This window comes from Rhizobium album (assembly GCF_003122325.1).
In the GTDB taxonomy this organism is placed as follows: Bacteria; Pseudomonadota; Alphaproteobacteria; order Rhizobiales; family Rhizobiaceae; genus Metarhizobium; species Metarhizobium album.
Map to the genome: position 1 here is coordinate 1 of NZ_QFBC01000022.1, position 57,545 is coordinate 57,545.

The window sequence follows — 57,545 nt, forward strand, 5'->3', positions numbered from 1 at the left end:
ACGATCCAACTCGCAGGCTGCTGGGCGCATCTGAGGCGCAAGTTTTACGACCTGCACATCACCGGGGTCTCGCAGGCCGCGACGGATACGGTCGTCGCCATGAGCGCGCTATGGAAGGTCGAGGATGGGGTCAAGCTCTACAATAAAATTCTGGACGATATAAAAGATTTCCAGGAGCTTGCTCTGGAACATAACAAAGGAAAGATCGAAGAGGCGCAAAAAACCCTCAATGAGATCGTATCGACGATCTTCATAGGCCACGTTGTCGAGTACATTCAATCCGCCGAAGCGTCGGACTCAGCGCTCAAGCTTTTCCCGGATGGTGGCAAGCTTACAATGGGTCACAAAGGCGGACATATGTCCGATCTGGAGTCTCAAGGCAGCGGCGCTCGACGGACGATGCTCTGGGCTACCCTGAAGCTTCTGAAAGACAGCGCCACGGATCAAAAGAAAGCGAACGTCCTTCTTATAGATGAGCCTGAACTGTGCCTGCATCCGAATGCGATCCGAGACGCGTGTAAAGTTCTTTACGATCTAGCCTCAAAAGAGGGATGGCAGGTGATGGTGACTACCCATTCGCCAGTCTTCATCGACTTATCCCGCGACAACACATCTGTTGTTCGCGTCGAGCGACAGGCCAAGGGCGAAATTGTAGGGACAACGTTGTATCGACCGGAAACGGCTCAGCTCAGTCCCGACGATAAGGCCAACCTGAAACTTCTGAATCTCTATGACCCCTACGTTGGTGAATTCTTTTTCGGCGGTCGGGTAATCCTGGTTGAGGGAGATACCGAATATTCGGCATTCCGTCTCATCATGGACGAGGACAAATCGTTCTCCGACATCCATGTCATCAGAGCCCGAGGTAAAGCAACAATCGCCTCGCTGGCAAAAATCCTGAACCAGTTCGGCGCGTCGTATTCAATTCTTCACGATACAGACAGGCCGACAACAAAAAGAACAAATAAAAAGACTGGCAAAGAAACAGAAATAGTCAACCCGGCGTGGACGACGAACGGGAACATCCTAGCGGCGGTTGAAAAGCAGCTTGTCGCCAAAACAGTTCGCCTCGTCGCTTCACGGATACACTTCGAAGCCGCATTCTTCGACACTGAACTCACCGGCGAAAAGCCCTACGCGGCCGTAAGATCGCTTCAGGGCGATCTCGACCGAAAGAAAACAGTGACCGAGCTGTTCAAAGCGTTGGTGGATCATAACTCCAAATTGCCGGACGGCTGCATTGAATGGTCAACGCTCGCTGAGTTGGAAAAGCTGGTTGAGACGGTCGGATGAGTTTCCCCCAACATCTCGGCTTCGTACTGGCTAGGCTTGTTGCTATCATCGCCTTGACGATTGCGTCACCGCTCTCAAAGCTAAAGCCAGGCATCTCGCTTTGCGAGATGAAGCGGACGGGCTAAAGCCCGGATTCATTCGTATACGAGCCGAACGGACTGCCAGACTCTTGCGGTCGCTGTCCGAACGGCGCGTATACACGAAGCGGTATCCGCCTAGTCGGCGGATGCTCTGGAGATGAGAACCCCACCATCAAAATGGCACCCATCCAGCCGATAGAGTTGCAGAGTCAATGAGTTGCTGATACCTTTTGTTTTAGGCCCGAAACCGTGAATACGGGAAAACAATGGGCTTCGTCGATGGCGAAAAGTGCGATATCCGCCTTGCCGATCAGCTCGCGGAAACCGTCGGTGACGATGCGCTCCGGCGTCACGTAGAGCAGATCGAGAGTGCCCGAAGAAATGGCATCGCGCACGGCGAAAAATTCGTCGCGCGACAGCGAGGAATTCAGCGCCGCGGCCCTGACACCCAGCTGCTTCAACGCCTCCACCTGATCGCGCATCAGGGCAATCAGCGGCGAAACGACGATACCCACACCCTTGCGGCACAAGGCCGGCACCTGGAAACACAAGGATTTGCCGGCACCAGTCGGAAACAGCACCACGGCATCGCGACCGGCGACCACATGCTCCACCACCTGCTGCTGCTTGCCGCGAAAGGCGGAATAGCCGTAGACCTGTTTCAGGACATCCAGCGGCTTGCCTTGCGCATTAAAGAGCGCGTCCGAAAACCGCGGTTCGGTTTTACTGGCCAGCCTTGTCATTGCGCCCCTTCCGCCATTGCATCGATCGCGTCATCGTTATCCTTCCGACGCCAGAAATCAAGTCCAAAACGTGAACAAATATCAACCAGCGCTTGAGCCGGCACTGCCCTTGACGCGGCCGGAGAGCACGCCAAAACCGTCGATGATGGCATCCTGGTTTTCCATGCGCAGGATCTCCTGCTGGATTTCCTGCAGCGCCCGCATCAGCGCATCGATGCCTTCGGCATCTTCCGCCTCGGCCGCCGCGGCGATCTCGCGCTCCAGCTCGATCTTCTGCCAGCGCAGCGCCTTGGCGCGCTTGTGCAGCGCCAAGGCCTGGCGGAACATATCGCCGGCATCCTCGTGGGCCGCCTGCTCCGTCGCGGTCCAGAGCCGGGCGTTGCGGATCTGCTGGTCGAGAAGTTTCAGGAGAGCGGCAAACCCCTGCTCCTCCAGCTTTTCGATCAAGAGTTCGCGGGAAAGCCGGGTGCCGGCCGCCGCCGTGGCGCTCAGCACCGCCGACCACAGGCGCTGCAGGTCGCGGTTGTCATAATCGATGGCGGCGATCTCGTCATATTCCTGCTGCAGCAGCTCGGGATGGTTGACGATGGTCAGCGCCAGCGCGCTTTCGCGCAATGTCGGCTGGTCGTGATGCCCCTTGACGAGGCCGGAGCGGATCAGCCGGTCGGAAATCGAGCCGGCGCCGGCGGCACGCGGCCCCTGCGGCGCAAAACGGTCGTTGCCGCCGCCGCGGCGGTCACGGTTGAAATCGCGCCGCCCGCCGCCCTGTTTCGCTTGCGGCTGGAAGAAACCGTTCAGCCGCTCGCGAATATCCTGCCCGTAGTGGCGGCGCACGCTTTCGTCGGCGATGACGGCAACGATCTGCCGCAGCCGCGCTTCGAGTTCGGCGCGCTTTTCCGGCGTGTCGAAACTGCCGCCGCCGGCCTCGCGGCTCCAGAGCATGTCGGCCAGCGGCTTGGCTTGCGCCATCACCCGGTCAAACGGCGCCCTGCCCTCGTGTTTGACGAGGTCGTCCGGGTCCTTGCCGTCGGGCAGCAGCGCAAACCGCACCGAGCGGCCGGGCTTGAGCTGCGGCAGCGCCAGGTCGACGGCGCGGTTGGCGGCGCGGATGCCCGCACCGTCGCCATCGAAGCACAGCACCGGTTCCGGCGTCATCTTCCAGAGCAGGTCGAGCTGGTTTTCGGTGAGCGCCGTGCCGAGCGGTGCAACGGCATTTTCGATACCCGCCTGATGCAGCGCGATCACATCCATATAACCTTCGACGGCGATGATCGTCTCGGCGCCGCCGGCGCCTTGCGCCGCGCGGCGGGCGCGGGTGAAATTGTAGAGCACGCTGCCCTTGTGGAACAGCTCTGTCTCGTTGGAGTTCAGGTATTTCGCCGGCGCATCCGGCGACATGGCACGGCCGCCGAAGGCGATCACCTTTTCCCGCGACGACAGGATGGGGAACATGATGCGGTCGCGGAACCGGTCGTAGGACACCGGCACGTTTTCGTGGACGACGAGGCCGCACGCCTCCATCTGCTCCTTCAGCACGCCCTTTGTCGCCAGGTGCTCCTTGAGCGCATTGCGGCTGTCCGGCGCAAAACCCAGCCGGAAGGTCTCGATGGTGCGTCCCGTCAGGCCGCGGTCGCGCAGATAGGCGCGGGCACGCGCACCGTTGGCGCTCTGCAACTGGTCCTGGAAAAATTGCGTCGCCATTTCCATGACGTCGAGCAGCGTGGCGCGTTCCTTCTCGCGCTTTTCCGCCTGCACGTCCGGCTGCGGCATGGGAATGCCGGCCATGTCGGCGATCTGCTGCACGGCTTCCGGAAAATTCAGGCCTTCGAGATCGGTCAGGAAGCGGAAATGGTCGCCGGAAACGCCGCAGCCGAAACAATGGTAGCGACCCTTGCGGTCTTCGCAGTGGAAGCTCGGCGATTTTTCGCCGTGGAACGGGCAGCAGGCCCAATAGTCGCCCCGCGAGACATTGGTCTTCTTGCGATCCCACGTGACACGCCGGCCGATAACGGCAGATATCGGCACGCGGTCGCGGATCTCTTCGAGGAAGGAGGGTGAAAAGCGCATCGTCCCGTTATAGGGCCATTGGCCCGCACCTGCCATAGGCTGGGCGGAGGAACGCCCGTAATTCACAAGCGCCATATTGGGCCCTGCGAAAGGCTTGCGTCAAAATCGCGCATGCCGATGCGGCGGTTCCGGGGGAAAGTTACAGATTTGTAATTTGTCAGGCCGGGCAACGAGCACTAAGCTTCCCATATCGATCGAGAGCAAACGGCCACGTGTTGAACCCGCCTTTCCGTGACCGCCATTGATCTCGACCCAGTTCCGGACGAGGACCCCCCACCCCCGCAATCCTCTCCGGTGCCTTTGCTGCTCTTGGTACAGCCTCCGCTGAACGTAACACAAAGAGCCGGGCAAAGCGCAGAAAGGCAGGAGCCTCGGCTCCTGCCTTTTCTGTTTTCAGCCTGGCCTTTTCTGTCTTCAGCCTGGAAGGCTGCTTATTTCAACAGATCCTTGACGATGCCCGATGCCTTGCCGAAATCCATCTGGCCGGCATAACGCTCCTTGAGGGCGGAAATCGTCTTGCCCATGTCGCGCAACCCTTGCGCTCCGGTATCGGCGATCGCCTGCGAGCAGGCCTGCCGCACCTCGTCGTCGGAAAGCTGGGTCGGCATGAAGGCCTTGATCACCTCGATTTCGGCGCGCTCCTGGGCAGCCAGCTCGGCGCGGGCGTTTTCATCGTAGATCTTGGCCGATTCCTCGCGCTGCTTGATCATCTTGGCGAGAATCTGCATGATCTCGTCGTCGGATACGGCATCCTTGCCGGCCGTCCGGTGGGCGATGTCGCGGTCCTTGATGGCCGCCTGGATCAGCCGCACGGTCGAGAGCCGGATGGTATCCTTCGCCTTCAGGGCGTCCTTCAAAGCGTTGGCGAGTTGGTCGCGCATGTTCTTGTCTCCTGCGGAAAGCGTTGCCGGGCGATGATCGACGGCTTTTTGACGCATTTCGGAAGGCTGTCATAACCAAAGGCGCGGCGGGCTTCAACGCCGATGCGGCGGCAACCGCCGCCCGGCCTTTAAATCCGCATAATTCGCGCCCAAGCGATTGACCCTTGGGTTCGCTTTGGCTATTGGTCGGCACCTGCACGAAAATCGACATCAGGGCCGTCAAACGCGATCTTTTCGCGCGCCCTTGTCTGCGACATATGTGGCCCGAAGGCGCCGATCTTTCAAGATCCGACCTTTCGCGTGGCCGGAAAGGACGAAGATGACCGCTACCGCCCCCTGGACGACAAGCAAGCCGACCGCCATGCTGGTGCTCGCCGATGGAACCGTGATCGAAGGCACCGGCATCGGCGCCACCGGCAAGGTGCAGGCGGAAGTCTGCTTCAACACGGCGCTGACCGGCTATGAAGAAATCCTCACCGATCCCTCCTATCTCGGCCAGATCGTCACCTTCACCTTCCCGCATATCGGCAATGTCGGCACCAACGAAGACGATATCGAAGACCTGACGCCCGCCGCCCGCCACGGCGCCGTCGGCGTCATCTTCAAGGCCGACATCACCGAGCCCTCGAACTACCGCGCCGTCAAACACCTCGACGCCTGGCTGAAGGCGCGCGGCATCATCGGCCTCTGCGGCATCGACACGCGGGCGCTGACCGCCTGGATCCGCGAGAACGGCATGCCCAATGCCGTCATCGCCCACGATCCCTCAGGCGTCTTCGACATCGAGGCGCTGAAGGCGGAAGCCAGGGCCTGGAGCGGGCTGGAAGGCCTCGACCTCGCCAAGGTAGCAAGCTCCGGCCAGTCGTCGCAGTGGACGGAAAAGCCGTGGGTCTGGAACGAAGGCCACGGCACGCTCGACGCGGCGGATGCGAAATACCACATCGTCGCCGTCGATTTCGGCGTGAAGCGCAACATTCTGCGGCTGTTCACCGGCCTTGACTGCAAGGTTACCGTCGTTCCGGCAAACACCGGCACTGAAGACATCCTAGCACTGAAGCCGGATGGCGTCTTCCTGTCGAACGGCCCGGGCGATCCGGCCGCCACCGGCGATTATGCCGTGCCGGTCATCCAGGACCTGATCAAGACCGAAATCCCGCTGTTCGGCATCTGCCTCGGCCACCAGATGCTCGGCCTCGCCGTCGGCGCCAAGACCTCGAAGATGCATCAAGGCCACCACGGCGCCAACCATCCGGTCAAGGATCACACGACGGGCAAGGTCGAGATCGTCTCGATGAACCACGGTTTTGCCGTCGATTCCGATTCGCTGCCGGAGGGTGTCGAGGAAACCCATATCTCGCTGTTCGACGGTTCGAATTGCGGCCTGCGCCTCGTCGGCAAGCCGGTCTTCTCGGTGCAGCACCACCCGGAAGCCTCGCCCGGCCCGCAGGACAGCCACTACCTCTTCCGCCGCTTCGTCAATCTGGTGCGCGAGAAGAAGGGCGAACCGGCGCTGGCCGAACGCTGATAGGTTTCACGATCGAGATTTTGCCATGGCCCGCTTTTCAGCGGGCCATTTCTTTTTGGCGCCGGACCAGCAGATAGAAGCGGCCGCAGAGCAGCACGGACGCGGCGCAGAGGCCGATGAGGAAGCCGATCCAGATGCCGATGCCGCCCATGCCGAACGGAAAGGCCAGGACCCAGGCGAGCAGGAAGCCGATCGGCCAGTAGGAGATCAGCGCCAGGATCATCGGCACGCGCGCATCCTTGAGGCCGCGCAAAAGGCCGCTGGCAATCGCCTGCAACCCGTCCATCAGCTGGAAGATGCCGGCAACGACGATGAACGGCCCGGCAAAACCCAGCACGGCGACAGCATCGGCCGAATCGACATCGATGAACCAGCTGCCGAAATAGGTCGGCCAGAAAAAGAGCAGCAGGCCGCAAAACACGGCAACCAGCGTCGCGATCGCCATGACCGTGATCGAGGCGCGGATCAGCCCGTCGAGATCGCCGCGCCCGTGGGCGATGCCGACCCGCACCGTCGCGGCCTGCGACAGGCCGAGCGGCACCATGAAGCTGATCGAGGCAAGCTGGAGGGCGATGCCGTGGGCTGCGAGTTGCAACGTGCCGATCTGCCCCATGAGCAGCGAGGCGACGGTGAACAGGCTGACTTCGGCCAGAACAGTGATGCCGATCGGCAGGCCGAGATGCACCACCTCGAAGAAGGCTTTCCAGTCCGGCCGCCAGAAGCGCACGAAGAGTTCGTATTTGCGCGTCTGCTCGATGCTCTCGACATAAGCGATGAGAAACAGCAGGCCGGCAAACTGCACGGCGACCGAAACGATGGCGGCACCCGTCATGCCGAGCGCCGGCAGGCCGAAATGGCCGAGCACCAGCGCATAGGCAAAGAGGGCGTTGAGCGCCAGCATGGCGATGGTCACCGACAGGATCACACTCGCCTTGCCGATGGCGCTGACCAGTGCCCGGAAGACATTATAGAGCAAGGCCGGCAGGATGCCGAACTCGGCGATCAGCACGTAATTGCCGGCAAGGGCTGCAACATCCGGCTTCTGGCCGAAGGCAAGCAGGATCGCCTCGGCATTCCAGAACAGCGGCTGCGCCAGCACCCAATAGACGATCGCCACCCACAGGCCCATGCGCAACGAGCGGCGCACCGAGGTCGCATCGCCGCGGCCATAGGCCTGCGCCACCATCGGCATGACGGCGATGGAAAAACCGGAACCGAAGATCAGCGCCGTGAACAGGAACTGGCCGGCCAGCACCATCGCCGCCAGCGTCTGCGCGCCAAGCTGGCCGAGGATCACCACGTCGGTGGTATGGATACCGAGCTGCGCCAGCTGGGCGCCGATCAGCGGCACGCCGAGCGTCAGCGTCGCGCGGATATGGCCGCGCCAGCTGTTGTCGCCGCTGTCGGCAACGGTCGTCGGAATTTCAATGGTCGTCGACATTTGATGTCTACCAGTCTTGTTCTTGAGTGTCGGCAAGCCGCGATTCGCCTCGGTCGGCCTTAGATGACACGGGCGCGATGCGCCAGTCACATTCCGTGGATTGCCCTTTATTTCATCAAATCATCACAAAACGTGATGAATCAATGAGCAGCAACCGGATTGCCCCCGGCACCTGCTGTGCCGCGCACCCGCCCGACGAAGGCGACCAGCGCGACGAACAGGAAAAACGAAGCCGCAGCATAAGGCATGCCGGCAAAAACGACGGGTGAAGACGGCGCGCTGAAAAAGCCAAACAGCTGGGTGAAGATCACCGGGCCGATGACCGTGGTGATGCTGTTGATGCTGGTCATGGCGCCCTGCAGTTCGCCTTGCGCCGAGGGTGGCACCTTGGCCGACGCGATGCTGCGCAGGACCGGATCGGCCACGCCTTCCAACGTGGTCAGCACGATCACCGCATAGACCATCCATCCCTGCCAGGCGATCGCGTAGCCCGCCAGCGCCAGACAGCTGAACGACAGGCCGATGACCGCAACGCGCCAGTCGCCGAACCGCGTCACGAGGCGCGGCAATATAAAGACCATCACCAGGGCGCCGCATATGCCGAAGACGCCGAGCGACAGGCCGATCTGCCCCTCGCTCCAGCCGTAACGATAGGCGGAGACGAACGGCCAGACGGACGGATAGACCGCATGCGCCAGCCAGTAGAGAAAGGCGACGAAGCCGATCCAGCCGATGCCGGGATAGTTGCGCATCTGCTGCAGCGCGCCGAGCGGATTGGCCCGCAACAGTTCGAACGGCCGCCGGTTGGCGGGCGCAAGCGTTTCCGGCAGCAGGAAATAGGCGACGGCAAAATTGGCGAAGGCGATCAGCGCCGCGCCATAAAACGGCACGCGAGGCCCGAATTCGCCGAGAACGCCGCCGAGCACCGGCCCGAGCACGAAACCCGAGCCGAAGGCGATGCCGATCAGCCCGAAATTCTTCGAGCGGTTTTCATCGGTGCTGACATCGGCGATGAAGGCGGAACAGGTGGCAAAACTGGCGCCGCTGATGCCGGCCAGCACCCGCCCGACAAACAGCATCCAGTAGCTGACGGCCAACGCACAGATGAGATTGTCGACGGCAAAGGTCAGCACCGAGGCAAGCAGCACCGGCCGCCGGCCAAAACGGTCGCTGAGATTGCCGATCAGCGGCGCAAACAGGAACTGCATGCCGGCATAGACGAGCAGCAACCAGCCGCCATCCACCGCCGCCTCGCTGACCGTGCCGCCGGTCAGTTCCTCCAGATAGGCCGGCAACACGGGGATGATGATGGCGATGCCGATAACGTCGAGAAACAGGATGACGAAGACGAGAAACAGCCCCCGGCGGGCCAAGGCTGGATCGATCATGGCTTCTCCTCCCAGTCCGCTGCACGCAAAAAATCAACCGGCGAAGCTGAATACAGCAGAAAGCAAACGGAAACAATACGTGAACATCTCAATGTTTTTGATCCGTGAATTGTGAAACTTTGATGGATCGCGGAACATTCAGGGATCAAACAACCGCATTGGCTGCCCGACGCTGTTCCGCCCGCAGGAAATCGATGAAGGCCCGCAAGGGCGGCGGCACATGGCGATGGCTGGAATAATAGAGGAACGGCCCGGAAAACGGCGGCAGCCAGTCTTCCAGCAAAGGCACCAGTGAGCCGTTTTCGAGGGCGGGACGCAGGAAGTCCTCGAAGGTCGTGACGATGCCGAGGCCGGCGACGGCCGCGCCGACCTGCAGCGCCATCGTGTTGCAGATAAAACGCGCCGTCGGCTGCAGCGTGATCACTTCGCCATCCCGTTCATATTCCCATTGCGGCATGGCACCGCTGCTGAAACGATGGACGACGCAGCGATGATCGAGAAGATCGCGCGGGTGCTCCGGCCGACCATGCGCCTCGATATAGGCCGGCGACGCCGCCGTGACGAACCGCTGCCGGCGCGGGCCGATCGGTACGGCGATCATGTCGCGCTCCAATCGCTCGTCATATCGCACGCCCGCATCGAAACCCTTGGCCAGCACATCGATAAAACTGTCGTCGGCGATCACCTCCAGCAGGATGCCGGGATGCAGCCTGAGGAAGCGGTTGACCGTATCGGACAGGAAGGTCATGGCGGCAATGGTCGGCACGTTCAGCCGCAGCCGCCCGGTCGGGCGATCGGCGACGTCGCTGATCGCATCCAGCGCGCCCTGGATATCGGTCATCGCAGGGCTCAGGCGCTCCAGCAGGCGTTCGCCGGCCTCCGTCGCCGTCACGCTGCGTGTCGTGCGGTTGAGCAGGCGTACGCCAAGCCGTTCTTCCAGCCGTCGCAGCGCTTCGCTGAGCGAAGACGGAGAAACGCCGCGCTTTCGCGCCGCTGCGCGAAAGCTGCGTTCGCCGGCAACAGCCACGAAAGCATCGAGATCGGCAAGCGGCAGGTCGGTCATTGTTCGAAATTCCAAACAAGCTGTATTGAAAGAAACGGATTATCGCACAGCATCTCGCGGCGTAAAACCCCTGCCGGAGCCGCTGCTTCCGAAGCGGCACAACAGGAGTAAGACGATGAAGATGCTTCCCCTTGGAAAGACCGGCACGCAGGTTTCGGCACTCGGTCTTGGCTGCATGGGCATGTCCGGCATGTACGGCCCTTCGGATCGCGCCGAAAGCATCGCGACGATCCACGCCGCGCTCGATGCCGGCGTCAACCTGCTCGACACCGGCGATTTCTACGGCATGGGCCACAACGAGATGCTGATCGGCGAAGCGCTGAAAGGCCGGCGGCGCGAGGAAACGCTGATCAGCGTCAAGTTCGGCGCGCTGCGCGATCCCTCCGCCGCCTGGATCGGCTTCGACGGCCGGCCGGCCGCCGTCAAGACCTTCCTCTCCTATACGCTGCAGCGCCTGGGCGTCGACTACATCGATATCTACCGCCCGGCGCGGCTCGATCCGAACGTGCCGATCGAGGACACGGTCGGCGCCATCGCCGACATGGTCAAGGCCGGTTATGTCCGCCATATCGGCCTGTCCGAAGTCGGCGCCGATACCATCCGCCGCGCCGCCGCCGTGCATCCGATCTCAGACCTGCAGATCGAATATTCGCTGATCTCGCGGGGCCTGGAAGATCGCATCCTGCCCGCCTGCCGCGAACTCGGCATCTCGATCACCGCCTACGGCGTCCTGTCACGTGGCCTGATCAGCGGCCACTGGCAGAAGGGTGCCGTCCAGCAGGGCGATTTCCGCGCCGTCAGCCCGCGTTTTCAGGAGGGCAACGTCGAGAAGAACCTCGCGCTCGTTGACGCGCTGCGCGCCATTGCCGAGGCAAGAGGCGTCAGCGTCGCCCAGATCGCCATCGCCTGGGTGGCGGCCCAGGGCGACGACATCATCCCGCTGGTCGGCGCCCGTCGCCGCGACCGGCTGGACGAGGCGCTGGGCGCACTCGACGTGCATCTGACGGCAGAAGATCTGGCGAGGATCGAAGCGGCCGTGCCGAAGGATGCCGCTGCCGGCGGCCGCTATGCGCAAGCGCAAATGGCACATCTCGACAGCGAGAAGTGAGGAGCGTTCGGCACCTGCACTCGCCACCATGCCGGTTGCGGCTGCCCTCATCCGCCTGCCGGCACCTTCTCCCCGCAAGCGGGGAGAAGGGAATATGCCGCACCCTTCTGCCACACTCGACGCTTTGTGAGGCAAGTCCCCTCTCCCGGCCTGCGGGAGTGGGTTAGGGTGACGGCCAGCTGCGACCGGTATGGCAGCGAGGGCCACAAAAACTCGCCTCAGACATCCCCCGCGAACGTATTGCAGGACTTCATGTCGCCGCTCTGGAAACCGCGCTTGAACCATTTGACCCGTTGGGCGGAGGTGCCGTGGTTAAAACTGTCGGGCACGACGTAACCCTGGCTGCGCTTCTGCAGCGTATCGTCGCCGATCTGCTGGGCGGCATTCAGCGCCTCTTCCAGATCGCCCGCTTCGAGAATGCCCTTCTGCTGGGTGAACTTGCCCCAGACGCCGGCAAAACAATCGGCCTGCAGCTCGACGCGCACCGACATCTTGTTGGCCTCGACCTCCGACATCGTCTGGCGCATCTGGTTGAACTTCGGCAGCACGCCGATCAGGTTCTGCACGTGATGGCCGACTTCGTGGGCGATGACGTAAGCCTCGGCAAAATCGCCGGATGCGCCGAACTGGCGGTCGAGCTGCTGGAAGAAGTCGGTGTCGAGATAGACCTTGCGGTCACCGGGGCAATAGAAGGGTCCCGTTGCCGCCGATGCAAAGCCGCAGGCGGAATTGGTCTGGCCGCTGAAAAGCACAAGTTTCGGCTGCTCGTAGCTCTCGCCGCTCGCCTTGAAGATGCCGGTCCAGGTGTCTTCCGTCTCGGCGAGCACGGTGCGGACGAAGGCGGTCATCTCGTCGTTCTGCGGCGTGGAACGCTGCTGGGTGTTTTCCGTCTGGAAGTTGCTGCCGCCGCCGTCGTCTAGCAGTGTCATCGGATTGATGCCGAGGAACCAGCAGACGACGAGGATGAGCGCGATCGATCCGATGCCGAGCCCGCCGCCCGAACGGCCGCCGATGGGAATGCGCATGCCGCCGCGTCCGAACGGGTTGCCACCCGGAGAGCCGGGAGCCGACGTGCGCCGGTCCTCGATATTGTCCGACTGGCGGCGGCCTTTCCATTCCATGGTCCTAAACTCCCGTTATTGTCTCCCGGATGTTAAGCAAAGAACGAGCGAAACTTCAAATGCGTTCCTTCAGCTCTTGTTTAATAAAGCCATTCCTGCGGTGGAGGTGGAAACAGGTTCCCGCACACGCAGATTGCACAAGAAGCAAACGCTGGAGATCGTCACCGACGCGATCCCGATGCCGGCGATGACGTCCACCAGATAGTGACTGGCATGGGAAACCGCCGAAACCGCCATCATCGTGTTGAGGACGAGGAACGGATAACGAAGGAGGCGGATATCCCACATCGCCCAGGCGCAGAGGAGCGCGACGGCGGCATGAACCGAAGGAAAGGTCACGATCCCCATCATCCGCGCAAAGGAAAAGACGAAATCCGGATCGCTGCGGACAGCATGGAACTGCTCGAGAAAAGCAAACCCGAAATAGACATTGATATGGTCAAGCGATTGCGGCGCAACCCCATAAACGCTGTAGGCGCCGAGCGCCGGATACCAGACGGAAATCAGGCTCGACACAAAGCATATCAGACCATAGCCCAGCACCATCGCGTAGCAGCGGGTGTAACGGCCGAAGGCGGCCAGCAGAACAGGGATACCAAGCAGTTGCAGCGCAAAGCTCTGGTAGGCCTGGGCAAGGCCTTCCGCCAGAAGGGGAAACGCATCGACGAAACGGATGAAGCCGCGCCAGTCGAAGCCGAGCGCCGCATCCATGCGCACCAGCCGCTCGTCCGCTAGCGGAAAGTTCGCGCCCATCGCGAGATAGGTGCACAGGCCGACGGGCACGGTCAACAGCAGGCCGCACAGGATGCATTCGAGCGCCACGCGCATCGGCTCCATGCGGCGAAACGCGCTATAGGCGATCGCCGCGCCGAAAACGGGAACGAGAATCGCGCAGAACTTGAGGATCGAGGCATAATCCACGGCAATTCCCACGGCGCGCGCCAGAGTAAAAACGAGGCCATAGGCAAGCAGGGTCATGGAGAAGAGCAACAGGCGTGGCTGTACGGATGTCATGCGCACCTCAACGGATCCATCGTGATCCTTGCGCCATAAGACAGGCCAACCGGTAAAAAAACGGCAAAACCGCCCGCTCTCTTCCGGAAAATGCGCAGGAACCGGCGACATCTCGCCAAGAAACGTCACGGCAGGCCACCGGGCGGGAAAAATCGCGATCTCGGCCGCCGCTGACCGTGATCTCCAATCCCGCCTCTTGTTGAGGAAACTGCATTTATGGGGTTCCGTTCTCCCCGACATTTGCCTATAAGCCGCTTCTAGCCTTTAAAGATGTTAAACGCGCGACCCGGCCGGTGATCCCAACACCGAGGCCGGTTTTTCGCGCACGCGAATGAATGGATGACACGATGCCGAAGCGCCAAGATATCAAATCGATCCTTATCATCGGCGCCGGGCCGATCGTTATCGGCCAGGCATGCGAGTTCGACTATTCCGGCACCCAGGCGTGCAAGGCGCTGAAGGAGGAAGGCTATCGCGTCATCCTCGTCAACTCCAACCCGGCGACGATCATGACCGATCCGGGACTGGCCGACGCCACCTATGTCGAGCCGATCACCCCGGAAGTCGTCGCCAAGATCATCGCCAAGGAGCGGCCGGACGCGCTGCTGCCGACCATGGGCGGCCAGACGGCGCTGAACACCGCCCTGTCGCTGAAGCGCATGGGCGTGCTGGAGCGTTACAATGTCGAGATGATCGGCGCCAAGCCGGCCGCCATCGACATGGCCGAAGACCGCGCCCTGTTCCGCGAGGCCATGGCCCGCATCGGGCTGGAAACGCCGCGCTCGATGCTGGCGAACGCCACCGATATCAAGGACGCCGACCGCAAGACCCACGAAGCGGAACGCGCCAAGCTGAAGGCGCAGCTTTCCGGCGCCGAGCTGGACAAGGCGCTGGACGCGCTCGAAAACCAGTGGAACCTCGGCGAGACCGACCGCAAGCAGCGCTACATGAGCCATGCCATGGCGGTCGGCGCGCAGGCGCTCGACGTGATCGGCCTGCCGGCGATCATTCGCCCGTCCTTCACGCTCGGCGGCACCGGCGGCGGCATCGCCTACAACCGCTCGGAATTCTTCGAGATCGTCAACAGCGGCCTCGACGCCTCGCCGACCACGGAAGTGCTGATCGAAGAATCGGTGCTCGGCTGGAAGGAATATGAAATGGAGGTCGTCCGCGACAAGGCGGACAATTGCATCATCATCTGCTCGATCGAAAACATCGATCCGATGGGCGTCCATACCGGCGATTCGATCACCGTCGCGCCGGCCCTGACGCTGACGGACAAGGAATACCAGATCATGCGCAACGCCTCGATCGCGGTGCTGCGCGAGATCGGCGTCGAGACCGGCGGCTCGAACGTGCAGTTCGCCGTCAACCCGGCGAACGGCCGTCTCGTCGTCATCGAGATGAACCCGCGCGTCTCGCGCTCTTCGGCGCTGGCGTCCAAGGCCACCGGCTTCCCGATCGCCAAGGTCGCCGCCAAGCTCGCCATCGGCTACACGCTCGACGAGCTGGAAAACGACATCACCGGCGGCGCCACGCCCGCCTCCTTCGAGCCGTCCATCGATTACGTCGTCACCAAGATCCCGCGCTTCGCCTTCGAAAAGTTCCCGGGCGCCTCGCCGGTCCTGACCACGGCGATGAAGTCGGTCGGCGAAGTCATGGCGATCGGCCGCACCTTCGCGGAATCGCTGCAGAAGGCGCTGCGCGGCCTCGAAACCGGCCTCACCGGCCTCGATGAAATCGAGATCCCCGGCCTGGAGCAAGGCAGCGACAACCGCAACGCCATCCGCGCCGCCATCGGCACCCCGACGCCGGACCGCCTGCGCATGGTCGCCCAGGCGCTGCGCATGGGCATGAGCGAAGCCGAAGTCCACGAGGGCTGCAAGATCGACCCGTGGTTCATCGCCCAATTCAAAGCGATCGTCGACATGGAAGCGCGCATCCGCGAGCACGGCCTGCCGCAGGATGCCGACAACCTGCGCATGCTGAAGGCCATGGGTTTTTCCGACGCCCGCCTCGCCAGTCTGACGGCCAAGCGCCCGAAGGAAGTCGCCGAACTGCGCAATCGGCTGAACGTCCGCCCGGTCTTCAAGCGCATCGACACCTGCGCCGCCGAATTCGCCTCGCCGACCGCCTATATGTATTCGACCTACGAGACGCCGTTCGTCGGCGCCGCCCGTTCGGAAGCTGAGGTTTCCGACCGCAAGAAGGTCGTCATCCTCGGCGGCGGCCCGAACCGCATCGGCCAGGGCATCGAATTCGATTATTGCTGCTGCCATGCCGCCTTCGCGCTGAAGGATGCCGGCTATGAAGCGATTATGATCAACTGCAACCCGGAAACCGTCTCGACCGACTACGACACCTCCGACCGCCTCTATTTCGAACCGCTGACGGCCGAAGACGTGATCGAGATCATGCGTGCCGAACAGGAGAAGGGCGAACTGGTCGGCGTCATCGTGCAGTTCGGCGGCCAGACGCCGCTGAAGCTGGCCGAAGCGCTGGAAAAGAACGGCATCCCGATCCTCGGCACCGCGCCCGACGCCATCGACCTCGCCGAAGACCGCGACCGCTTCCAGAAACTGCTGATGAAGCTCGACCTCGCCCAGCCGAACAACGGCATCGCCTATTCGGTGGAGCAGGCCCGCCTCGTCGCCGGCGAAATCGGCTTCCCGCTGGTGGTGCGCCCGTCCTACGTGCTCGGCGGCCGGGCGATGCAGATCATCCATTCGGAAAGCCAGCTGCAGAGCTACCTGCTCGACACCGTTCCGGGCCTCGTGCCGGAAGATATCAAGCAGCGCTACCCGAACGACAAGACCGGCCAGATCAACACCTTGCTCGGCAAGAACCCGCTGCTGTTCGACAGCTACCTGAGCAACGCCATCGAGGTGGACGTCGACGCGCTGTGCGACGGCAAGGACGTTTTCGTCTCGGGCATCATGGAGCACATTGAAGAAGCCGGCATCCATTCCGGCGACTCGGCCTGCTCGCTGCCGGTGCGGTCGCTCTCCAAGGAGATCGTCGACGAACTGGAACGCCAGACGACGGCGCTTGCCAAGGCGCTCAACGTCGGCGGCCTGATGAACGTGCAGTACGCCATCAAGGACGGCGTCATCTACGTGCTGGAAGTCAATCCGCGCGCCTCGCGCACCGTGCCTTTCGTCGCCAAGACCATCGGCGCGCCGATCGCCAAGATCGCCGCCCGCGTCATGGCCGGCGAAACGCTCGACCAGGCGATTTCCGCCTACGGCGAAAAGCCCGATCCGCGGGCGCTGAAACACATCGCCGTCAAGGAAGCCGTCTTCCCCTTCGCCCGCTTCCCGGGCGTCGATATCCTGCTCGGGCCGGAAATGCGCTCGACCGGCGAAGTCATCGGCCTCGACACCGATTTTGCCCTGGCATTCGCCAAGTCGCAGCTCGGTGCCGGCGTCGAACTGCCGCGTGAAGGTACGGTGTTTGTCTCGGTGCGCGACGAGGACAAGGAACGGGTACTGCCGGCAATCCGCCTGCTTACCGAAATCGGCTTCAAGGTTCTGGCGACCGGCGGCACGGCGCGCTTCCTTGCCGAACAGGGCATTGCCGCCACCAAGGTCAACAAGGTGCTGGAAGGCCGGCCGCACATCGAGGACGCCATCCGCAACCGCCAGGTCCAGCTGGTGATCAACACCACGGACGGCACCAAGGCGATTTCCGACTCCAAGTCGTTGCGCCGCGCCACGCTGATGCAGAAGGTGCCGTATTACACGACGATGGCCGGCGCCGAGGCTGCCGCCCAGGCGATCAAGGCCCTGAAGGCCGGCAACCTGGAAGTTCGCCCGCTGCAGAGCTACTTCTGAGCCGGCACGACACCACCATCATGCCAGCGGCGCCCACGGGCGCCGCTTCTTTTTTGCGCTCATGCTTCGTCCAGCAGGCTGGCGACGAAAAGCGCGCCCAGGGTGGCGACAAGCATGAAATCGAACAGTCCGAAATACTGTATGATACTCATGACCTACTCCTCCTCAGGTCAAAACCGGGAAGTGCGCCAAGAGTTCCGGAAAATTTAGCCGGCCATCGATTTTTCCTGCGAGGAGGCAAGCCCCCTCATCAGATCGCCGACCACCGCGAGATCGGCGACAAAGCGCCGGTTCTCGTCCTGGCTTTTCCGGGCATCCGGAATCCGCAGCAGATAGGACGGATGCACCGTGACGAACAGCAAACGGTTCGTGTCCAGTGTCATCGCCCTTCCCCTGACATCTCCCAGCTTTTCCCTGCCGTCGGTCAGCGCCGCATAAGCCGTCGCTCCCAGCGCGACCACCAGCTTCGGCCTGATCAGGTCGATCTCCCGGGCCAGCCACCAGCGGCACTGCTGCACCTCGCCCATGTTCGGCTTCTGGTGGATGCGGCGCTTGCCGCGCGGCTCGTATTTGAAATGCTTGACGGCGTTGGTGACGTAGAGCCGGCGCCGGTCGAGGCCTGCCTCGGTTATGGCCGCATCGAACACCTTGCCCGCCGGACCGATGAACGGACGCCCGGCAAGATCCTCCTGGTCGCCCGGCTGCTCGCCGACAAACATCACCGCGGCATTCTCCGGCCCCTCCCCGAAGACCGTCTGCGTCGCCTTGCAATGCAGCGGGCAGCGCGTGCAGCCTCTGGCCTCCGTGCGCAAAGCCTCCAAGGTGCCAGCCGGCGGCAAGGGCTCGATGGGAGCAGCCCGCGCCGCCGCCTGCAGCCGGTCGTGAAAGGCAAGCGGTTCGCTCGCCTGCCGTTTGGCCATGGCAAGCACCCGGGCCTCGGCATCGGCGATCAGACCGGGAATGAGGCTGGCTTCCGGCAGGTTCTTCCAGTATTTTTTCGGCATCTCGGCCTGCATCGCCTTCACCTTCAGCCGTGCCGGGTTGAAGATGTTGGCGTAATAGGTCCGCCAAAGTTCATCGGCATCGTCGCTGATCTCAGGCTTTACTGCCGGCTCGTCGGACAGCGTCAGGCGATCGCCGTCCCAGGCGGCCGTGCCCCGCGGCGTGGCGATGACCCAATCCATGTCGTTGAAACGGCGCTGGAAGAAAGGCGCCGTGCGGGCGACGATATGATGGTCCGGTTCGAACCAGGCAACGAAGCTGCGCCGTGCCGCCGCCGGCAAGGCGATTTCGCGAAACCGCACGAAGGCCGTCATCTTGTGGCTGTCGCGGCGAACCGATTTTTCCATCAGCCGCGCCCGGGCAACCTCCTCATCCGCCCGTACCTGCAGCAACTCCCGCTCCCGCGCCAACCGCCAGAGCAGCCGGTAAAGAAGGTCGAAACGGCCCGGATCGGAATGGCAGACGACGGCCGTCGCCAGATCGATGAAGGCCGCCGGCACAGGGATCGCATTTCCTTCCGCCGGCGGCGGCAGCGGCGTTTCTTCCGATCCGAACAGCCCTGCCTCCATCGACGCGTCCTGCCAGTCGATGGCCTGCGGTTCGATGCCGGCGATCAGGAACGCCCGCGCCCGGTGTCGCCACTCGGCGAAATCTCCCCTGCCCTTCAGTACGGCACGATGGATCATAACAACGACAATTGCTGCGGTTTCGGTTCGAACAGGCTGCGCAGGTCGGCGCGCTCGGCAAGCCGGCGCGGCGACCAGCCCTCGGCCGTGACGAACGGCTGCACCTTGCGGATCGAAACACCAAGACGTTTCACATCCTCCAACCGCAAGCGGCGGTGAATCCGGCTCGACAGGATCGATTTTACCGCCTTTGTGCCAAGCCCCGGCACCCGCAGTAGCATCTCGCGGTCGGCCCGGTTGATGTCGACGGGAAAGTGCTGGCGGTTGGCCAGAGCCCAGGCGAGTTTCGGGTCGAGATCGAGGTCGAGCATGCCGCCCGGTCGGCCTTCGACAATTTCCGGCACGCTGAAACCATAAAAACGATACAGCCAGTCCGCCTGGTACAGCCGATGCTCGCGCATCAGCGGCGGCTTGATCAGCGGCAGGTTCTTCGATGAATCCGGGATCGGGCTGAAGGCGGAATAATAGACCCGTTTCAGATCGTAGCTGCCATAGAGCCTGGCGCTGGTGCCGAGAATGGCGGCATCGTCTGCCCCATCGGCACCGACGATCATCTGCGTGCTTTGGCCGGCCGGAACGAAACGCTTGCGTTTCTTCGTCTGCAGCGTCGGCTCGCCGGCCGCCTCGATCTTGAGGCGCAGCTCGCCCATCGAGCGGCGGATATTGGCGGGGCGCTTTTCCGGCGCGAACCGCGTGATGCCTGTATCCGTCGGCAGCTCGATATTGATCGACAACCGGTCGGCATACAGCCCCGCCTCCTCGATCAGCTGCGGCGACGCTTCTGGAATCGTCTTCAAATGGATATAGCCGCGGAAATTATGGACCGTGCGCAACTCCCGCGCCACGCGCACCATCTGCTCCATCGTGTGATCGGAGGAGCGGATGATGCCCGAGGAGAGAAACAGCCCCTCGATATAGTTGCGCCGATAGAACTCCAGCGTCAGCCAGACGACTTCCTCCACCGAAAACCGGGCCCGCTCGACATTGCTGGACGAACGGTTGATGCAATAGGCGCAGTCATAGATGCAGAAGTTGGTGAGCAGGATTTTCAGAAGCGAGATGCACCGGCCATCCGGGGCATAGGCATGGCAGATGCCCGCCCCTTCCGTCGAACCCAACCCGCCCGATTTGGACGAATCCCGCTTGGCCGTGCCGCTGGAGGCGCACGATGCATCGTATTTTGCGGCATCCGACAGGACCGCCAGGCGTTCTTTCAGCGACTTCTTCATTGATATGTTCACTATATGTTCTTTAAACCGTAGTCAATATCCGCCAGATCTCGACCGAAACAAGACGACACCAAACGAATATCTGAGCCGGCTCGCTCGTGTTTGACTTGAGGTCGTTGCCGATTGTCGAACTTCCTGTACGATCGAGCGGCCAGAGGCAAACCATGAGGCCGGTTACCGATATGCAACGACTGCCTTCGTCCCCTTTAATCCGGTTGGCAGCCTTGGTGTTTGCCTGGCTGCTGCTATCATTTGGGATGGCGCAGGCTGAAAAACGGGTGGCATTGGTCATCGGCAATTCGAACTACAATCAAGTCGCCCGCCTTCCCAATCCCGCAAATGATTCCCGCGCCATGGCCGATGCGCTTGCCAGGCTCGATTTTACCGTGACGCTACAACAAGACCTCGGCAAGTCTGCCATGGAACAGACCCTTGCCGACTTCAGCGACGCGGTCCGCGATGCCGATCTGGCGGTGGTGTATTATGCCGGCCACGGCATGGAAATGAACGGCAAGAACTACCTGATACCCACCGATGCCAGGTTGAAATCCGACAACCGCGTCCAGTTCGAAACCGTCTCCCTCGACCATGTGATGCTGGCGATCGAGGGCGCCAAGGCGCTGAAACTGGTGCTTCTGGACGCCTGTCGCGACAATCCCTTCGCCAACAGCATGAAACCGACAAAAGCCACCCGCTCGATCAGCCGGGGCTTGGCGAAGGTGGAGACCAATCCGGGGGTACTGGTGAGTTACGCCGCTGCCGCAGGCACGACTGCGCTCGACGGTGATGGCAAGCATAGCCCCTATACGGAAGCGTTGCTGGCCCATATCGAACAACCTGGCCTCGAGCTTAGCCTGCTGTTCCGCAAGGTAGCCGACGCGGTGCAGGCCAAGACGGACGGACGGCAGACGCCATTCGAATATGGCCGGTTACCCGGCGTGAGCATTTATCTGAAGGAACCGGTCGCGGTCGTGGAAAAACCGGCCGTCGCGCCGGTGACAATCATCAATGACCCCTGCCGCGATGCGGCCCAACATTGGGCCGCCATCGAAAACCAGAACAATTCGGCGCTTTTTGAAGACCATCTGCGTCAGTTTGGTTCGTGCGCCTTCGCGGCAATCGCGCAAGCACGTCTGGATACGCTTCGCCAACCGAAAACCGAACCCGTCGCCGAGACACAGACACAAAAGCCGGTCGACACACAGCAGATAGAAATCGCGGCACTGGACCCGAAGGTGGACGTACCTACCATTTCGACACCCGATAACGACACCGCAAACGCGGCCGTTGCTGATGAAAAGCCAACACAGGACAAACCGGCCGAAGACATGGTCGCCCTCACGCGCGGCTTGCAGGAGGAGTTGCGCCGCGTCGGCTGCGCCTTTGGCAAGGCGGATGGCATCTGGGGTCCGCAATCGCAAAAAGCACTGGAGCGCTTTGGTCGGGAAACAAAAAAATCGATCGATACAGGGACGCCCTCCCAGGAATCGCTCGACCTTCTCAAATCGACCACCGGCAAGGTTTGTGCGCCGGTCTGTAGCGTCCGCGAGGAACTGCGCGATGGTGTCTGCGTCGCCAAAACCTGTGCTGCCGGCCAAGTCCTTTCGAAGAAAGGACAATGTGTGGAAACGAAATCAAAGCCGACGCAGACAACCAAGCGACGAGTGGTGCGCGAGGATGCGGAAGTGTCGCAGGCGCGCCGGCGCCCTGTCGTCGTTGAAGAAGAGGTCCGTCCCGTTCGTCGTCACCGCGAAACTCCGAGCTTCAACGGTTCGCGTGACAACTGCATGACGGCCTTCATGTGCGACAATTGACCCCAATCGGAAAGGGTCCGGAAACCGGCCTCCCGGCAGGACTTGCCGTGCGCGTCCGCAACAAGACGGCGAATTTTCTGGAAATCATGACAAGCGATCTGCTATAAGGGCGCCAATACGGATGATTGCACGGTTCCGAAGTCCCCTTCGGAACCTGTTTCTTTTTGTGTCGCCGGGTAGGCGACATGAGGTTCGAAGGACAGCGAAATGGTTGATAAGGTACCGATGACGCAAGGTGGGTTCGTCAAGCTGCAGGAAGAACTGCGCTGGCGTCAGCAGGAAGAGCGCCCGCGAATCATCGAGGCAATCGCAGAAGCCCGCGCCCATGGCGACCTCTCCGAAAATGCCGAGTACCATGCCGCCAAGGAAGCCCAGAGCCACAACGAAGGCCGCGTCGGCGAACTGGAAGACCTGATCGCCCGCGCCGAGGTCATCGATCTCAGCAAGATGTCCGGTTCGACCATCAAGTTCGGCGCCACCGTCAAGCTGGTCGACGAAGACACGGAAGAGAATAAGACCTACCAGATCGTCGGCGACCAGGAAGCCGATGTGAAGGCCGGCCGCATCTCCATTTCCTCGCCGATCGCCCGCGCCCTGATCGGCAAGGAAGTCGGCGATTCGATCGAAGTGAACGCCCCCGGCGGCTCCAAGGCCTATGAGATCCTTGCCATCTCCTGGGGCTGAGCATGTCGCGCAAAAGTGTGCAGCGGTTTTGCGATAACGACATGCGCAAGCTCGAAGGCTGAACGCGACAGGAGCGGCGCGTGACCGATATCCGTGGCATCGAGGTCATCGCGCCGAACTTCAAGCGGCGCCTGTCCGGCGTGACGTCGACGATCATCCAGCTGGTGCCGGTGCAGGTCGCGCTCGGCCAGAAGATCGCAACGCTGGGGCCGGGCCTGCCGGCCTCTTTGCCGCATATCGGTTTTGCCGATCTTTTCCGGCTCTGGACGCGGCCGCCCGGCCGCGCCCGCCGCATCTGGCATGCCCGGCGCAACATCGAAATGCTGCCGGCCCTGTTCTTGCGCGATGTCCTGCGCATGCCGCTGAAGATCGTCTTCACCTCCGCCTCGCAGCGCCGCCACACCGGCTGGACGAAATTCCTCATCGGCCGCATGGACGCCGTGATCGCCACAAGTGCGAAGACGGCGGCCTATCTGACGGTGGAGAGCACCACCATCCTGCACGGCATCGATACCAACCGCTTTTCGCCGCCCGCCGACAGGGCGGCGGCCAAGGCCGCGCTCGGCCTCGACGCGACGAAAAATATCGCCGGCTGCTTCGGCCGCGTGCGCCGCCAGAAGGGCACGGATCTCTTCGTCGACACGATGATCGCCCTCCTGCCCGAACGCCCGGATTGGATCGCGGTGATCGCCGGACGCGCCACCGCCCAGCATGTCGCCTTCGAGAACGACTTGAAGGACCGCGTGAAAAAGGCCGGCCTTGCCGACCGTATCCTCTTCGTCGGCGAGCACACGAATATCAACGCCTGGTACCGCGCGCTGGACCTGTTCATCGCGCCGCAGCGCTGGGAAGGGTTCGGCCTGACGCCGCTGGAGGCCATGGCCTCGGCCGTGCCCGTCATCGCCACCGACGTCGGCGCCTTCGGTGAACTGGTGGTGCAGGGCGAACGGGAGACCGGCACGATCATCGCCGCCGACGCTCTTTCAGCGATGCGCGATGCAACGGCGATCTTCATGGACGACGACCGCCGCCGCCTGGAGGCCGGAGCCCACGGCCGGGATCACGCCTGCCGCAATTTCAGCATCGCGGGCGAGGCGACCGCCATCGGACAGGTTTACGAACGGCTGCTTTCGGCGCGGTAACGGCTTCGGCTGGGGCGCAATTGCAGCCAATCGGGCGATCCCCCACCCGAGGGTGACAAAAGAAGGCTGTTTGCAGCCCGTCACCTGCCCGACTCGCTCAGATCTCCACAAGCCCGATCTTCTTGACCTGGCGGATCGTCAGCATGGTGCGGACCGTGTCGACATGTTCGTTGGCCGTCAGCACCTCGATGACGAAATCCTGGAACTGGGTCAGGTTCTCGGCCACACAATGCAGCAGGAAATCGCTGTCGCCGGAGACCATCCAGGCCTGACGCACCAGCGGCCAGCCGGCGGTCGCGGCGGCGAAGGCTTTCAGGTTGGCTTCCGACTGGTGCCTGAGGCCGACCATGCAGAAGGCGACGAGATCGAAGCCGAGCTTCGGCGCGTTGAGCATGGCATGGTAGCCCTCGATGACCCCCGCCTCCTCCAGTTTTCGCACCCGGCGGAGACAGGGAGGGGCCGAGATGCCGACGCGGTCGGCCAATTCGACATTGGTCATCCGCCCATCCCGCTGCAATTCCCGCAATATCTTGATATCGATGGCGTCGAGTTCTGCGCGCAGCACGGAAAAACCTTTCTCAGCATTCGCTGCCCTTCTACCGCAAGACACGAAATACGCAAGAATGTGTCTTTCGGGAGACTGAATATTACTGCCATGCCAATTGCTCTGTTGTTAACGCAGGGCTGCCCTTGAATATTTGCATGGAGCAATCATAAATGGGTCCCCATATAGGGGCGTCCCAACGCCCGCACAGGCGCGCCTCCTCCTCTCGCGCCCGACGTCTTTTGAAAGGAATGCGCATGCAAGCCCGTCATACCAAGGTGCTGATCATCGGCTCCGGTCCTGCCGGTTATACCGCAGCGATCTATGCCGCGCGCGCAATGCTCAAGCCCGTCCTGATCGCCGGCATGGAACAGGGCGGCCAGCTGATGATCACCACCGACGTCGAAAACTATCCCGGTTATGCCGAGCCCGTGCAAGGCCCGTGGATGATGGAGCAGATGCTCAAGCAGGCCGTGCATGTCGGTGCCGAAATCGTCAACGACCTCGTCACCCATGTCGACCTGTCGCGCCGCCCCTTCACGCTGCAGACCGATTCCGGCACGGTATGGACGACCGAGACGCTGATCATCGCCACCGGCGCCAAGGCCAAGTGGCTCGGTATTGAAAGCGAGCAGCATTTCCAGGGCTTTGGCGTCTCCGCCTGCGCCACCTGCGACGGCTTCTTCTATCGCAACCGCGATGTCATCGTCGTCGGCGGTGGCAATTCCGCCGTCGAGGAGGCGCTGTACCTCTCCAACATCGCCCGCTCGGTGACGGTCGTGCACCGCCGTGACAGCTTCCGCGCCGAAAAGATCCTGCAGGAGCGGCTGTTCGCCAAGGAAAACGTCAAGATTCTCTGGAACACCGAGGTGGCCGAGATCACCGGCACGCCGGCCAAGCCGCCGATGCCGCCCTCCGTCAGCGGCGCCAGACTGCGTGACGTGCGCAGCGGCACGGTGACCGACACACCGATCGACGGCGTCTTCGTCGCCATCGGCCATGCGCCGGCAACCGAACTATTCAAGGATCAGCTGCGCCTGAAATCCAACGGCTATCTCTGGACGGCGCCGGACTCCACCGCCACCGATATTGCCGGCGTGTTCGCCGCCGGCGACGTCACCGACGACACGTTCCGCCAGGCGATCACCGCCGCCGGCATGGGCTGCATGGCCGCACTGGAAGCCGAACGCTATCTCGCCGGTGTCGGCACAGTCGCAATCGCAGCGGAGTAATAAAAAGAATGAGGGGAACAGGCATGCCGCTGGACTGGGACAAGCTGCGCATTTTCCATGCTGCAGCGGAAGCCGGCTCGTTCACCCATGCGGCCGACAAGCTGCATCTGTCGCAGTCGGCCATCAGCCGGCAGGTCAGCGCGCTGGAGCAGGATGTCGGCGTCAAGCTGTTCCACCGCCATGCACGCGGCCTGATCCTCACCGAACAGGGCGAGTTGCTGTACCGCACCGCCCATGAGGTGCTGCTGAAGCTCGAAACGGTGAAGATGCAGCTCACCGAAACCACGGAAAAGCCGAGCGGCCGTCTGCGCGTCACGACGACCGTCGGCCTCGGCCAGGGCTGGCTCACCGACAAGATCCAGGAATTCCTGCAGCTGTATCCCGACGTGCAGATCCAGCTGATCCTCGACAACGAGGAGCTGGACGTCAACATGCGGCACGCCGATTGCGCCATCCGCCTGCGCCAGCCACAGCAATCGGATCTGATCCAGCGCAAGCTGTTCACCGTGCACATGCACGTCTACGCCGCCCCCTCCTATCTCAATCGCTACGGCGAGCCGCAGACGGTGGAGGATCTCGACAACCACCGGATCATCTCGTTCGGGGAACCGGCGCCCAACTATCTGATGGACGTCAACTGGCTGGAAATCGCCGGCCGCTCCTCCGACAACAAGCGTAGCCCGCACCTGCAGATCAACAGCCAGACCTCGATCAAGCGCGCCTGCCTGTTGGGAATCGGCCTCGCCTGCCTGCCGGATTACATCGTCGGCCGCGATCCGGGCCTCATCCAGCTGGCCATCAATGCCGACGTTCCGTCCTTCGATACCTATTTCTGCTATCCGGACGAGATGAAAAATGCCGCGAAGCTGAAAGCCTTCCGCGATTTCATCGTCGCCAAGGCACGCAACTGGAGCTTCTGATGCGCCGCTTTCTTGTGCAGCGCGCTCTTTAGTTTTCTATAAATTTCATAGAGTTAAGGCTGTTCTCAAGGCTGCACAGGTGGTTTTGCAACCTGTGTCGCGCATCGCTCGGCGCCGTACTACCAAAGAATTGCAACTCATGCATGCCAGCCATGCATAAACAAGCATTGTCCTATGCATAAAAAAGCACCATATCGCACTCAGCTGATGCACATGGTGGCTTTTTCCTCCCAGTGCCACCGCAGCAGCTGTTCCCCTCTGGAGGTTTTATACCTTCACACTTGCAGGGCCCTGGTTCACTCCGGCGGCCCTCTTTTTTTGCCTTTTTACCGGATGGTCAAAAATGCATAGCTGCAGTGCAATATTCGCCTATTGTGCTCTGCACAAAAAACCACCATATTGCACATAGCTGATGCACATGGCGGCTTTTTCCTCCCAGTGCCGCCGCAGCAGCTGTTCCCCTCTGGAGGTTTATGACCTTCACACTTAAAAGGGCCCTGGATCTTTCCGGTGGCCCTCTTTTTTTGTTTAAAGCATTTTTTACCACATGGTAAAAATGCATGGCTGCAGTGCAAATTCGCCCATTGTGCTTTGCACAAAAAACCACCATATTGCACACAGCTGATGCACATGGCGGCTTTTTCCTCCCAGTGCCGCCGCAGCAGCTGTTCCCCTCTGGAGGTTTATGACCTTCACACTTAAAAGGGCCCTGGATCTTTCCGGTGGCCCTCTTTTTTTGCGATATTAGCCACGAGCCGGAAGCAATTGCAAGATCACGGGAACGTGATTTGATACATCGAGAAAACTCGATATTCATATCGATAAATCTCGATTTATCGATATGAACGCCATAAACCCCGATGAAATCCTCAAGGCCATTGCCCACCCTGCCCGATTGCAGATCCTGGTATGGATGAAGGAACCGGAGCAGCATTTCTCCGAGCAGCTTCACCCGCTGGATCTTGGCGTCTGCGCCAGCCAGTTCGAACGTTGCGGCCTGTCGCAATCCACGGTTTCCACTCATCTCGCCACGCTGCAGCGCGCCGGTCTCGTCACCACGCAGCGTGTCGGCCAATGGATCTTTTATCGCCGCAACGAAGAAACCATTGCCGCCTTCCTCCAGCATCTCAAAACGACTCTTTGACCCCTCAAGAGGTCGTTTTTCTCCTCTCAAGCAGACCACACGAAAGGTGAATTATGCCCAGTCTTTTCGATCCCATCACAATCGGCGACATTTCCCTGGCCAATCGTATCGTCATGGCGCCGCTGACCCGCAACCGGTCGCCGAACGCGATCCCGCGTGAAATCAATGCCGAATATTACCGCCAGCGCGCCTCCGCCGGGCTGCTGATCACCGAAGGCACGCCGATCACCCAGCAGGGCCAGGGTTATGCCGACGTTCCCGGCCTCTACAAGCCGGAAGCGCTCGAAGGCTGGAAGAAGGTCACGGACGCCGTGCATGCCGCCGGCGGCAAGATCGTCACGCAGATCTGGCATGTCGGCCGCGTCTCGCATGTCTCGCTGCAGCCGGGCGGCGCCAAGCCGGTCGCACCCTCGGCCATCACCGCCAAGACCAAGACCTACCTGATCGATGCCGACGGCAACGGCAGCTTTGCCGAAACCTCCGAGCCGCGGGCTCTGGAAACGAGTGAGATCGCCGGCATCGTCGACGACTACCGCAAGGGCGCCCGCGCCGCCATCGATGCCGGTTTCGATGGTATCGAACTGCACGGCGCCAACGGTTACCTGATCGACCAGTTCCTCCGTTCCGGCACCAACCAGCGCACCGACGCCTATGGCGGCTCGATCGAAAACCGCGCCCGCTTCCTGCTGGAAGTGGTCGAAGCCGTATCCAAGGAAATCGGCGCCGGCCGGGTTGGCCTGCGCATCTCGCCGGTAACGCCGGCCAATGACGCCTTCGATCCGGAGCCGCAGGCGCTGTTCACCCATGTCGTCGAGAAGCTCGCAACCTATGGCCTCGCCTTCATCCACGTCATCGAAGGCGCCACCGGCGGTCCACGCGACCATCAGCAGGGTGACACTCCCTTCGATTACGCTGCCCTGCGGGCCGCCTACAAGAAGGCGGGCGGAACGGCCGGATGGATGGTCAACAACGGCTACGACCGCGATCTGGCCATCGATGCCGTCGAAAGCGGCAAGGCCGACCTCGTCGCCTTCGGCCGGCTGTTCATCGCCAACCCCGACCTGCCGCGCCGCCTGAAGGAAAATGCCGCCCTCAACGCCCCCGACCGGGCAACCTTCTACGGCGGCGGCGAAAAGGGTTACACCGATTACCCGGCTCTCGCTTGATATCGTCAGGCCCATTTCGAAGCTCCCATCGATCCCGGTGGGAGCCGCCGGCTGAGCCGAGGCCCCAGACGCGCCCCGATCACAGCGGCCTGTAGGGTTCTGCCTCAGGAATTTCCGGAAGCCATGCAGGGCGGGATAACGGCATGGTGCGCCTGTTGGGAAACGACATTGGACCTCTGGACGACCAGAACCTCAAGAACGCTGCCGGTGACCGCCTGGCATCGATGCACTGGCAAAAGCTCGGGGACGGACCGATCGATCCTACCGCATGAGCAGCAGGCGGATTATTGCGGCGCGCCGGCCCACTGGCTGTCGATGATCTCCGGCTCCGGCCGGTCGCTGCCGTCGTCATATTCGCGGCGCCAGACGCCGTCCTTGTCCTGATAGCTGATCACCGATGCCTCGCCGGCCACCTGCTGTTCGGCGGCGACGATGCGCACCGCTTCCAGCGCTTCGGCATGAGTCGGAAAAGCTTCGGAATAGACATCCCCCAGCCGGTAGGCCCAGCCGCCGTCATGCCGCACGACTTCATAGACAATCTTCATCCATCATCTCCTCGATCCGGAGCCATGGCGCGCACGGCCGCCGCCCGTCCGCCATATCCTCCCAAAGATCGCGGGCATCCGGGTCTTCCTGTTGTCGCGATACGGTCACTATCTCATCAAAACAGCAAGACTGCAAACATCGGCCGAAACCGCCGCTTGCTGCTTGCCGTCAATGCCTTAGATTGCTCCCTGTCCGCAAAGAAACCATCGGGGGTGGCATGTTCGGTCAATTGAAACAGGAACGCCTGCTGCTCGTTCCGAACGTCGCAGGCGCGATCGTCTTCGCCACCGAACACCAGTTGCTGGAGGCCGGCAAGCTCGTCTCGCTGATGGCCGCGGCAGCACTCGTCGCCGCCATCGTCGTCGCCTCGATGCGGGTCGCCCATCATGCCGAAGTCCTCGCCGTGAAAGTCGGCGATCCCTACGGGACGATGATCCTGACGCTGTCGGCGGTGCTGGTGGAGGTCATCATCCTCGCCATCATGATGAGCAACGAAGGCTCGTCGCCGACCCTGGTGCGCGACACGATCTATTCCGCCGTGATGCTGGATATCAACGGCATCCTCGGGCTCGCCGCCCTGCTCGGCGGCATCCGCCACGGCGAGCAGCCCTACAATGACGACAGCGGCAAGACCTACGGCGTGATGATCCTCACCGCCATGGGCATTTCCATGGTGGTGCCGGAATTCGTGCCGCACGACAAATGGCCCTATTATTCCGTCTTCACCATCGGCGCGATGATCGCGCTCTATACGCTGTTCCTGCGCATGCAGGTCGGCCAGCACAGCTATTTCTTCAGCTATACCTATCCCCGTACCGAAAGGCCGCTTGCGACCGACCACGTCGGGGAAGAGACGGGCTCGACCACGCTCGCCATCGCCGTCATCCTCGCCGGCGTCGTCATCATCGGTTTCCTGGCGGAGATGATGTCCGTGCTGCTGAACCACGGCATCGAGGGCACCGGTGCGCCCATTGCCATGATGGCCGTCATCGTCGCGGCGATTTCCGCCGCACCCGAGATCATGACCGCGCTCAGGGCAGCGTTGCGCAACCGCATGCAAGCGGTGGTCAACATCGCCATGGGCGCCTCGCTCTCCACCGTCATCCTCACCGTGCCCGTCATGGAGGCCATCGCGCTCTGGACCGGCCAGCCCTTCGTCATGGCGATGACGCCGGTGCAGACGGTGATGATCGCCATCACCCTGATCGCCGCCGCAATCAACCTCAACGACGGCGAAACCAACGCCATCGAGGGCATGACCCACTTCATCCTCTTCGCCACCTTCATCATGCTGACGGCGATCGGGTTGTAGACCGCGCCGGGTCCTCGAAGCGGGATCCGGTCAGAACGTCAGGGTCAGGCGATGACCGGCAAGTGCACGATCGACGGTGACCAGAAGCAGTCCCTCGACATCGCACCGGGCCGGCAGCAGCCGGTCGAAAGGATCCTTCGTGCCGGGTTCCGGATCGGCCGCAACTGTAACGTGGGATATTTTTATCTGAAGAAATCGCACGCCGATTGCTTCGAGACCACTCGCCATGTCTTCCAGGACCATTCCTGGATCGAGCTTGCCCAGACGGGTCTTGCCAGATACCACTCCCTTCATCCGGCATTCAGCCGGAACCTTTTACCCTGCAGACTCATTTCGCTCGGGCGGCGCCAGGTGAGGCGTCGCCTCTCGATATCTCCGCCTTGTCGCAAGGCGGCAGGAATAAGGGATCAGGTCTTTGAAAAGATTTGATGTTATCGACGGCATGAGGGGATATTTCCTCGTCTTCATGCTCATCAATCACCTCATTTTCGTCGGCGGTTACTGGCTGGTGGAGATCAATCACCGGCAATTCGCCTTCGTCGAGGATGCGCAAGGCTTCGTCTTTCTCTCCGGCCTGCTGATCGGCATGGTTTATGCCCGCAAGATGATTAAGCAGGGATATGCCGCCGGCCGCGACCTCATCTGGGCCCGCGCCTTCGAACTCTATCGTTATGCGATGGGCACGGTGATCGTCATCCTGGCGGCACAGATGATCTTGCCCAACGCCTACCGCGTCTGGAACAACTGGCTGGCCTATTCGCATTTCGACGATCCGCTGCGGCTGTCGCTGATCGCGTCGTTCCTCTTCCAGCCGACCTTCATGGATATCCTGCCGCAATATATCGTCTACATGGTCTTTGCGCCCGTCGCCGTGTGGTTCTGCCTCAAGGGACGCTGGGGCAGCGTCGCGGTGGTGTCGCTGATCGTCTGGACGGCGGGGCAACTCGGCCTGCAGCGTCTCGTCACCGAGCCGATCAACGCCTGGATGCTCAAGACCGACGGCGAGGCGATCCGGTCGAGCTTCAACCTGCTCGGTTGGCAGATCGTCTTTTTCGCCGGCCTGATCATCGGTGTGCTGACCTCGACCGGTAAGGTGGACTGGACGAAGATCTTCCGTCCCGATGACAGCTTCATTCCGCGCACGGCGCTGGCCATCTGCCTGTTCTTCCTGCCGCTGCGCATCATGACGGCGCACGACATGATGCCGCAATACATGCTCGACAAATTCGCGACGATGGAAATCCGCGCCGATTTCGGCCCGGTCTATCTCCTGAATTTTGCTGCCGTCGCCATTGGCCTCGCATGGCTTCTGATCGCCGGTCCGAAACACGACAGTGCTGCCGTGCGTGGCGCGTCCAATCTCCTGACCAGGCTGTTTTCGATCAAATACCTGCAGCTTCTGGGCCGCCACTCCCTGCACATCTATGTCTGGCACGTGCTGATCGTCTACATGGTCTATTACGTCGACGGCCGTACACCGGAACTGTCGCAACTTACCAAGACGGCCATCGCCTTCGTCTGCCTTGGCCTGCTTTGCCTGCCCGCCGTCTATCGCGAGCGCGACCGGATTTTCAGCCGGGAAACCCTGGCGACGGAAAAGGTCAAATCCTGAAAACGGATGAAGGCGGCGCCGTTTCCGACGCCGCCTTCATGAATACCAGTCCGAAATTGCCGCTTACTTGCAGGCGCCGCAGAAGCGCTGGATGCGCTTGCAGGCTTCTTCGAGCAGGGCTTCCGACGTCGCGTAGGAAATGCGGAAGTTCGGGCCAAGGCCGAAAGCCGAGCCATGAACGACGGCCACACCTTCCGATTCCAGCAGTTCGGAAACGAAGTCTTCGTCGGTCTCGATGACCTTGCCCGACGGCGCCGTCTTGCCGATCAGGCCGGCACAGGACGGATAAACGTAGAAAGCGCCTTCCGGCGACGGGCACGTGATGCCCTTGGCCTGGTTCAGCATCGACACGACGAGGTCGCGGCGGCCTTCGAAAATCTTCTTGTTGGCCGGAATAAAGTCCTGCGGACCGTTGAGCGCCTCGACGGCCGCCCACTGGGCGATCGAGGTGGCGCCGGAGGTCTGCTGGCCCTGGATCATGTCCATCGCCTTGATCAGCTGCAGCGGGCCGGCGGCGTAACCGATACGCCAACCGGTCATGGCATAGGCCTTCGAGACGCCGTTCATCGTCAGCGTGCGGTCGTAGAGCGCCGGCTCGACTTCGACGGGGGTGACGAACTTGAAGTCGCCATAGGTCAGGTGCTCGTACATGTCGTCCGTCAGGATCCAGACATGCGGATGCTTAAGCAGCACGTCGGTCAGGGCCTTGAGTTCGTCATGGGTATAAGCCGCGCCCGACGGGTTGGACGGCGAGTTGAACACGAACCACTTGGTCTTCGGCGTGATCGCCTTGTCGAGATCGGCGGCCTGGAGCTTGAAGTTGTTTTCCTGCGTCGCCGAAACGATCACCGGCGTACCGCCGCACAAGGACACCATTTCCGGATAGGACACCCAGTAAGGTGCCGGGATAACGACTTCATCGCCCGGGTTCAGCGTCGCCATGAAGGCGTTGAAAAGAATCTGCTTTCCGCCCGTGCCGACGATCGTCTGCTCCGGCGTGTAGTCGAGGCCGTTCTCGCGCTTGAACTTGGCGGCGATCGCCTTGCGCAGTTCGGGGATGCCGGCAACCGGCGTGTACTTCGTCTCGCCGCGATTGATCGCGTCGATGGCGGCCTGCTTGATATTGTCGGGCGTATCGAAATCCGGCTCGCCGGCGCCGAGACCGATCACGTCGCGGCCCTTGGCTTTCAGCTCGCGCGCTTTCTGCGAAACGGCGATGGTGGCAGAGGGCTTTACACGGGAAAGGGCGTCGGCAAGGAAGGCCATGATGATCGATCCTGATCTGTTGAAAACAGCCGGCGCCCGGGCATTTCCGGGCCAAAGGCCGGCGACATGCTCTATGTCGAATGTCGCCCGGCGTTTCAAGCAGAAACACGTCACCGATGCATGTTTTCTCGTGATGGAAACCATCACATTCCGGAATGAGCAGCCCCGGAAGGCCATTCGTGCGGCGCCCACCTGTATCGCATCGTTGGCACACGGCGCAAAAATACAACCAAAAGACACATATCCCGCACCATCACCCGACGATGAAGCAGGCTGTTATCCCCGGAAAATATAGACCATGACGATTGGGGTCGGCGTTTTATTCGCAAAATTCGCGCAAGCCACTACAATCGTCGATTGCCATCAATTCGTCATGAGAAATGCGCCGCCTTGCCTCAATTCCGTCCATAGCCCGCCGGCTTTCAGGCTTCATCTGACAGGGTGAAGCACTGAGCTTGGGGGTTTGAGATGTTCACGAACAACGAGAATGCCGCGCGGCGTATCCGCGCACAGCGCAGCAGCAGCGCCCTGTGGATCGCGATGACGGCACTTCTGGCCACATTCGCAGCAACGGGCAGCCTGCTGACGACGACACAGCTCGCGCGCGCGGAAACCGCAACGACTGCAACGGTGGAGCTTTCGGGACTGGTGCGGCCCAACGACATGAATTCGGGCGCCCTGCTCTTCCCGTCCAAGGAACTCGGCTATTTCGTCGAGGCACCGCGGCTGAAGACCGACGTACAGATCGACGTGTCCGGCCCGATCGCCCGCGTCAAGGTCACGCAGCGGTTCCAGAATCCGAGCAAAGGCTGGGTGGAAGGCACCTATGTCTTCCCGCTCCCCGACGATTCCGCCGTCGACGAGTTGCGCATGCAGATCGGCGACCGCTTCATCGAAGGGCAGATCAAGCCGCGCGAGGAAGCCCGGCAGATCTACGAGGACGCCAAGGCGGACGGCAAGAAGGCGGCCCTGCTGGAACAGCAGCGGCCGAACATTTTTACCAACCAGGTCGCCAATATCGGCCCCGGCGAAACGATCGTCGTGCAGATCGAATACCAGCAGGCGGTGCACCAGTCGGGCGGCGAATTCTCGCTGCGTTTCCCCATGGTCGTCGCGCCGCGCTACAATCCGGCACCCATCGTCCAGTCGGTGGAATTCAACGGCGGAACCGGCTTTGCCGTCACCAACGACCCGGTCGAAAACCGCGACAAGATCGAACCGCCGGTGCTCGATCCGGAAAAGAACGCCAAGATCAACCCGGTATCGCTCACCGTCAACCTGAAGGCAGGTTTCCCGCTCGGCGAGGTCAAGTCGCCCTTCCATGACGTTACCCTCACCGAGCCGGACGCACAGACGCGCCTGATTGCGTTGAAAGCGTCGGCGGTGCCGGCCGACCGCGATTTCGAGCTGACCTGGAAAGCCGCCGCCGGCAAGACGCCGACCGCCGGCCTGTTCCGCGAGACGGTGGCCGGGCGCGACTACCTGATGGCGTTCGTCACGCCACCCGCCACACAGCAGGACAATGCTGCGCCCGCCAAGCGCGAGGTGGTCTTCGTCATCGACAATTCCGGCTCGATGTCCGGCCCGTCGATCGAACAGGCGCGCGCCAGCCTGGCGCTGGCGATCTCGAACCTGAAGGCCGGCGACCGGTTCAACGTGATCCGTTTCGACGACACGATGACCGATTTCTTCCAGGGTCTCGTCCCGGCCTCCGCCGACAACCGCGAGCGGGCCATCGCCTATGTCCGCGGCCTGACGGCCGATGGCGGCACCGAAATGCTGCCGGCGCTGCAGGCGGCCTTGCGCAACCAGGGGCCGGTGGCACAAGGCGCACTGCGCCAGGTGGTGTTCCTGACGGACGGCGCCATCGGCAACGAGGGCCAGCTCTTCGGCGAGATCGACGGCAATCGCGGCGATGCCCGCGTCTTCACCGTCGGCATCGGCTCGGCGCCCAACACGCATTTCATGACCAAGGCCGCCGAATTCGGCCGCGGCACCTTCACCCATATCGGCTCGGAGGACCAGGTCGCCGCCCGCATGGGCGAACTGTTCGGCAAGCTCGAACATCCGGCCATGACCGATATCGCCGCCACCTTCGACCAGGCCAAGGCGGACAACATCACGCCGAACCCGATGCCCGACCTCTATGCCGGCGAACCGGTGGTGCTGACGGCCGAACTGCCGCAGGCGAGTTCGGCCGGCAAGCTCCTGATCACCGGCCGCACCGGCGACCAGCCCTGGCGCGTCGAGATGAGCATCGACCAGGCGGCTGCCCGCAAGGGCATCGCCAAGCTGTGGGCACGGCGCAAGATCGACGACCTGGAAGCCAGCGGCTACCGCGTCAACGATCCGCAGGCGATCGACCGGCAGATCGAGGCCGTGGCGATGACCCACCATCTCGTCTCGCGCGTCACCAGCCTGGTCGCCGTCGACGTCACCGCCACGCGCCCGAAAAACGAGCCGCTGACGGATGCGGACGTGCCGCTCAACCTGCCGGAAGGCTGGGACTTCGAGAAGGTCTACGGCGAACAGAAGCCGATCCTGCCCTCGCCCACCGGCGACAGGGATGCCTCCCTGCCCGCCGGCACCCTGCAGCAGGTGGCGATGGAAACGGCCGAGATGATGGCGGCTGCCCCGACGGCAAAAACCGCAAGCCTGCTCGCCAAGCGCAGCGTCGGCGTCAACCTGCCGCAGACGGCAACACCCGCCGATCGCCACATCCTCATCGGCCTGATGATGATGCTGATCGCACTGGCCGCCGTCTTCTGGCTCCGCCTGCGCCGGGCCAGCATCTTCCGGCGAGGCTGATCATGGCCATGCCGCAAACGGAAGGGCGCCCCATGCTTCTGGGGCGCCTCGATCGGTTCGAAACCCTGATTGCCGCAACCGCGGCTGTCATCGGCCTGTGCGGCCTGTTCTTCGCCGGGCATGGTTTCTATATCAAGGCCAAGGCGCAGCTGGCGCAGGTGTTGCTCGCCCGCAGCTTTGCGGCGGAACTGGCCGGCGAAGGCCCCAGCCGGCCGTGGCCCTGGGCGGACTTTACCACCGCCGCCAGGATCAGCGCCCCGCGCATCGGCCACTCGGCGATCGTGCTTGCCGGAGCCAACGGCGAAACCCTGGCTTTCGGCCCGGCCTGGCTGGCCACGACGCCGCAACCGGGAGACGAAGGTACGGCCGTCATTGCCGCACACCGCGATACGCATTTCAGCTGGCTGAAGGATGTCAGGCCCGGCGACCGCATCGACGTCGAGCGGGCAGACGGCAGGACGATGAGTTTTGTCGCCGGCCAGGGCCGCGTCAGCCGCTGGGACGAAAACGGCATCGACATCGCCGCGCACGGAAAGCACCTGGCGCTGGCCACCTGCTGGCCCTTCGATTCGACCGAGCGCGGCCCGCTGCGCTACATCCTGGATGCACGGCTGGTCGAGCCGGAAAAGGCCGCTGCGGGGTTGCCCGCGTCCTGAACTTTGACGTAGCGATGGCCGGGAAAAATTGGTAAGTCTGAGTTAGGGTTAATAAAGCGCCAGCATATCTTCGCCGACCAGCCGGAAAGCAAGACGATCGATAGACGAAAACGCCAGAAAATTGCCCCAACCGACACGACGCAGTCTCGCAAACCAATTTTTTCGCTGTTAACCGTTAAGCAGTCCAACTTTTTTTAACAATTCCCGTCACACTATAAACAGTAGCTTCCTGTCTCAAAACGAGCCTTCCATGCCGTAATATTGTGCAGAAAACATTGTTTGCGATGGATTTTGCACGCCGGAGCCACCTTCACGGCTTCGCAGAGATAGATTCACGAAGTCCAGACCGGTTTCGCGCGGCACGGCCGTACGCGGCTTCAGAAAAGTTTTGCTTGCCAATTTTAAATAAACACAGCACTCTCATTGTGTTCGGGCATTTTGCGAACACGGGAAGACCTTAACAATGAATGCGCGCCGGAGACGCAAGAAGTTCCGGGCGATTGGAAGAAAGACCATCCGTTATGGAGTGTCGTTTCACTGATTGCGGTAACACGGGACCCTTTCCTCAAAATTCGAGAACTGCCTGCCCCCCGCCCGCCAGGGCAAGATAGTGTAATGCTGCCCGGTCTGACACGGGCGGAGAGAAAAGGACCTGACGCATGGCCGAGACTGGCACTGTAAAATTCTTCAACACCGACAAAGGCTTCGGCTTCATCAAGCCGGACAATGGCGGCGCGGATATCTTCGTACACATTTCTGCCGTGCAGGCTTCCGGCCTCTCGGGGCTGTCGGAAAACCAGAAGGTAAGCTTCGACACGGAACCGGATCGTCGCGGCAAGGGCCCGAAGGCCGTCAATCTGCAGATCGCCGGCTGAGCCTTTCAAAGGCTTTGTGCTTCGAGTTGGAGCCCGGCAGACATGCCGGGTTTTGTCGTTCAGACACCATTCAGCATCAAGCCTGTAGTGTGCCTTCATCAGACGAAACGAACATTGACGTTCGATTTCCGGGTCAAGGACACCGCCGATGAACATGTTTTTGAAAACTCTTGTTCTGTCCGTCGCCGTCGCAGCGACGACATTGACTGCCATTGCGCCTGCATCTGCAGGTGATCGTCACTGGCGCCGCCATCACAGCGACCGGGACGCGGTTGCGCTCGGCGTCGCAGGCCTGGCTGCCGGCGCACTCATCGGCTCCGCCCTTGCGAACCAGCCGCGTTATGTCGAGGAAGAGCCTGTTTACGTCGAGCCCGAATATGTCGAGCCGGTGCCGGTCTATCGTTCGCGCCGCGTCTATGTCGAAGATTCGGGATATGTCGAGCCGTCGCGTGAACTTCGCCCGTGGTCGGGTGCATGGCGCCGTTATTGCTCGCAGCGTTACCGCAGCTTCGATCCGTCGACCGGCACCTATGTCGGTTATGATGGCCGCGAGCACTTCTGCACCGCCGGCTGACACCGGAACAACCGAAGTTTTGAAAATGCGCCGGCCTCGCCCGGCGCATTTTTCGTTTGTCGGCCCCTGCTTCAGATACCCTTGAGAAACGGGTTGGTGCGCCGCTCCTCGCCGATCTGCCCACCCGGACCGTGACCGCAGATGAAACCGACCGTATCGCCGAGCGGCAGGACCTTGTCGCGGATCGAATCGAGAAGTTGCTGGTGATTGCCGCCGGGCAGATCGGTGCGGCCGATGGAACCGTGAAACAGCACGTCACCCAGATGGGCAAAACCCTGCTCGCGATGGAAATAGATGACATGTCCCGGCGCATGGCCCGGGCAATGATAGACCTCGAAACTGTGATTGCCGAAGGAAACGCGATCGCCGTCCTTCAGCCATTGATCGGGCACCAGGTTGCGCACGGCCATCGGCACGTTGAACATCTTCGATTGTTTTTCCAGCCCCTGCAGCAGCGGCAGGTCGTCCTCATGCGGCCCGATGACCTGGATGCCGAGGGCTTCGCGCAATTCGTCGGCCCCGCCTGCGTGATCGATGTGACCGTGAGTCAGCCAGATCGCCTTGATGTCGAAGCCGTTGTCGCGGATGACCTGCAGGATCGCCTCGACGTCGCCGCCCGGGTCCACCACCACCCCTTCCTTGGTCTCGGTGTCGTAGAGAATGGTACAGTTCTGCTGGAAAGGGGTCACCGGAATGATACCGGCCTGGAGCATGCCCATGAGCGCCTCGCTTCGACGTGTTCGATGCAGGCGGTATAAAGCATGTCGCGCAAAAGTGGATAGCGGTTTTGCGCGACATGCGTTCAAACAAAGGCCAGAAGCGCACCGCGAATTCTAAAAATTTACGGTGCGCTTCTGGCAGAAAATCATCCAGTTCAGCTTAAATCTTGCCGAGCGCGGCAACCTGCGTATCGGCAATGGCCGGCGGCGCCAGATTGACCGAGGTGATGAGGATGGCGGCCGCCAGCAGCTTGGCCGCAACGACGGCGATCACGACGGGGCGCAACTGCATCCGGACCTGCGATTCGGCGTGGACGGCGGGCGAAATGGTGGTCATCGGTCTCTCCGATCGTGTTCGTGGCGTCCGGCCCGGTGTTCTTAACCGCCCTCGCCTTGCTTGAAGCTGACGATGCCGGATCTGCTGTCGCCGCGCTGTTTCTCCGGTTACAACCCCGTCAACGAAAAAAGGCGGCCGTTGCCGACCGCCTCTTTTCGTCATCTATGCCCAAACCGCTTATTCGGCGGCGGCAGCCTCTGCCGGATACACTTCGCGCATGTAATCGTTCATCAGCGTTTCGCTGATCGCCGCCGGCGTAAACGTGTAGGGGCCGATTTCCGAAACCGGCGTCACTTCCGCCGCCGAACCGGTCAGGAAGCATTCGCTGAAGGTGGAGAGTTCGTCCGGCCAGATCGCCCGTTCGACGATTTCATAACCGCGGCGCTTGGCAAGCTCGATGACCGTCTGGCGGGTGATGCCGTTCAGGAAGCAATCCGGCAGCGGCGTGTGGATGACGCCGTCCTTGACGAAGAAGATGTTGGCGCCGGTCGCCTCGGCCACCTGGCCGCGATAATCGAGCATCATCGCATCGGCATACCCCTTGGCTTCGGCGGCATGCTTGGAAATCGTGCAGATCATGTAGAGGCCGGCGGCCTTGGAAGCGGACGGCGCCGTCTTCGGATCGGGGCGGCGATAGTCGGCGATGTCGAGGCGGATGCCCTTGAGCTTTTCGGCCGGGTTGAAATAGCTGCCCCACTGCCAGATGGCGATGGCGACGTTGATGCGGCTGTTCTGGGCCGAAACGCCCATCATCTCGCTGCCCCGCCAGGCGATCGGCCGGACATAGGCATCGGCAAAACCCTGGCGCTTCAGCAGTTCGATGGTCGCGGCGTCCAGTTCCTCGACGGTGTAGGGGATCTTGAAGCCGAGGATCTCGGCGGAGCGGTGCAGGCGCTGATTGTGCTCGGTCAGCTTGAAGACCCGGCCGCCATAAGCGCGCTCGCCCTCGAAGACGCCGCTGGCATAATGCAGGCCGTGCGTCAGCACGTGAATCTTCGCTTCCTTCCACGGCACGAATTCGCCGTTGAACCAGATGTACCCGTCGAGTTGGTCAAAAGGAACTGCTGCCATCTTCTCTTCCTCCGGCGCCCGTACGCCATGCTTTTAAAAGTTGATTATCCCCACCCTTACGGTCTATCGAAAGCGCAAAGGGGTTGAAACTTATCCTTGATTTTTGTTGGAGTTTCAGGGGTCAGCGCTTACGTTGAACAATCTAGCAGTCGACCGAAGGATCTCCGTTCGGGGCGGAAGCTACCAGCGGCGAAAATTTATGTCAACAAGACTGACATATCTTTGCGAATCTTTCGTCGCCCATGGGATACAGGAAAGGAAGTGCCGAGGTGTCACGACAGTCGCAAGCAAAGGCTGCCAAACCGGAATCGCTGGAGACGGCGCTCGGCAATACGGAGACGATCGATTTCGAAATCATCGAACTGCTCTTCTTCTCCTACCGCGACTTCGTCTCCGATCCGGACGCCATCCTTGCCAGCAGCGGCTTCGGCCGGGCACATCACCGCGTCGTGCATTTCGTCAACCGCGAACCGGGCATGACGGTGGCGGACCTTCTGGATACGCTGAACATCACCAAGCAAAGCCTGGCACGGGTGCTGAAGCAGTTGATCGATTCCGGCTATATTCGCCAGGTGGCCGGCCCCGAAGACAGACGGCAGCGCAAGCTTTACCCGACGCAGGCCGGGCGCGATCTTGCGCTGGCGCTGGCCGAGCCGCAATCCCGCCGCATCGCGCGGGCATTCGAGAAGGTGCCGCCGGAAATGCGCCCCGGCGTCAAACTGTTCCTCGATGGCATGCGCGACCGCAAGACATCGGAAGCTGGATAAGATGACGACAAAGACGCCCCTTTCCGACGACGCCGCCCACCTTCTGGTCGTAGACGACGACACGCGCATCCGCGCCCTGCTCAACCGCTACCTCGTGGAACAGGGTTTCCGCATCACCGTCGCCGCCGATGCGGCGGAGGCGCGCCGCAAGCTCAACGGCCTGGATTTCGACCTGATCATCCTCGACGTGATGATGCCGGGCGAATCCGGCCTGTCGCTGACGCAGAGCCTCACCGCCATCAAGAAGGTGCCGATCATCCTGCTGACGGCGCTGGCCGAATCCGCAGCGCGGATCGCCGGGCTGGAAGCAGGCGCCGACGACTACCTGCCAAAACCCTTCGATCCGCGCGAACTGGTGCTGCGCATCAACAACATCCTGCGCCGCAACGTGCCGAGCGGCGCGCCGAAGATCGAGCAGGTGATGTTTGGCCCCTACACCTTCTCGATCTCGCGCAAGGAACTGAAGAAGGCATCGGACATCATCCGGCTGACCGATCGCGAGCAGGAGATCATGCTCCTGTTTGCGCTGCGCGCCGGCGACACCATTCCGCGCCACGAACTCGTCGGCAGCGATGCCGAGGTGGGCGAGCGCACCATCGACGTCCAGATCAACCGCCTGCGGCGCAAGATCGAGGACGACCCGGCCAATCCGGTCTGGCTGCAGACCGTCCGCGGCATCGGCTACCGGCTGAGCATCGATTAGCCGAAGCCAGAAAAATCGAAGGGTAAGCCGATGGCAAGCTTCGACACTCTGAGGCGCGATCAGGAGCGCGGCACGTCCACGGGGCTTCGCTCCCTCGGCCGCTGGCTGCGCCGGCAACTGCCGACCGGCCTCTACGCCCGCTCGCTGCTGATCATCCTCGTCCCGATCATACTGCTGCAGACGGTCATCGCCTTCGTGTTCATGGAGCGCCACTGGCAGATGGTGACGCAGCGGCTTTCGACTGCCGTCACCCGCGATATCGCCGCCATCATCGACCTGATCGAGTTGCATCCGCAGAACCAGGATGTGTCCGACATCATCCGCATCGCCCGCGAGCGGTTGAACCTGACGGTATCCATCGAGGAGGGCGGACAGTTGCCGCCGCCGCGGCCAAAACCGTTCTTCTCGATCCTCGACGAAATCCTCTCCGACGAAATCAACAAGCAGATCCACCTGCCCTACTGGATCGATACGCTCGGTGATTCCCGCCTCGTCGAAATCCGCATCCAGCTCGACACCAAAGTGCTGCGCGTCTTCGCCCGCCGCAGCCAGACCTATGCCTCGAACACCCATATCTTCCTCTTGTGGATGGTCGGCGCCTCGCTGGTGCTGATCGTCATCTCGATCCTTTTCCTGCGCGGCCAGATCCGGCCGATCCTGGCGCTGGCGAAAGCGGCGGAAAGTTTCGGCAAGGGACAGAAATCGCCGGATTTCTCACCGCGCGGCGCCGACGAGGTCCGCCGCGCCGGCCTCGCCTTCATCCTGATGCGCGAACGCATCGAGCGGCAGATCGAGCAACGCACCGCCATGCTCACTGGCGTCAGCCACGACCTGCGCACCGTCCTCACCCGCTTCAAGCTGCAACTGGCGCTCGCCGGCGACAATCCGGACCTGCAGGGCATGAGCGAGGACGTCGAGGACATGCAGACGATGCTGGAGGGCTACATGGCCTTCGCCAAGGGCGAGACGGAAGAAACCGTCGGCCAGCTGAAACTGAGCACCCTCTTCGACAAACTCCAGGCCGATGCCGAATTGCATGGCAAGACGATGACCTACCGGATCGAGGGCGACGACGAGGTTTCGGTGCGGCCGAATGCCTTCACCCGCCTGCTGACCAATCTCGCCACCAACAGCCGGCGCTATGCCAACACGCTCGACGTCGAGGCAAGGCATGGCGTGAAATGGCTGACCATCACCTTCGACGACGACGGGCCGGGCATTCCCGAAAATGCCCGCGACGACGTGTTCAAGCCGTTCTTCCGTCTCGACGAGGCGCGCAACTTGGATGCGTCGGGCACAGGCCTCGGCCTTGCCATCGCCCGCGACATCGCCCGCAGCCATGGCGGCAACGTCACGCTGGGCGACAGCCCCAAGGGCGGCCTGCGGGCCGTGGTGCGCATTCCGGCCTGATCACGAGCCGGTCAGGCGGCAATCATGGCCAGGGCAGAACGGATGTAGGTGGGCGAAACGGCGCGGCTCTGCGCGCAGGTGGTCGCCTCCGCATGTCCGACCCGGATGGAATGGCCGCCCCGCGCATTGGCGACGGCAAACATCGATTCGTCGGTCAGGTCGTCGCCGATGGCCAGCGGCAGGCGGTCGGTGAATGGCGCCTCCTGCATGAAGCGCTCCACCGCGTCCCCCTTGCTGGCACGGGCGGGACGGATTTCGAACACCATCTTGCCAAGCTGCAGCGCCCATCCCGGCCCCGCCTCCTGCACGTAATGGCGCATGCGCCGCTCCAGCAGCGCCTCATATTGCGGCGCCAGCCGATAGTGTGCGGCAACCGCCGCCCCCTTGTCCTCGATCAGCACGCCGGGCAGGTTTTTCGCCTCGCGGACCAGCGCCGCCTTGATCGCCTCGAATTCCGGCGTCGGCGTCGCGAAGATCATCCGGCCGTCGGCGGCCCGCATCTCCGCGCCGTGCAGTCCCGCCAACGGAAAGTGGTGCGGCCGGAACAGGGCGTCGGCATAAGGCAGGGCCCGCCCCGTCACCAATGCCAAAGCCCCGCCCATTCTGCCCGAGATCCGGCGGAGATGGTCGGGCAGCGCTTCCGGTACGACGATCTCGTCCGGTGTCGGCGCCAGGTCGAGAAGCGTGCCGTCGATATCGAGAAACAACGCCCACTGTTCGGGATGTCCACCGATACGCTCGAAAACCGCATCGGTGATCCGGTCTGCATCGACGGAGGCTGGGGGTTCGATCAACTGTTCTTCGCTCATGCAGACGAGGTAGGTCAACCCGGCTCGAAGGCAAGGTTTTTGCAATGCTCGACGGCGTCTCCCCCCACGGCGGCCGGCGAAAAAACCGAAATTCTCCGCGCCCCGGAACCTCCCTCCTCTCCCCGCGTTTTCGCCGACATGCATGACGGCAGAAGGAACCTCGATGGCCAAAACCAAAGCGCGAAAGACCCAGGATATCGCCGCCCCGATCATCCACGGCGCCGAAGACCTGCCTTCTGTGACCGTCGACAACTATAACATCGAGCTGCGTGACAAGGACGGCTTCATCGGCGACCGGGCGCGCAAATCCGCATTCCTGGAAAAGCTCGACGACTGGCGAAAGCGCGTCAGCAAGGTCGGCGACGATCCGCTCGGCGACACGCCGACCAAGGACCTGTCGAAGAAGAAGATCGACGCACTGCTGCATGGCGACGACAAGGAAGCGGCCGCCCTCGTCATGGGCGCCATCGACGATTTCGCCGGCGAACTCACGCATGTCCTCTCGCGTTATCTGAAGCAGGAAAACTGGAAACACACCGAAAGGATCGTGGTCGGCGGCGGTTTCCGGGAAAGCGCGGTCGGCGAGCTTGCCATTGCCCGCGCCATGGTCCTTCTCAAGGCGGAAGGTTGCAAGATCGAGGTCGTGCCGATCCGGCATCACCCCGACGATGCCGGCCTGATCGGCGCGGCCCACCTGATGCCCGCCTGGATGCTCAAGGGCCACGAAGCCATCCTCGCCGTCGATATCGGCGGCACCAACATCCGCGCCGGTGTCGTCGAGCTGCGCATGAAGGAGGCGCCGGATCTTTCCAAGGCGCGCGTGTGGAAATCGACGCTCTGGCGGCACGCCGACGATACGCCGCGGCGCGGCGCCACCATCGAACAGCTCGTCGACATGCTGAAGGAACTGATCGGCAAAGCCGAAAAGGCCAAACTCATTCCCGCCCCGCTGATCGGCATCGCCTGCCCCGGCATCATCGAGGCGGACGGATCGATCGATCGCGGCGGCCAGAACCTTCCCGGCGGCAACTGGGAAAGCGAGCGGTTCAACCTGCCGGAAGAGCTGACCAAGGCGATCCCGGAGATCTGCGACCACCCGACCTTCGTCATCGTCCACAACGACGCCGTCGTCCAGGGCCTGTCGCAAATCCCCTTCATGCAGGACGTGAACGGCTGGGGCGTGCTGACGATCGGCACCGGGCTCGGCAACGCCCATTTCACCAACAGGAATGCGCCGGAAAAGCCGAAGTCGAAGAACGAAACGAAACGCTGACCCCGTCTTGGGCGCCTGTTTACGACGGCCCGGAAAAAGGTAAAAAGACGGAAGCGAAACTGCTTTCCGGGAGACGTCGAATGTCGGTGGATTTCAAGACGATGAACTGGCTCAACCCGCCGCCTGCGAGCGAAGAGCGCGATGGCCGGCTCGTGGTCCGTTCCGGCCATCATACCGATTTCTGGCAGAACACCTATTACGGCTTCGAGCACGACAACGGTCATTTCCTGCACAGCTGGCGGAAATCGGACTTCACCATGGAAGCAACCTTTACCGGGCGCTACGAGCATCTCTACGACCAGGCCGGCCTGATGGTGCGCCACGATGCCAAACACTGGATGAAATGCGGCATCGAATACACCGACGGCGCCAGGCATTTCAGCATCGTCGTCACCAACCAGCATTCCGACTGGTCCGCCTTCCGCCTCGACGGCGATTTCGACGCGATCTCGGTGCGGGTGACGCGGATGTTCGATGCTTTGTTCATCCAGTATCGCACCGACCGGATGGAGGAGTGGCGCATTGCCCGCCTCGCCTATTTCCCGCCGAACTTTGCGGAACTGGCCGTCGGGCTGGTGTTCTGCTCACCGCAGCGGGACGGTTTTGAGGCGGAGTTCCGCGACCTGACGATCGGCGATCCGGTGACGCGCGACATTCACTGATGGTGATGAGGGGCAATCGCCCCACTCAAGCTCGCAAATGGCTTAAAGCAGCTTCTTGCCGTTCGGCACCGTCTTGTCGACGGCGGCGAGCACGATGGCGCCTGCCTCGTCCTCGAAGCCGAGGGTCAGCACCTCGGAGCGCATCGGCCCGATCTGGCGCGGCGGAAAATTGACGACGCCGAGGACCTGGCGGCCGATAAGCTCCTCCGGCTTGTAATGCACGGTGATCTGCGCCGAGGATTTCTTGATGCCGATTTCCGGCCCGAAATCGATCAGCATCTTGATCGCCGGCTTGCGCGCTTCCGGAAAGGGTTCCGCCTCGACGATCATGCCGACGCGGATGTCGACGCGCTCGAAGTCGCCATAGGTGATTTCTTCGGCCATCAAACGATCCTCAGCCTGCCAGTTCCTGCGCCCGCTTGCGGGCGGCCTCGACCGCCTTGTCGAACAGCGGCTGCATGCCGTCTTCCGCCATCAGCACGGAAAGCGCCGCAGCCGTGGTGCCGCCGGGCGAGGTGACGTTCTCGCGCAGCCGCGACGCCTCGTCCGTGGACTGGTGCAGCAGTTCGCCCGCCCCCGACACGGTTTCGCGGGCAAGCCGCATGGCGAGGTCGGCCGGCAGGCCGGCCTTGCGGCCCGCTTCCGCCATGCACTCGACCAGATAGAAGACATAGGCCGGGCCGCTGCCCGAAACAGCGGTCACCGCATCGATGTCGTGTTCGGCCTCGACCCATTCGACGGGGCCGCTGACCCGCAACAGCGCCTGCACCTGGGCGCGCTGCTGCTCGGTGGTGCGGGCATTGGCAAAAGCGCCCGTGACGCCGCGGCCGACCATGGCCGGCGTGTTCGGCATGGCGCGAACGGTTGCCGCCTCGCCGAGATGGCTTTCGAGATAAGCGACGGTCTTGCCAGCGGCGACCGAAACGACGACCGTCTCGGCTCCGACCAGCGGCCGGAACGGCGGCAGCACCGCATCCATCACCTGCGGCTTGACCGCGACGAAGAGAACTTCGGCCTGCAGGCCGGCCGGCGGCGTCGGTTCATGCCGCGCCCCGGCATCGCGGATCAGCGCCAGCATGGAATGGGAGGGATTGGGATCGACGACGATGACGGAGGATGCCGGCACGCCGTTCTTCAGCCAGCCGGTGAGCATCGCTCCACCCATGTTGCCGGCGCCGATGAGAACGATCGGCCCGCCAGAAAAAGACGGCGCCATGGTCATGCTTCCCCGACGGTTTCGAACAGCACCGCCGCCATGGCGCTCTGCGCGTCCATGCCCGACCAGACAACGAACTGGAATGCCTGGTAATAGGCCTCGCAGGCTTCCAGCGCGCTGGAGAGCATCACCTCCACCTGCTGGTTGTTCGGCTCGGCGCCGCCCGCAAGCAGCAGCGACTGGCGGAAGATCACCACATCCTCATGGCGCCAGAGGTCGAAATGCCCCATCAGCACCTGGCCGTTGATATGGGAGAGAAGCCGGATGACCTCGTTGACGCGCGTCTCCGGCACCTTGATGTCGAAGGCGCAGGCGACATGCAGCGCCTCGAATTCTTCCATCCAGGAAAAGGAGACGTGGTAGTCGGCCCAGCGCCCCTCGACCGTCATGGCGATTTCGTCTTCGCCCGACCGCTCGAACGACCAGTCATTGTTGGCAGCGACGAACTCGATCATGTCGACCGGGTTGGACTGACGTTGAATTTCCATTTCCATCAGGCTCATGCAGCACCTTCTCGACCGGAATGAATGCGACGTTGCGGAGCGGACACCGAAAGACACACGCGATTTACCGGAAACAACACTTCGGACGATCATCGAACGGACGGCAGGAGAACGCTTACACCCTGCCCGAGCCTGACCAGCCCCGTTTCGAATCATCATTTAAAATCAGTGTATAATGCGGGAGTCTCAACGCCAGCCCCCGGTGGTAAATTTTGCCTTAATGGGTGTGGAAAGGTGCTGCCAAACTGATTCAGCAGCGCGCCATAAACGACTCTGGAAATTGGCTTTTTTGGCTATGTCCACAGGGTGGAAAAATCAGCCGTTTTTGTGCTGGAAAAAGCAAGGGGCCGGACGGATCCCGCATCGAATGCCCGGCCGCAGCATGAAAATGGAAAGCGGACTCAGCGGCCTTCGCCGGAAAGGCGTGCTTCCAGCGCATCGAGGCGTGCCTTGAGCGCATCGTTTTCGTCGCGCGCCTTGACGGCCATTTCGCGGACGGCTTCGAATTCTTCGCGCTTGACGAGGTCCATGCTGTTGAGCAGGCGCTCGATCTGGGCATTGAAGGCCGTTTCCACCTCGCGGCGAACCCCCTGGGCGGCGCCGGCGGCATCGGTCATCAGCTTGGCAAACTCGTCGAGAATGCGGTTCGGTCCGGTGGACATGAAACTGGCTCCTTTTTGCTGCAGTCAGCACCGGGCTCTCGCTTCGCCGGCACCTTTTCAGGGAGGTAGGGTCTTCAAACGCCGTATGCAAGGAGAATCGCCGCGCTCCGTTCGGACGATGTCCGAGGATAGAACAAGAATCGGCTTGACCGTACAGGATTAGGACGCCATTTTCCGCTTCCAGCCAAAGGGTTACGAATTTGCAGACAGTCGCGCACCTCCTTTCGATCATGCCCTTTCCGGATATCGATCCCGTGGCGCTCCAGCTCGGCCCGCTGGCCATTCACTGGTACGGCCTCGCCTATGTCGCCGGCATCCTGCTGGGCTGGCTCTACGCCCGCCGGCTGACGGCAAGACCGCAGCTCTGGCGCAACGACACCCCTGCCCTGACACCGGCCCACCTCGACGATTTTCTCATCTGGGCGGCGGCCGGCATCGTGCTCGGCGGCCGGATCGGCTACATCCTCTTCTACGATCTCGCAGCCGTGGCCGCCGAACCGATCCGGGCGATCCAGATCTGGAACGGCGGCATGTCCTTCCACGGCGGCCTCATCGGGACGATCCTGGCGATGGTCATCTTCTCCCGCCGCAACGGCATCGCGATCTGGAGCATGTTCGACGTCATCGCCGCCGCAGCACCCATCGGCATCTTTTTCGGCCGGATCGCCAACTTCATCAACGGCGAACTCTGGGGCCGGCTGACCGACATGCCGTGGGCCGTGGTCTTTCCGGCCGGTGGCCCCTTCGCGCGGCACCCCAGCCAGCTCTATGAAGCGGCGCTGGAGGGCATCATGCTGTTCCTGCTGCTCGCCGCCCTGATTTACGGCGCCAAGGCCTTGAAACGCCCGGGAACCATCAGCGGCTGGTTTATCGGCTTTTATGCCGTCGCCCGCATCTTCAACGAGTTCTTCCGTGAGCCCGATGCCCAGATCGGCTATCTTGCCGGAAACTGGCTGACCATGGGCATGATACTGTCCGTGCCGATGCTTATGTTGGGAATCTGGGCCGTGCTGCGTGCCCGAAAGACGTGATGCGGAGATCAGCGTGACCACCCGTCTCGGAGAAAAAATCAAGGCACTCATCCGCACCAACGGGCCGATCAGCGTGACCGATTATTTCGCGCTGTGCCTCGCGGACCCGGAACACGGCTACTACAAGACGCGCCACCCCTTCGGCCATGCCGGCGATTTCATCACCGCGCCGGAGGTCAGCCAGTTGTTCGGCGAAATGCTCGGCGTCTTCATGGTCCACACCTGGCAACGCCACGACACGCCGGCCCATGTCCGGTTCGTCGAGATCGGCCCGGGCCGCGGCACGATGATGGCCGACATGCTGCGCGTCATCGCCCGCATCGCTCCCAGCCTCTACGGCACGATGACGGTGCACATGGTCGAAACCAGCGACAAGCTGAAGGACGTGCAGCGCGAAACGCTGGCCACGCATGCGCCAAAGGTCGTCTGGCACGATTCCTTCGACCAGGTGCCGGGCGGCTTCACGCTGCTGGCCGCCAACGAGCTTTTCGACGCCATTCCGATCCGCCAGTTCGTCAAGTCGCCGACGGGCTTCAGGGAGCGCATGGTGGGGCTCGACAGCGACGACGCGCTCGCCTTCTCCGTCGGCGTGGCGGGCATCGACCCGGCCCTGCTGCCGGCGCCGGCCGCGAGCGCCGAAAACGGCACGATCTTCGAGATTGCGCCGGCACGCGAAGCCGTGATGAACACCATCTGCGAACGGCTCAAGGCCTCCGGCGGTTCGGCCGTCGTCATCGACTACGGCCATCTGGTCTCCGGTTTCGGCGACACGCTGCAGGCGGTTCGCAAGCACGAATACGATCCGCCGCTCGCCCATCCCGGCGAGGCCGACCTGACAAGCCATGTCGATTTCGCCCGCCTGGCGCAGACGGCGCTTGCCTGCGACGTGCAAGTCAACGGGCTGTCGCACCAGGGCGACTTCCTGCTCGCCCTCGGGCTGGAGGAACGCGCCTCGGCGCTCGGCCGCGGCAAGGACGTCGCCACCCAGCACGATATCCGCGCCGCCGTCGAACGATTGGCCGGGGAAGGCGAAGGCAGGATGGGCGAATTGTTCAAGGTTCTCGTGGTTTCCAGCCCGCCGATCGATCTCGGCCGCTTTCGGGCAGTGGATTGACAGAGCGGTCCGCCTTGGGCCAAGGTCCGGCCAAAATGCGCCGCGGGATGCGATTTGCCGCTCCTCCGAAAGGGAAAACGAGCCGGTCCATCACCGACGGCGCCAGCAAGAACGAGGGCGGCAGACATGCAGGATGAGGCTTCGCCACGGCCGATCGTCAGCGACCGGCTGGCAGGCTCCGGGCATATCCGGCACGGTTTCTTCACCCGTGAGGGTGGTGTTTCCGAAGGCCTTTATCGCGGCCTCAATGTCGGGCTGGGCTCCAATGACGACCAGCAGAAGGTGCAGGAAAACCGTGCCCGCGTCGCCCGCTGGTTCGATGCGCCGGTTGACCGTCTGGCGACCGTCCACCAGGTACATTCCCCCGACGTCATGGTGGTCGACGCCACCTATGCCGGCGACCGGCCGAAAGCCGATGCGATGGTGACGGCATCGCCCGGCATCGTTCTCGGCGTGCTCACCGCCGATTGCGGCCCCATCCTGTTTGCCGACGCGGAAAACCGTGTCATCGGCGCCGCCCATGCCGGCTGGAAGGGCGCGCTCGACGGCGTCCTCGAAAGCACCGTCGAGGCGATGCTAACGCTCGGCGCCCGACGCGAGGCGATCACCGCCGTTCTCGGCCCGTCGATCAGCCAGGCGAACTACGAAGTCGGCCCGGAATTCGTCGAGCGCTTCGTGCAGCGCGACGCCGATTATGCGGAATTCTTCGCGCCGTCGGAAAAAACCGGCCATGCGATGTTCGACCTGCAGGGGCTGACCGTCAGGCGGCTGCGCGATGCCGGCGTCTCGGCGGAAAACCTCGCCATCTGCACCTATGCCGATACGGAACGCTTCTTCTCCTATCGCCGCACCACCCATGCCGCCGAGCCGGATTACGGCCGGCAGATCTCCGCAATCACAATTCTGGAGGCTTGAAATGGCACTGCACTTCGAACGCGCCGAATACACCGCCCGCCTGGAGCGCCTCACCGAAAAAATGCGGGAAGAAAAGCTCGACGCCGTGCTGCTTTTCGCCCAGGAAAGCATGTACTGGCTGACCGGCTACGACACCTTCGGCTACTGTTTCTTCCAGTCGCTGGTGGTCAAGGCGGACGGCAGCATGGTGCTGATCACCCGCTCCGCCGACCTGCGCCAGGCCCGCCATACCTCGACGATCGACAACATCGTCGTCTGGGTCGACCGCCTCAACGCCGATCCGACGATGGATCTCAAGAACCTCCTGTCGGAAATGGACCTGCTCGGCGCCCGCATCGGCATCGAATACGACACGCACGGCATGACCGGCCGCGTCGCCCGCCTGATCGACAACCAGCTGATGAGCTTCGGCCAGATCGTCGATGCCTCCTACCTCGTCAGCCGGTTGCGGCTGATCAAGAGCCCGGCGGAGATCGCCTATGTCGAACGCGCTGCCGCACTGGCCGACGACGCGCTCGATGCCGCGCTGGCGCTGATCGCGCCCGGTGCCGACGAAGCCGATATCCTGGCCGCCATGCAGGGCGCCGTCTTTGCCGGCGGCGGCGACTATCCCGCCAACGAATTCATCATCGGCTCCGGCGCCGACGCGCTGCTCTGCCGCTACAAGGCCGGCCGCCGCAAGCTCGACGCCACCGACCAGTTGACGCTCGAATGGGCTGGCGCCAGCGCCCATTATCATGCAGCCATGATGCGCACCGTGATCATCGGCGAGGCAACCCACCGCCACCAGGAGCTTTACAGCGCCTGCCTCGAAACCATCAGGGCGATCGAAACCGTGCTGCGCCCCGGCCATACGTTCGGCGACGTTTTCGATACCCATGCCAGGATCATGGACGAGCGCGGCCTCACCCGCCACCGGCTGAACGCCTGCGGTTATTCGCTCGGCGCCCGCTTCTCGCCGTCGTGGATGGAGCACCAGATGTTCCATGCCGGCAATACCGAAGAAATCCTGCCCGACATGTCGCTGTTCGTGCACATGATCATCATGGATTCCGATACGGGCGCGGCGATGACGCTCGGCCAGACCTACTTGACGACCGCCGAGGCGCCGCGGGCGCTATCGCGACATTCCCTGGACTTCCTCAATCGCTGACCGATTTGTGAATCGTTTGAATAAAAATCGAGAGATTGACAGGTGCGGCGGTCCGCACCCATAAATTCCCGGGGAGTATGAAAACTGGTGAAAGGGTGGAGTTGCGTGCACACCGTCAAAACCGTCTCCGTTGCCGGCGCACTTTTGCTGTTTTGTCTGTCTTCCTGCAGCACGACCGACGCCCTGACGCCGCAAGTCGACATCCCGAATGCGACGACCCAATCGACGCCGGTGACGCAGGCGGAAGCCGAAAGCCTGGCAAACAACGACAGCGCCGGCGACACGCAGCAATCCTTCGAGACGGACCGGCGGACGGACAACAACCGGCAGACCGGTTTTCGCCCGCAGAACACGCTGCAGGCCCAGGCCGACGCGCTTGAGAGCGGCAACCAGTCCGGCAACGTCCAGCGGCAGGAAACGACGGAAAACCGCACCACGGCGCTCGCCACGCCGGAGACATCGACCGGCACCATCCGCTTCCTGCCGATCATCGGGGCGCCGGTGCAGGCCGTCACACCGCTGTCGCGGCAACTGGGCGCGGAGGCGCGTTCGCACGGACTGACCATCAAGAGTTCGTCGGATACGAGCAGCGACCATATTCTCAAGGGATATTTCTCCGCTTTCGCCGACGACACACAGACCACGATCGTCTACGTCTGGGATGTGCTCGACGCCAACGGCAGCCGCCTGCATCGCATCCAGGGCCAGCAGAAGGTCGAGGGAACGGGCGCGGAGCCGTGGGCGCAGGTGCCGGCTTCCGCCATGCAATCGATCGCCCGCGCGACCATCGAGGAGTACCTGCGCTGGCGCGATGCGCGCGCCGGCTGACGCGGTGTTTAAAAATTGTCACATAGTTTTTAGAAGAAAAAAAGCGCGAGCGCTCCAAGGCACTTGCATTCGCGATCAGGGGCGTTAATAAGCCCCCCATCAGCATGGGACCAACGGACGGCCACAATGAAGGTTTTCGCAGGCAATTCGAACCGGCATCTGGCCGAAGCGATCTGCAAATATCTGAACGTTCCCTTAGGAAAGGCCAGTGTCAGGCGGTTCGCCGACCAGGAAATCTTTGTGGAGATCCAGGAGAACGTGCGCGGCGAGGACGTTTTTCTCGTCCAGTCGACGTCGTTCCCCACAAACGACCACCTGATGGAACTGTTGATCATGATCGACGCGTTCCGCCGCTCCTCGGCCCGGCGCATCACGGCCGTCATTCCCTACTTCGGTTATGCCCGCCAGGACCGCAAGCCCGGCCCGCGTACGCCGATCTCCGCCAAGCTGGTCGCCAACCTGATCACCGAAGCCGGCGCCGACCGCGTGCTGACGCTCGATCTTCACGCCGGCCAGATCCAGGGTTTCTTCGACATCCCGACCGATAACCTGTATGCCGTGCCGATCCTGACGCGCGACATCAAGGAAAACTACGAACTCAAGAACGTCATGGTCGTGTCGCCGGACGTCGGCGGCGTGGTCCGCGCCCGCGCGCTCGCCAAGCGTCTCGACTGTCTGCTCGCCATCGTCGACAAGCGTCGCGACCGGCCGGGCGAATCCGAAGTCATGAACGTCATCGGCGACGTCAGCGGCAAGGATTGCATCCTGATCGACGATATCGTCGATTCCGGCGGCACGCTTTGCAATGCTGCCGAAGCCCTGCTCAAGAATGGCGCTACCAGCGTCACGGCCTATATCACCCATGGCGTTCTGTCGGGCGGGGCGGTGACCCGTATCGCCTCCTCAAAGCTGCGCGAACTCGTGACGACCGATTCCATCCAGCCGACCACGGCCGTGCAGTCGGCGCACAATATCCGGGTGATCTCCACGGCCCAATTGCTCGGCGAGGCGATCAATCGCACGAGCCACGAAGCGTCGGTCTCAAGCCTATTTGACTGACGCAACGACAGGCGGCTCGAAACCGCCTGTGACGGACCGCACTGGACCTGGCCGTCATTTCGGTTACTGATCTGTTTATAAGTTTGACCATTTCTGACAAAACCGCGCAGCAGTGCAGCAGTTTCGGCCGAGAAATCGTATAAAATAAAAAAACAGAGCATTTTCACTATTCGACGAAAAAGTGAACATGCGCCGGGGACGCGTAACCAGACACATCGGTATCCAATGGCTTTGACGGCACTCGAACTCGTCACCCATCCGCGTTTTTACGAATGCATTCGAGAGCAATCCCGAATGCTGCTCGGCATGGCCGCACAAAATGCCCGCCATGCATCCGTCTTTTCGACGCAGCAGCGCTGGCTGCTGGCGCATCTCGGCCTGTCGCTCTATTTCGAGCGCACCGCCGCCAATCCCGCCGGCGGGCTGATCAATGCCCGTTTCCTGGAACTGGTGCGCGAATATGACATCGCCAGCCGCAACACCGCCGACTCCTTCATGAAGGGGATGATCCACTACAAGGCGATCCGCTACGTCTCCGACATCAAGGGCAAGCGCATGCGGCCGCTGGAACCGTCGGAGGTCACGCTCGCTGCCGTGGGCGGCTGGCTGGCCATCCACCTTTCCGTGCTCGACCGGCTGGACGGCGGCGGCCGCACGGCGGCATTCGGCGCCGATCCTGAAAGGCTGCTGGCCCGTGTCCAACCGCGCATCGCCCGCGGGCTTCTGTCGTCGAAGGCGGTGCGCGAGCCGGAAGACACATTTTCGCTGTTCACCTGGCTCAACAATGGCGGCATCGTCATGGATTCGCTGATCGCCGGTATCTCCGAGACCGACCCCGAGGCCGATCAGGTTCCGACCGACGTCCAGTCGGTCGCCGACCTTGCCGGCCGCCTGATGCTGTCGCGAACCCATCTGACGCGCAAGCTGCGTTCGGCGGAAGCCATGGGCAGCATCGGCTGGACCGGCCGCCGCGGACAATCGATCATGTGGGTCTCCCGCGGCTTCCGCCAGGAATATGCCAACGCCCAGGCGATCAAGCTGGCGATCATCGGGGAGGCTTTCGAAGCGATCACCGGCATCGACACGCCGCTATCCGCCGCCCTGGAACGAGCGGCGGGCTGAGAAGCCTGTCGGCTGCGAGCAATCGGTGCGCCGTCAGTCGGCGCCCTTGATCTTCTGCCCGTTGACCTCGACCGAACCGTCCTCGGCAACGGCGATATCCCAGCGCTGGCGGCCATCCGGGTCAGCCTTGGCAAAACCCTTGATCATCATCAGGCCGAAGGAAAACTGGTTGAACTGCGGCTCGGCCTTGGCCGCTTCCTGGAAGTAGGCGATCGTCTTGTCGTAGTCGCGGGCAAGAATCGTCGCCTGCATCGAAACCCGCTTGCTGTCGTCCGGATAGGTCTTCATCTGGCCGGTCATCTCGACGTCGTAGGCATCGGACCTGGCGGCCACGCGGTCGAAATTCACCGTCACCTTGCCATCGGGGAAAATCATCTTGGCGAGTTCCGCACTCTGTTCTTCGCTCAGTGCCTCGCCACGGGAAAGATCGGCCTGATCAAGGGCGGCGTTGAGGAAGCCACCGAGGTTCATGTCGGGCATGCTGAAGGAAAACTCGGTTTCTTTCGGCAGCAGCGACAGGAAGGCGGCAGGCACCGCCGCCGACGACACCGAAGGCTCCCGCGCCTTCACCGACACGCCGAAGCGCGTCGCGTTGGTGAGGCCGGTCATCTGCAGGCCGTAATCGAGGCTTTTCATCGAAAAGTCGCCCTGCGGCGTCGTAACCCGAAGATTGTTCAGGGTAATCGTCTCGTCGAGCGAGGACATCAGCGGCAGCGCCTTGCGGATCAGGTCCTTGAGGCGGGCCTGCTCGTCGGCGGCGAGCTCGTCCTTCTTGACGTGGTCGAGAACAAACACGACGAGGTCGCGCAATTCCGTCATCAGCATGCCCTTGATGCCGGCGTCGAAGACCAGCGAATCGGCATGAAGCTCGACCGGCGGCGCGCCGGCGGTGACGACCTTCTCATAAAAGGCGTTCAGGCTGCCGTTGACCTTGATGTCGGCGGTGCCGCCTGCCCCTTCCGCCGTGTCTACGACATAGACCATGTCGCCGAAGGTGGCATCGACCTGCTCGCCTCCCTTCGTGACGTTGAGCTTCAGGTCCTTCGCCTTGAATTCTCCGTTACGGAAATAGGTGATCGCCGGATCGAACAAACCGGCATAGGAATAATTGCCGATGGAATAGCGGAAATCGTTGAAGACATCGGCAACCTTGGCACGCACCTTCACGTCCAGGCGGCCACCGCTTTCGATCGTCCACAGCCCGCCGTCCGCCGGTTCGGCGAACATCGACATCGGCTTCAGGCCTTCGATCGTGGTATCCGGCGGCGCGTCGGCCTCGATCAGTTTCGAGAAATCGACGACGATCTCGTAGCGCCGGCTGGCCGGCTGGACGGTGATAAAATCGCTGTTGGCGAGTTTTTCCGGAAGATAGTGCGTCAGGCTGCTGCGCAATTCCGCCGCTCCCTTCGCATCGATCTCGGC

53 protein-coding genes and 1 pseudogene (1 of these 54 running past the window's edge) are annotated in these 57,545 nt (G+C 62.2%); 31 read left to right on the top strand and 23 right to left on the bottom strand.

The window, feature by feature from the left end; translation table 11 throughout:
• A partial coding sequence (locus DEM27_RS29710; RefSeq protein ID WP_109461880.1) for an ATP-dependent nuclease occupies window positions 1-1,293 on the top strand: 1,293 nt, incomplete at its 5' end.
• Between the two features lie 343 nt (window positions 1,294-1,636).
• Here the strand turns inward: DEM27_RS29710 and DEM27_RS29715 are convergent.
• From DEM27_RS29715 to DEM27_RS29725, 3 genes and pseudogenes are all read right to left on the bottom strand, one after another.
• Window positions 1,637-2,116, bottom strand: a pseudogene (locus DEM27_RS29715) (DEAD/DEAH box helicase); the annotation flags it as partial.
• A gap of 81 nt (window positions 2,117-2,197) precedes the next feature.
• The gene (dnaG, locus tag DEM27_RS29720) at window positions 2,198-4,183 is read right to left on the bottom strand and encodes a DNA primase (RefSeq protein ID WP_109461882.1); all 1,986 of its coding nucleotides are present in this window, start codon (window positions 4,181-4,183) and stop codon (window positions 2,198-2,200) included.
• Window positions 4,184-4,614: 431 nt separating this feature from the next.
• Entirely contained in the window at window positions 4,615-5,064 is a 450-nt protein-coding gene (locus tag DEM27_RS29725) for a GatB/YqeY domain-containing protein (protein WP_109461883.1), read from the bottom strand.
• A gap of 319 nt (window positions 5,065-5,383) precedes the next feature.
• On the opposite strand from DEM27_RS29725, the gene carA reads away from it, so the two are divergent.
• Window positions 5,384-6,589: a glutamine-hydrolyzing carbamoyl-phosphate synthase small subunit gene (gene carA / locus DEM27_RS29730; protein WP_109461884.1), complete on the top strand. Its 1,206-nt coding sequence runs from the start codon at window positions 5,384-5,386 to the stop codon at window positions 6,587-6,589.
• 37 nt (window positions 6,590-6,626) lie between these two features.
• Here the strand turns inward: carA and DEM27_RS29735 are convergent, their stop codons facing one another.
• The 3 genes from DEM27_RS29735 to DEM27_RS29745 form a co-directional block, all read right to left on the bottom strand.
• Window positions 6,627-8,030, bottom strand: coding sequence for an MATE family efflux transporter (locus DEM27_RS29735; RefSeq protein ID WP_109461885.1), 1,404 nt, complete (start codon window positions 8,028-8,030; stop codon window positions 6,627-6,629).
• 140 nt (window positions 8,031-8,170) lie between these two features.
• Window positions 8,171-9,418: a TCR/Tet family MFS transporter gene (locus tag DEM27_RS29740; RefSeq protein ID WP_109461886.1), complete on the bottom strand. Its 1,248-nt coding sequence runs from the start codon at window positions 9,416-9,418 to the stop codon at window positions 8,171-8,173.
• A 145-nt stretch (window positions 9,419-9,563) separates the two neighbouring features.
• On the bottom strand, window positions 9,564-10,481 hold the full coding sequence (locus DEM27_RS29745) for a LysR family transcriptional regulator (protein WP_109461887.1): 918 nt from the start codon (window positions 10,479-10,481) through the stop codon (window positions 9,564-9,566).
• A gap of 115 nt (window positions 10,482-10,596) precedes the next feature.
• On the opposite strand from DEM27_RS29745, the gene DEM27_RS29750 reads away from it, so the two are divergent.
• Entirely contained in the window at window positions 10,597-11,589 is a 993-nt protein-coding gene (locus tag DEM27_RS29750; RefSeq protein WP_109461888.1) for an aldo/keto reductase, read from the top strand.
• A gap of 218 nt (window positions 11,590-11,807) precedes the next feature.
• On the opposite strand, the gene ypfJ is transcribed toward DEM27_RS29750, so the two are convergent.
• Window positions 11,808-12,710 (bottom strand): KPN_02809 family neutral zinc metallopeptidase, encoded by a 903-nt coding sequence (ypfJ, locus tag DEM27_RS29755; RefSeq protein ID WP_109461889.1) that lies wholly within the window; start codon window positions 12,708-12,710, stop codon window positions 11,808-11,810.
• 69 nt (window positions 12,711-12,779) lie between these two features.
• On the bottom strand, window positions 12,780-13,853 hold the full coding sequence (locus tag DEM27_RS29760; RefSeq protein ID WP_165823675.1) for a phosphatase PAP2 family protein: 1,074 nt from the start codon (window positions 13,851-13,853) through the stop codon (window positions 12,780-12,782).
• Window positions 13,854-14,071: 218 nt separating this feature from the next.
• Between DEM27_RS29760 and carB the strand changes: the two genes are divergently transcribed.
• Window positions 14,072-17,557: a carbamoyl-phosphate synthase large subunit gene (gene carB, locus DEM27_RS29765; protein ID WP_109461938.1), complete on the top strand. Its 3,486-nt coding sequence runs from the start codon at window positions 14,072-14,074 to the stop codon at window positions 17,555-17,557.
• Between the two features lie 206 nt (window positions 17,558-17,763).
• Here the strand turns inward: carB and DEM27_RS29770 are convergent, their stop codons facing one another.
• Together DEM27_RS29770 and DEM27_RS29775 are read right to left on the bottom strand one after the other, a co-directional pair.
• Window positions 17,764-19,242 (bottom strand): UdgX family uracil-DNA binding protein, encoded by a 1,479-nt coding sequence (locus DEM27_RS29770; protein WP_109461939.1) that lies wholly within the window; start codon window positions 19,240-19,242, stop codon window positions 17,764-17,766.
• Window positions 19,242-20,474, bottom strand: coding sequence for a putative DNA modification/repair radical SAM protein (locus DEM27_RS29775; protein WP_109461891.1), 1,233 nt, complete (start codon window positions 20,472-20,474; stop codon window positions 19,242-19,244). Before DEM27_RS29775 ends, DEM27_RS29770 begins: the two co-directional genes overlap by 1 nt.
• A 227-nt stretch (window positions 20,475-20,701) precedes the next feature.
• On the opposite strand from DEM27_RS29775, the gene DEM27_RS29780 reads away from it, so the two are divergent.
• The 3 genes from DEM27_RS29780 (at window position 20,702) to DEM27_RS29790 (ending at window position 24,114) form a co-directional block, all read left to right on the top strand.
• Window positions 20,702-22,288, top strand: coding sequence for a caspase family protein (locus DEM27_RS29780; RefSeq protein WP_165823677.1), 1,587 nt, complete (start codon window positions 20,702-20,704; stop codon window positions 22,286-22,288).
• A 207-nt stretch (window positions 22,289-22,495) separates the two neighbouring features.
• Complete coding sequence (gene greA / locus DEM27_RS29785) at window positions 22,496-22,972, top strand: transcription elongation factor GreA (RefSeq protein WP_109461893.1); 477 nt, start codon at window positions 22,496-22,498, stop codon at window positions 22,970-22,972.
• A gap of 80 nt (window positions 22,973-23,052) precedes the next feature.
• Window positions 23,053-24,114 carry a glycosyltransferase family 4 protein gene (locus DEM27_RS29790; protein WP_109461894.1) on the top strand — a complete coding sequence of 354 codons (1,062 nt, stop codon included), beginning with the start codon at window positions 23,053-23,055 and terminating at the stop codon, window positions 24,112-24,114.
• Window positions 24,115-24,211: 97 nt separating this feature from the next.
• Here DEM27_RS29790 and DEM27_RS29795 read toward each other — a convergent pair whose 3' ends face one another.
• Entirely contained in the window at window positions 24,212-24,679 is a 468-nt protein-coding gene (locus DEM27_RS29795) for an Lrp/AsnC family transcriptional regulator (protein ID WP_109461895.1), read from the bottom strand.
• 236 nt (window positions 24,680-24,915) lie between these two features.
• Between DEM27_RS29795 and trxB the strand changes: the two genes are divergently transcribed.
• The 5 genes from trxB (at window position 24,916) to DEM27_RS35010 (ending at window position 29,392) form a co-directional block, all read left to right on the top strand.
• Complete coding sequence (trxB, locus tag DEM27_RS29800; RefSeq protein WP_109461940.1) at window positions 24,916-25,890, top strand: thioredoxin-disulfide reductase; 975 nt, start codon at window positions 24,916-24,918, stop codon at window positions 25,888-25,890.
• Window positions 25,891-25,913: 23 nt separating this feature from the next.
• Complete coding sequence (locus tag DEM27_RS29805) at window positions 25,914-26,810, top strand: LysR family transcriptional regulator VtlR (RefSeq protein WP_109461896.1); 897 nt, start codon at window positions 25,914-25,916, stop codon at window positions 26,808-26,810.
• Window positions 26,811-27,660: 850 nt separating this feature from the next.
• Window positions 27,661-27,954, top strand: coding sequence for an ArsR/SmtB family transcription factor (locus tag DEM27_RS29810; RefSeq protein ID WP_109461941.1), 294 nt, complete (start codon window positions 27,661-27,663; stop codon window positions 27,952-27,954).
• A 53-nt stretch (window positions 27,955-28,007) separates the two neighbouring features.
• Window positions 28,008-29,120: an alkene reductase gene (locus DEM27_RS29815; RefSeq protein WP_109461897.1), complete on the top strand. Its 1,113-nt coding sequence runs from the start codon at window positions 28,008-28,010 to the stop codon at window positions 29,118-29,120.
• Window positions 29,121-29,263: 143 nt separating this feature from the next.
• On the top strand, window positions 29,264-29,392 hold the full coding sequence (locus DEM27_RS35010) for a hypothetical protein (protein ID WP_280954542.1): 129 nt from the start codon (window positions 29,264-29,266) through the stop codon (window positions 29,390-29,392).
• 12 nt (window positions 29,393-29,404) lie between these two features.
• Here DEM27_RS35010 and DEM27_RS29820 read toward each other — a convergent pair whose 3' ends face one another.
• Complete coding sequence (locus DEM27_RS29820) at window positions 29,405-29,665, bottom strand: DUF2188 domain-containing protein (RefSeq protein WP_109461898.1); 261 nt, start codon at window positions 29,663-29,665, stop codon at window positions 29,405-29,407.
• A gap of 218 nt (window positions 29,666-29,883) precedes the next feature.
• Between DEM27_RS29820 and DEM27_RS29825 the strand changes: the two genes are divergently transcribed.
• Complete coding sequence (locus DEM27_RS29825; protein WP_109461899.1) at window positions 29,884-30,978, top strand: calcium:cation antiporter; 1,095 nt, start codon at window positions 29,884-29,886, stop codon at window positions 30,976-30,978.
• Between the two features lie 30 nt (window positions 30,979-31,008).
• On the opposite strand, the gene DEM27_RS29830 is transcribed toward DEM27_RS29825, so the two are convergent.
• Entirely contained in the window at window positions 31,009-31,263 is a 255-nt protein-coding gene (locus DEM27_RS29830) for a type II toxin-antitoxin system VapC family toxin (protein ID WP_128755594.1), read from the bottom strand.
• A gap of 130 nt (window positions 31,264-31,393) precedes the next feature.
• Here DEM27_RS29830 and DEM27_RS29835 point away from each other — a divergent pair, with 130 nt between their 5' ends.
• Complete coding sequence (locus DEM27_RS29835) at window positions 31,394-32,590, top strand: OpgC family protein (protein ID WP_109461901.1); 1,197 nt, start codon at window positions 31,394-31,396, stop codon at window positions 32,588-32,590.
• Between the two features lie 63 nt (window positions 32,591-32,653).
• Here DEM27_RS29835 and DEM27_RS29840 read toward each other — a convergent pair whose 3' ends face one another.
• The gene (locus DEM27_RS29840; RefSeq protein WP_109461942.1) at window positions 32,654-33,856 is read right to left on the bottom strand and encodes a pyridoxal phosphate-dependent aminotransferase; all 1,203 of its coding nucleotides are present in this window, start codon (window positions 33,854-33,856) and stop codon (window positions 32,654-32,656) included.
• On the opposite strand from DEM27_RS29840, the gene DEM27_RS33730 reads away from it, so the two are divergent.
• The 5 genes from DEM27_RS33730 (at window position 33,855) to DEM27_RS29860 (ending at window position 38,769) form a co-directional block, all read left to right on the top strand.
• Entirely contained in the window at window positions 33,855-34,151 is a 297-nt protein-coding gene (locus tag DEM27_RS33730; RefSeq protein WP_165823679.1) for a hypothetical protein, read from the top strand. The genes DEM27_RS29840 and DEM27_RS33730 overlap by 2 nt on opposite strands.
• Window positions 34,152-34,324: 173 nt before the next feature.
• On the top strand, window positions 34,325-36,664 hold the full coding sequence (locus DEM27_RS29845) for a marine proteobacterial sortase target protein (protein ID WP_109461902.1): 2,340 nt from the start codon (window positions 34,325-34,327) through the stop codon (window positions 36,662-36,664).
• A 2-nt stretch (window positions 36,665-36,666) separates the two neighbouring features.
• Window positions 36,667-37,320 (top strand): class GN sortase, encoded by a 654-nt coding sequence (locus DEM27_RS29850; RefSeq protein WP_109461903.1) that lies wholly within the window; start codon window positions 36,667-36,669, stop codon window positions 37,318-37,320.
• A gap of 659 nt (window positions 37,321-37,979) precedes the next feature.
• A complete protein-coding gene (locus DEM27_RS29855) occupies window positions 37,980-38,195 on the top strand; it encodes a cold-shock protein (protein WP_003494703.1) in 216 nt (71 codons plus the stop codon).
• 148 nt (window positions 38,196-38,343) lie between these two features.
• Window positions 38,344-38,769 carry a BA14K family protein gene (locus DEM27_RS29860; RefSeq protein ID WP_109461904.1) on the top strand — a complete coding sequence of 142 codons (426 nt, stop codon included), beginning with the start codon at window positions 38,344-38,346 and terminating at the stop codon, window positions 38,767-38,769.
• A gap of 71 nt (window positions 38,770-38,840) precedes the next feature.
• Here the strand turns inward: DEM27_RS29860 and DEM27_RS29865 are convergent, their stop codons facing one another.
• From DEM27_RS29865 to DEM27_RS29870, 3 genes are all read right to left on the bottom strand, one after another.
• Window positions 38,841-39,482, bottom strand: coding sequence for an MBL fold metallo-hydrolase (locus DEM27_RS29865; RefSeq protein ID WP_109461943.1), 642 nt, complete (start codon window positions 39,480-39,482; stop codon window positions 38,841-38,843).
• Window positions 39,483-39,648: 166 nt separating this feature from the next.
• Window positions 39,649-39,825 (bottom strand): hypothetical protein, encoded by a 177-nt coding sequence (locus tag DEM27_RS34230; RefSeq protein WP_165823673.1) that lies wholly within the window; start codon window positions 39,823-39,825, stop codon window positions 39,649-39,651.
• A 177-nt stretch (window positions 39,826-40,002) separates the two neighbouring features.
• Complete coding sequence (locus tag DEM27_RS29870) at window positions 40,003-40,896, bottom strand: branched-chain amino acid aminotransferase (RefSeq protein ID WP_109461905.1); 894 nt, start codon at window positions 40,894-40,896, stop codon at window positions 40,003-40,005.
• Window positions 40,897-41,165: 269 nt separating this feature from the next.
• Here DEM27_RS29870 and DEM27_RS29875 point away from each other — a divergent pair, with 269 nt between their 5' ends.
• From DEM27_RS29875 to DEM27_RS29885, 3 genes are read left to right on the top strand one after another with little or no spacing between them, the layout of a single operon-like run.
• Window positions 41,166-41,663 carry a MarR family winged helix-turn-helix transcriptional regulator gene (locus tag DEM27_RS29875; protein ID WP_109461906.1) on the top strand — a complete coding sequence of 166 codons (498 nt, stop codon included), beginning with the start codon at window positions 41,166-41,168 and terminating at the stop codon, window positions 41,661-41,663.
• Window position 41,664: 1 nt separating this feature from the next.
• A complete protein-coding gene (locus tag DEM27_RS29880) occupies window positions 41,665-42,366 on the top strand; it encodes a response regulator (protein ID WP_109461907.1) in 702 nt (233 codons plus the stop codon).
• A gap of 30 nt (window positions 42,367-42,396) precedes the next feature.
• Window positions 42,397-43,776: an ATP-binding protein gene (locus DEM27_RS29885; protein WP_109461908.1), complete on the top strand. Its 1,380-nt coding sequence runs from the start codon at window positions 42,397-42,399 to the stop codon at window positions 43,774-43,776.
• Window positions 43,777-43,787: 11 nt separating this feature from the next.
• Here the strand turns inward: DEM27_RS29885 and otsB are convergent, their stop codons facing one another.
• Window positions 43,788-44,585, bottom strand: coding sequence for a trehalose-phosphatase (gene otsB, locus DEM27_RS29890; RefSeq protein ID WP_109461944.1), 798 nt, complete (start codon window positions 44,583-44,585; stop codon window positions 43,788-43,790).
• Between the two features lie 163 nt (window positions 44,586-44,748).
• Here otsB and DEM27_RS29895 point away from each other — a divergent pair, with 163 nt between their 5' ends.
• Window positions 44,749-45,858 carry an ROK family protein gene (locus DEM27_RS29895; RefSeq protein WP_109461909.1) on the top strand — a complete coding sequence of 370 codons (1,110 nt, stop codon included), beginning with the start codon at window positions 44,749-44,751 and terminating at the stop codon, window positions 45,856-45,858.
• A gap of 80 nt (window positions 45,859-45,938) precedes the next feature.
• Entirely contained in the window at window positions 45,939-46,520 is a 582-nt protein-coding gene (locus DEM27_RS29900; RefSeq protein ID WP_109461910.1) for a DUF1349 domain-containing protein, read from the top strand.
• Window positions 46,521-46,562: 42 nt separating this feature from the next.
• On the opposite strand, the gene DEM27_RS29905 is transcribed toward DEM27_RS29900, so the two are convergent.
• The 4 genes from DEM27_RS29905 to DEM27_RS29920 form a co-directional block, all read right to left on the bottom strand.
• The gene (locus DEM27_RS29905) at window positions 46,563-46,904 is read right to left on the bottom strand and encodes a tRNA-binding protein (protein ID WP_109461911.1); all 342 of its coding nucleotides are present in this window, start codon (window positions 46,902-46,904) and stop codon (window positions 46,563-46,565) included.
• A 10-nt stretch (window positions 46,905-46,914) separates the two neighbouring features.
• Window positions 46,915-47,736: a pyrroline-5-carboxylate reductase gene (gene proC / locus DEM27_RS29910; RefSeq protein ID WP_420028868.1), complete on the bottom strand. Its 822-nt coding sequence runs from the start codon at window positions 47,734-47,736 to the stop codon at window positions 46,915-46,917.
• A gap of 2 nt (window positions 47,737-47,738) precedes the next feature.
• The gene (locus DEM27_RS29915; RefSeq protein ID WP_109461913.1) at window positions 47,739-48,239 is read right to left on the bottom strand and encodes a type III secretion system chaperone family protein; all 501 of its coding nucleotides are present in this window, start codon (window positions 48,237-48,239) and stop codon (window positions 47,739-47,741) included.
• A 401-nt stretch (window positions 48,240-48,640) separates the two neighbouring features.
• Entirely contained in the window at window positions 48,641-48,901 is a 261-nt protein-coding gene (locus DEM27_RS29920) for an accessory factor UbiK family protein (protein ID WP_109461914.1), read from the bottom strand.
• Between the two features lie 200 nt (window positions 48,902-49,101).
• Here DEM27_RS29920 and lgt point away from each other — a divergent pair, with 200 nt between their 5' ends.
• The 7 genes from lgt to DEM27_RS29955 all read left to right on the top strand — a co-directional run bounded on the left by lgt (window position 49,102) and on the right by DEM27_RS29955 (window position 56,123).
• On the top strand, window positions 49,102-49,932 hold the full coding sequence (gene lgt / locus DEM27_RS29925) for a prolipoprotein diacylglyceryl transferase (RefSeq protein ID WP_165823683.1): 831 nt from the start codon (window positions 49,102-49,104) through the stop codon (window positions 49,930-49,932).
• A gap of 13 nt (window positions 49,933-49,945) precedes the next feature.
• Window positions 49,946-51,046, top strand: a complete 1,101-nt coding sequence (locus DEM27_RS29930) for a class I SAM-dependent methyltransferase (protein ID WP_109461915.1) — start codon at window positions 49,946-49,948, stop codon at window positions 51,044-51,046.
• A 126-nt stretch (window positions 51,047-51,172) separates the two neighbouring features.
• Window positions 51,173-51,961 (top strand): peptidoglycan editing factor PgeF, encoded by a 789-nt coding sequence (pgeF, locus tag DEM27_RS29935; RefSeq protein ID WP_109461916.1) that lies wholly within the window; start codon window positions 51,173-51,175, stop codon window positions 51,959-51,961.
• A 1-nt stretch (window position 51,962) separates the two neighbouring features.
• Window positions 51,963-53,114: a M24 family metallopeptidase gene (locus tag DEM27_RS29940; protein ID WP_109461917.1), complete on the top strand. Its 1,152-nt coding sequence runs from the start codon at window positions 51,963-51,965 to the stop codon at window positions 53,112-53,114.
• Window positions 53,115-53,219: 105 nt separating this feature from the next.
• The gene (locus tag DEM27_RS29945) at window positions 53,220-53,942 is read left to right on the top strand and encodes a hypothetical protein (RefSeq protein ID WP_109461918.1); all 723 of its coding nucleotides are present in this window, start codon (window positions 53,220-53,222) and stop codon (window positions 53,940-53,942) included.
• Window positions 53,943-54,068: 126 nt separating this feature from the next.
• Complete coding sequence (locus DEM27_RS29950) at window positions 54,069-55,001, top strand: ribose-phosphate pyrophosphokinase (RefSeq protein ID WP_109461919.1); 933 nt, start codon at window positions 54,069-54,071, stop codon at window positions 54,999-55,001.
• A gap of 225 nt (window positions 55,002-55,226) precedes the next feature.
• Window positions 55,227-56,123, top strand: coding sequence for a hypothetical protein (locus DEM27_RS29955; RefSeq protein ID WP_109461920.1), 897 nt, complete (start codon window positions 55,227-55,229; stop codon window positions 56,121-56,123).
• 33 nt (window positions 56,124-56,156) lie between these two features.
• Here the strand turns inward: DEM27_RS29955 and DEM27_RS29960 are convergent, their stop codons facing one another.
• Window positions 56,157-57,545, bottom strand: the 3' portion of a protein-coding gene (locus tag DEM27_RS29960; protein WP_109461921.1) for a hypothetical protein. 69 nt of this gene lie beyond the right edge of the window; the window shows 1,389 of its 1,458 coding nt (coding positions 70-1,458); its start codon lies beyond the right edge, outside the window; it ends in the stop codon at window positions 56,157-56,159.

Excerpts from the sequence above, each read along its gene's own strand:
- DEM27_RS29745 (WP_109461887.1), bottom strand. The coding sequence starts at position 10,481 with ATGACCGACCTGCCGCTTGCCGATCTCGATGCTTTCGTGGCTGTTGCC.
- DEM27_RS29775 (WP_109461891.1), bottom strand. The coding sequence starts at position 20,474 with ATGAAGAAGTCGCTGAAAGAACGCCTGGCGGTCCTGTCGGATGCCGCA.
- DEM27_RS29725 (WP_109461883.1), bottom strand. The coding sequence starts at position 5,064 with ATGCGCGACCAACTCGCCAACGCTTTGAAGGACGCCCTGAAGGCGAAG.
- DEM27_RS29740 (WP_109461886.1), bottom strand. The coding sequence starts at position 9,418 with ATGATCGATCCAGCCTTGGCCCGCCGGGGGCTGTTTCTCGTCTTCGTC.
- DEM27_RS33730 (WP_165823679.1), top strand. The coding sequence starts at position 33,855 with ATGATGATCGATCCTGATCTGTTGAAAACAGCCGGCGCCCGGGCATTT.
- trxB (WP_109461940.1), top strand. The coding sequence starts at position 24,916 with ATGCAAGCCCGTCATACCAAGGTGCTGATCATCGGCTCCGGTCCTGCC.
- DEM27_RS34230 (WP_165823673.1), bottom strand. The coding sequence starts at position 39,825 with ATGACCACCATTTCGCCCGCCGTCCACGCCGAATCGCAGGTCCGGATG.
- dnaG (WP_109461882.1), bottom strand. The coding sequence starts at position 4,183 with ATGCGCTTTTCACCCTCCTTCCTCGAAGAGATCCGCGACCGCGTGCCG.
- DEM27_RS29950 (WP_109461919.1), top strand. The coding sequence starts at position 54,069 with ATGAAGGTTTTCGCAGGCAATTCGAACCGGCATCTGGCCGAAGCGATC.
- ypfJ (WP_109461889.1), bottom strand. The coding sequence starts at position 12,710 with ATGGAATGGAAAGGCCGCCGCCAGTCGGACAATATCGAGGACCGGCGC.
- DEM27_RS29940 (WP_109461917.1), top strand. The coding sequence starts at position 51,963 with ATGGCACTGCACTTCGAACGCGCCGAATACACCGCCCGCCTGGAGCGC.
- DEM27_RS35010 (WP_280954542.1), top strand. The coding sequence starts at position 29,264 with ATGGTGCGCCTGTTGGGAAACGACATTGGACCTCTGGACGACCAGAAC.
- DEM27_RS29865 (WP_109461943.1), bottom strand. The coding sequence starts at position 39,482 with ATGCTCCAGGCCGGTATCATTCCGGTGACCCCTTTCCAGCAGAACTGT.
- DEM27_RS29850 (WP_109461903.1), top strand. The coding sequence starts at position 36,667 with ATGGCCATGCCGCAAACGGAAGGGCGCCCCATGCTTCTGGGGCGCCTC.
- DEM27_RS29805 (WP_109461896.1), top strand. The coding sequence starts at position 25,914 with ATGCCGCTGGACTGGGACAAGCTGCGCATTTTCCATGCTGCAGCGGAA.
- DEM27_RS29825 (WP_109461899.1), top strand. The coding sequence starts at position 29,884 with ATGTTCGGTCAATTGAAACAGGAACGCCTGCTGCTCGTTCCGAACGTC.
- DEM27_RS29815 (WP_109461897.1), top strand. The coding sequence starts at position 28,008 with ATGCCCAGTCTTTTCGATCCCATCACAATCGGCGACATTTCCCTGGCC.
- DEM27_RS29845 (WP_109461902.1), top strand. The coding sequence starts at position 34,325 with ATGTTCACGAACAACGAGAATGCCGCGCGGCGTATCCGCGCACAGCGC.
- DEM27_RS29820 (WP_109461898.1), bottom strand. The coding sequence starts at position 29,665 with ATGAAGATTGTCTATGAAGTCGTGCGGCATGACGGCGGCTGGGCCTAC.
- DEM27_RS29870 (WP_109461905.1), bottom strand. The coding sequence starts at position 40,896 with ATGGCAGCAGTTCCTTTTGACCAACTCGACGGGTACATCTGGTTCAAC.
- carA (WP_109461884.1), top strand. The coding sequence starts at position 5,384 with ATGACCGCTACCGCCCCCTGGACGACAAGCAAGCCGACCGCCATGCTG.
- DEM27_RS29840 (WP_109461942.1), bottom strand. The coding sequence starts at position 33,856 with ATGGCCTTCCTTGCCGACGCCCTTTCCCGTGTAAAGCCCTCTGCCACC.
- DEM27_RS29915 (WP_109461913.1), bottom strand. The coding sequence starts at position 48,239 with ATGAGCCTGATGGAAATGGAAATTCAACGTCAGTCCAACCCGGTCGAC.
- DEM27_RS29905 (WP_109461911.1), bottom strand. The coding sequence starts at position 46,904 with ATGGCCGAAGAAATCACCTATGGCGACTTCGAGCGCGTCGACATCCGC.
- DEM27_RS29900 (WP_109461910.1), top strand. The coding sequence starts at position 45,939 with ATGTCGGTGGATTTCAAGACGATGAACTGGCTCAACCCGCCGCCTGCG.
- DEM27_RS29955 (WP_109461920.1), top strand. The coding sequence starts at position 55,227 with ATGGCTTTGACGGCACTCGAACTCGTCACCCATCCGCGTTTTTACGAA.
- DEM27_RS29750 (WP_109461888.1), top strand. The coding sequence starts at position 10,597 with ATGAAGATGCTTCCCCTTGGAAAGACCGGCACGCAGGTTTCGGCACTC.
- proC (WP_420028868.1), bottom strand. The coding sequence starts at position 47,736 with ATGGCGCCGTCTTTTTCTGGCGGGCCGATCGTTCTCATCGGCGCCGGC.
- DEM27_RS29885 (WP_109461908.1), top strand. The coding sequence starts at position 42,397 with ATGGCAAGCTTCGACACTCTGAGGCGCGATCAGGAGCGCGGCACGTCC.
- pgeF (WP_109461916.1), top strand. The coding sequence starts at position 51,173 with ATGCAGGATGAGGCTTCGCCACGGCCGATCGTCAGCGACCGGCTGGCA.
- DEM27_RS29860 (WP_109461904.1), top strand. The coding sequence starts at position 38,344 with ATGAACATGTTTTTGAAAACTCTTGTTCTGTCCGTCGCCGTCGCAGCG.
- DEM27_RS29855 (WP_003494703.1), top strand. The coding sequence starts at position 37,980 with ATGGCCGAGACTGGCACTGTAAAATTCTTCAACACCGACAAAGGCTTC.
- DEM27_RS29920 (WP_109461914.1), bottom strand. The coding sequence starts at position 48,901 with ATGTCCACCGGACCGAACCGCATTCTCGACGAGTTTGCCAAGCTGATG.
- DEM27_RS29895 (WP_109461909.1), top strand. The coding sequence starts at position 44,749 with ATGGCCAAAACCAAAGCGCGAAAGACCCAGGATATCGCCGCCCCGATC.
- otsB (WP_109461944.1), bottom strand. The coding sequence starts at position 44,585 with ATGAGCGAAGAACAGTTGATCGAACCCCCAGCCTCCGTCGATGCAGAC.
- DEM27_RS29880 (WP_109461907.1), top strand. The coding sequence starts at position 41,665 with ATGACGACAAAGACGCCCCTTTCCGACGACGCCGCCCACCTTCTGGTC.
- carB (WP_109461938.1), top strand. The coding sequence starts at position 14,072 with ATGCCGAAGCGCCAAGATATCAAATCGATCCTTATCATCGGCGCCGGG.
- greA (WP_109461893.1), top strand. The coding sequence starts at position 22,496 with ATGGTTGATAAGGTACCGATGACGCAAGGTGGGTTCGTCAAGCTGCAG.
- DEM27_RS29735 (WP_109461885.1), bottom strand. The coding sequence starts at position 8,030 with ATGTCGACGACCATTGAAATTCCGACGACCGTTGCCGACAGCGGCGAC.